Origin of the sequence: Stenotrophomonas sp. MMGLT7 (assembly GCF_021168555.1) — a bacterium.
GTDB lineage: Bacteria > Pseudomonadota > Gammaproteobacteria > Xanthomonadales > Xanthomonadaceae > MMGLT7.
In genome coordinates, this window is sequence record NZ_JAJOZS010000016.1 from 1 (window position 1) to 51723 (window position 51723).

General features: G+C 70.6%; 37 protein-coding genes. 17 read left to right on the top strand and 20 right to left on the bottom strand.

The window, feature by feature from the left end; genetic code table 11:
* Window positions 1–76: 76 nt before the first annotated feature.
* Window positions 77–1441, bottom strand: coding sequence for a glutamate--cysteine ligase (locus LRX76_RS16150; protein ID WP_231806656.1), 1365 nt, complete (start codon window positions 1439–1441; stop codon window positions 77–79).
* Window positions 1442–1680: 239 nt separating this feature from the next.
* On the opposite strand from LRX76_RS16150, the gene LRX76_RS16155 reads away from it, so the two are divergent.
* From LRX76_RS16155 to LRX76_RS16165, 3 genes are all read left to right on the top strand, one after another.
* The gene (locus LRX76_RS16155) at window positions 1681–2379 is read left to right on the top strand and encodes a VIT family protein (protein WP_231806657.1); all 699 of its coding nucleotides are present in this window, start codon (window positions 1681–1683) and stop codon (window positions 2377–2379) included.
* 156 nt (window positions 2380–2535) lie between these two features.
* Window positions 2536–3369 (top strand): helix-turn-helix transcriptional regulator, encoded by an 834-nt coding sequence (locus tag LRX76_RS16160; protein ID WP_231806658.1) that lies wholly within the window; start codon window positions 2536–2538, stop codon window positions 3367–3369.
* Window positions 3370–3527: 158 nt separating this feature from the next.
* Window positions 3528–4511: an MBL fold metallo-hydrolase gene (locus tag LRX76_RS16165; protein ID WP_231806659.1), complete on the top strand. Its 984-nt coding sequence runs from the start codon at window positions 3528–3530 to the stop codon at window positions 4509–4511.
* A gap of 196 nt (window positions 4512–4707) precedes the next feature.
* On the opposite strand, the gene yihA is transcribed toward LRX76_RS16165, so the two are convergent.
* Window positions 4708–5340, bottom strand: a complete 633-nt coding sequence (gene yihA, locus LRX76_RS16170) for a ribosome biogenesis GTP-binding protein YihA/YsxC (protein WP_231806660.1) — start codon at window positions 5338–5340, stop codon at window positions 4708–4710.
* 203 nt (window positions 5341–5543) lie between these two features.
* Between yihA and LRX76_RS16175 the strand changes: the two genes are divergently transcribed.
* From LRX76_RS16175 to LRX76_RS16190, 4 genes are all read left to right on the top strand, one after another.
* Window positions 5544–6332, top strand: coding sequence for a c-type cytochrome (locus LRX76_RS16175; RefSeq protein ID WP_231806661.1), 789 nt, complete (start codon window positions 5544–5546; stop codon window positions 6330–6332).
* Between the two features lie 292 nt (window positions 6333–6624).
* Window positions 6625–7275 (top strand): thiol:disulfide interchange protein DsbA/DsbL, encoded by a 651-nt coding sequence (locus tag LRX76_RS16180; RefSeq protein WP_231806662.1) that lies wholly within the window; start codon window positions 6625–6627, stop codon window positions 7273–7275.
* Between the two features lie 290 nt (window positions 7276–7565).
* On the top strand, window positions 7566–8387 hold the full coding sequence (locus LRX76_RS16185) for a thiol:disulfide interchange protein DsbA/DsbL (protein WP_231806663.1): 822 nt from the start codon (window positions 7566–7568) through the stop codon (window positions 8385–8387).
* 16 nt (window positions 8388–8403) lie between these two features.
* Window positions 8404–9177: an endonuclease/exonuclease/phosphatase family protein gene (locus LRX76_RS16190; RefSeq protein WP_231806664.1), complete on the top strand. Its 774-nt coding sequence runs from the start codon at window positions 8404–8406 to the stop codon at window positions 9175–9177.
* A 1093-nt stretch (window positions 9178–10270) separates the two neighbouring features.
* Here LRX76_RS16190 and LRX76_RS16195 read toward each other — a convergent pair.
* Window positions 10271–13153 (bottom strand): TonB-dependent receptor, encoded by a 2883-nt coding sequence (locus LRX76_RS16195; RefSeq protein ID WP_231806665.1) that lies wholly within the window; start codon window positions 13151–13153, stop codon window positions 10271–10273.
* A 197-nt stretch (window positions 13154–13350) separates the two neighbouring features.
* Between LRX76_RS16195 and LRX76_RS16200 the strand changes: the two genes are divergently transcribed.
* From LRX76_RS16200 to LRX76_RS16210, 3 genes are read left to right on the top strand one after another with little or no spacing between them, the layout of a single operon-like run.
* Window positions 13351–15345, top strand: coding sequence for a transglycosylase SLT domain-containing protein (locus LRX76_RS16200; protein WP_231806666.1), 1995 nt, complete (start codon window positions 13351–13353; stop codon window positions 15343–15345).
* 28 nt (window positions 15346–15373) lie between these two features.
* On the top strand, window positions 15374–15613 hold the full coding sequence (locus tag LRX76_RS16205; RefSeq protein WP_231806667.1) for a hypothetical protein: 240 nt from the start codon (window positions 15374–15376) through the stop codon (window positions 15611–15613).
* Window positions 15614–15646: 33 nt separating this feature from the next.
* The gene (locus LRX76_RS16210) at window positions 15647–16903 is read left to right on the top strand and encodes a multifunctional CCA addition/repair protein (protein ID WP_231806668.1); all 1257 of its coding nucleotides are present in this window, start codon (window positions 15647–15649) and stop codon (window positions 16901–16903) included.
* A 42-nt stretch (window positions 16904–16945) separates the two neighbouring features.
* On the opposite strand, the gene LRX76_RS18850 is transcribed toward LRX76_RS16210, so the two are convergent.
* The 9 genes from LRX76_RS18850 to LRX76_RS16255 all read right to left on the bottom strand — a co-directional run bounded on the left by LRX76_RS18850 (window position 16946) and on the right by LRX76_RS16255 (window position 31087).
* Complete coding sequence (locus LRX76_RS18850) at window positions 16946–18376, bottom strand: S41 family peptidase (protein ID WP_231806669.1); 1431 nt, start codon at window positions 18374–18376, stop codon at window positions 16946–16948.
* A 494-nt stretch (window positions 18377–18870) separates the two neighbouring features.
* On the bottom strand, window positions 18871–20034 hold the full coding sequence (gene nagA, locus LRX76_RS16220) for an N-acetylglucosamine-6-phosphate deacetylase (RefSeq protein WP_231806670.1): 1164 nt from the start codon (window positions 20032–20034) through the stop codon (window positions 18871–18873).
* A gap of 11 nt (window positions 20035–20045) precedes the next feature.
* Window positions 20046–21092, bottom strand: coding sequence for an SIS domain-containing protein (locus LRX76_RS16225; protein ID WP_231806671.1), 1047 nt, complete (start codon window positions 21090–21092; stop codon window positions 20046–20048).
* 8 nt (window positions 21093–21100) lie between these two features.
* Entirely contained in the window at window positions 21101–22168 is a 1068-nt protein-coding gene (locus tag LRX76_RS16230; RefSeq protein WP_231806672.1) for a LacI family DNA-binding transcriptional regulator, read from the bottom strand.
* A gap of 42 nt (window positions 22169–22210) precedes the next feature.
* Complete coding sequence (locus LRX76_RS16235) at window positions 22211–23485, bottom strand: sugar MFS transporter (RefSeq protein WP_231806673.1); 1275 nt, start codon at window positions 23483–23485, stop codon at window positions 22211–22213.
* Between the two features lie 37 nt (window positions 23486–23522).
* Window positions 23523–24245: a GntR family transcriptional regulator gene (locus LRX76_RS16240; RefSeq protein WP_231806727.1), complete on the bottom strand. Its 723-nt coding sequence runs from the start codon at window positions 24243–24245 to the stop codon at window positions 23523–23525.
* A 104-nt stretch (window positions 24246–24349) separates the two neighbouring features.
* Entirely contained in the window at window positions 24350–25474 is a 1125-nt protein-coding gene (locus LRX76_RS16245; protein WP_231806674.1) for a heparan-alpha-glucosaminide N-acetyltransferase domain-containing protein, read from the bottom strand.
* 201 nt (window positions 25475–25675) lie between these two features.
* Window positions 25676–27967: an alpha-N-acetylglucosaminidase gene (locus LRX76_RS16250; protein WP_231806675.1), complete on the bottom strand. Its 2292-nt coding sequence runs from the start codon at window positions 27965–27967 to the stop codon at window positions 25676–25678.
* 429 nt (window positions 27968–28396) lie between these two features.
* Window positions 28397–31087: a TonB-dependent receptor gene (locus LRX76_RS16255; RefSeq protein ID WP_231806676.1), complete on the bottom strand. Its 2691-nt coding sequence runs from the start codon at window positions 31085–31087 to the stop codon at window positions 28397–28399.
* 731 nt (window positions 31088–31818) lie between these two features.
* On the opposite strand from LRX76_RS16255, the gene LRX76_RS16260 reads away from it, so the two are divergent.
* From LRX76_RS16260 to LRX76_RS16270, 3 genes are all read left to right on the top strand, one after another.
* A complete protein-coding gene (locus LRX76_RS16260; protein WP_231806677.1) occupies window positions 31819–32817 on the top strand; it encodes a glucokinase family protein in 999 nt (332 codons plus the stop codon).
* 89 nt (window positions 32818–32906) lie between these two features.
* Window positions 32907–35558 (top strand): TonB-dependent receptor, encoded by a 2652-nt coding sequence (locus tag LRX76_RS16265; protein WP_231806678.1) that lies wholly within the window; start codon window positions 32907–32909, stop codon window positions 35556–35558.
* 121 nt (window positions 35559–35679) lie between these two features.
* A complete protein-coding gene (locus LRX76_RS16270; RefSeq protein ID WP_231806679.1) occupies window positions 35680–37971 on the top strand; it encodes a family 20 glycosylhydrolase in 2292 nt (763 codons plus the stop codon).
* A gap of 164 nt (window positions 37972–38135) precedes the next feature.
* On the opposite strand, the gene LRX76_RS16275 is transcribed toward LRX76_RS16270, so the two are convergent.
* Entirely contained in the window at window positions 38136–39398 is a 1263-nt protein-coding gene (locus LRX76_RS16275) for a DUF1343 domain-containing protein (RefSeq protein WP_231806680.1), read from the bottom strand.
* Between the two features lie 172 nt (window positions 39399–39570).
* Here LRX76_RS16275 and LRX76_RS16280 point away from each other — a divergent pair, with 172 nt between their 5' ends.
* Together LRX76_RS16280 and pbp4b are read left to right on the top strand one after the other, a co-directional pair.
* A complete protein-coding gene (locus LRX76_RS16280; RefSeq protein ID WP_231806681.1) occupies window positions 39571–41631 on the top strand; it encodes a hypothetical protein in 2061 nt (686 codons plus the stop codon).
* 110 nt (window positions 41632–41741) lie between these two features.
* Window positions 41742–43118: a penicillin binding protein PBP4B gene (pbp4b, locus tag LRX76_RS16285; RefSeq protein ID WP_231806682.1), complete on the top strand. Its 1377-nt coding sequence runs from the start codon at window positions 41742–41744 to the stop codon at window positions 43116–43118.
* A 16-nt stretch (window positions 43119–43134) separates the two neighbouring features.
* Here the strand turns inward: pbp4b and LRX76_RS16290 are convergent, their stop codons facing one another.
* Both LRX76_RS16290 and LRX76_RS16295 read right to left on the bottom strand, forming a co-directional pair.
* Window positions 43135–43557 carry a VanZ family protein gene (locus tag LRX76_RS16290; RefSeq protein WP_231806728.1) on the bottom strand — a complete coding sequence of 141 codons (423 nt, stop codon included), beginning with the start codon at window positions 43555–43557 and terminating at the stop codon, window positions 43135–43137.
* The gene (locus LRX76_RS16295) at window positions 43545–44729 is read right to left on the bottom strand and encodes an SAM-dependent methyltransferase (protein WP_231806683.1); all 1185 of its coding nucleotides are present in this window, start codon (window positions 44727–44729) and stop codon (window positions 43545–43547) included. Before LRX76_RS16295 ends, LRX76_RS16290 begins: the two co-directional genes overlap by 13 nt.
* 166 nt (window positions 44730–44895) lie before the next feature.
* On the opposite strand from LRX76_RS16295, the gene LRX76_RS16300 reads away from it, so the two are divergent.
* Complete coding sequence (locus LRX76_RS16300; protein WP_231806684.1) at window positions 44896–45633, top strand: pteridine reductase; 738 nt, start codon at window positions 44896–44898, stop codon at window positions 45631–45633.
* Window positions 45634–45691: 58 nt separating this feature from the next.
* Here the strand turns inward: LRX76_RS16300 and folK are convergent, their stop codons facing one another.
* Window positions 45692–46177 carry a 2-amino-4-hydroxy-6-hydroxymethyldihydropteridine diphosphokinase gene (gene folK / locus LRX76_RS16305; protein WP_231806685.1) on the bottom strand — a complete coding sequence of 162 codons (486 nt, stop codon included), beginning with the start codon at window positions 46175–46177 and terminating at the stop codon, window positions 45692–45694.
* 244 nt (window positions 46178–46421) lie between these two features.
* On the opposite strand from folK, the gene LRX76_RS16310 reads away from it, so the two are divergent.
* The gene (locus LRX76_RS16310; protein WP_231806686.1) at window positions 46422–47246 is read left to right on the top strand and encodes a 20S proteasome subunit A/B; all 825 of its coding nucleotides are present in this window, start codon (window positions 46422–46424) and stop codon (window positions 47244–47246) included.
* A 70-nt stretch (window positions 47247–47316) separates the two neighbouring features.
* On the opposite strand, the gene LRX76_RS16315 is transcribed toward LRX76_RS16310, so the two are convergent.
* The 4 genes from LRX76_RS16315 to LRX76_RS16330 all read right to left on the bottom strand — a co-directional run bounded on the left by LRX76_RS16315 (window position 47317) and on the right by LRX76_RS16330 (window position 51594).
* On the bottom strand, window positions 47317–48840 hold the full coding sequence (locus LRX76_RS16315; RefSeq protein ID WP_231806687.1) for a hybrid sensor histidine kinase/response regulator: 1524 nt from the start codon (window positions 48838–48840) through the stop codon (window positions 47317–47319).
* Window positions 48841–48846: 6 nt separating this feature from the next.
* The gene (locus LRX76_RS16320) at window positions 48847–49287 is read right to left on the bottom strand and encodes a response regulator (RefSeq protein WP_231806688.1); all 441 of its coding nucleotides are present in this window, start codon (window positions 49285–49287) and stop codon (window positions 48847–48849) included.
* Window positions 49284–51098: an ATP-binding protein gene (locus LRX76_RS16325; RefSeq protein WP_231806689.1), complete on the bottom strand. Its 1815-nt coding sequence runs from the start codon at window positions 51096–51098 to the stop codon at window positions 49284–49286. Before LRX76_RS16325 ends, LRX76_RS16320 begins: the two co-directional genes overlap by 4 nt.
* A 169-nt stretch (window positions 51099–51267) precedes the next feature.
* Window positions 51268–51594: a hypothetical protein gene (locus tag LRX76_RS16330; RefSeq protein ID WP_231806690.1), complete on the bottom strand. Its 327-nt coding sequence runs from the start codon at window positions 51592–51594 to the stop codon at window positions 51268–51270.
* Window positions 51595–51723 lie beyond the last annotated feature (129 nt).

The window sequence follows — 51723 nt, forward strand, 5'->3', positions numbered from 1 at the left end:
TGGGGCTCTACCGGTAGAGCCCCATCGCGACTGAAGTCGCTCCTACAGTCGCTCCTGCACGAGGGCCCGCCCGCGGTCAGTAGGCGAACGCCTCGAACAGCGGGTCCACGCTGCCCTGCCACGCACCGTGGAACAGCTCCAGCTTGCGGTCGGCCGCGGTGAGCCCGGAGCCGGCGATCTGCAGCAGCGGATCGAGGTACTGCGACTCGTCGCTGCCGCTGCCATCGATGCGGGCGCGGCGGCGCAGGCCTTCGACGGCGATGTCCAGCGCGCGCGCGGCCAGCTCGCGCACGGTCTCGTTGCGGAACGGCAGGCGCAGGCCGTGCCTGGGCACGCCGTCGCGCAGGGCATGGCGCTCGGCCAGGGTGAAGTCCTTGACCAGGTCCCAGGCCGCGTCCAGCGCGGTGGCGTCGTACAGCAGGCCCACCCAGAACGCCGGCAGCGCCAGCAACCGGTCTTCGGTGCCGGCATCGGCGCCGCGCATCTCCAGGTACTTCTTCAGCCGCACCTCGGGGAAGGCGGTGGTCATGTGATCGGACCAGTCGCGCAGCGTCGGCAGCACGCCGGGCAGCGCCGGCAGCCGCCCGGCCAAGAAGTCGCGGAAGCTCTGCCCGGCGGCATCGACGTAGGTGCCGTCGCGATAGCTGAAGTACATCGGCACGTCGAGCAGGTAGTCGACGTAGCGCTCGTAGCCGAAGCCGTCCTCGAACACGAAGTCGAGCATGCCGGTGCGGCCGGCGTCGGTGTCGGTCCAGATGTGCGAGCGCCAGCTCTGGTAGCCGTTGGGCCGGCCTTCGGTGAACGGCGAATCGGCGAACAGCGCGGTGGCGATCGGCTGCAGCGCCAGCGACACGCGGAACTTCTTCGCCATGTCCGCCTCGTCGGCGTAGTCGAGGTTGACCTGCACCGTGCAGGTGCGGGTCATCATGTCCAGCCCGAGCTTGCCGACCCGCGGCATGTAGTCGCGCATGATCCGGTAGCGGCCCTTGGGCATCCACGGCATTTCCTCGCGCCGCCATTTCGGCTGGAAGCCCATGCCGAAGAAGCCCAGGCCCAGCTCGCCGGCCACTTCGCCGACCTCGCGCAGATGCAGGCCCAGCTCGTCGCGGGTCTGGTGGACCGTCTGCAGCGCGGCGCCGGACAGTTCCAGCTGCCCGGCCGGCTCCAGCGTCACCGAGGCGCCGTCGCGCAGCAGCGCGATGGTGTGGCCATTCTCCTGGTCCGCTGTCCAGCCGAAGCGGGTCAGCCCCCGCAGCAGCGCCTCGATGCCGCGCTCGCCGTCGAACGCCGGCGGGCGCAGGTCGTCGCGGCGAAACCCGAACTTCTCGTGCTCGGTGCCGATGCGCCACTGCGCGGCCGGCTTCTCGCCGGAAGCCAGCGTGGCGACCAGCTGGGCGCGGTCGGTGATCGGCGTATCGGCAACGTGGCTGGGACTCGACAAGGGCAGGCTCGCATGACGGGGGGAACGGGGCCAGGACAGCGGCCCGGTCTCGCAAGGGCGGGACTATAGCGTGCCGGCCGTCACCGCCGTATCGCCACCGACGGGGTTGCTGTTTTCCATTCGCCGCCGGCCATGGCCGGCGCGCGGCAGCCGTGCGCGACCGCAAACCGATAATCAATCCGGCGTGGCGGCGGCCGCGTTCGCTAAGCTGCGCACCCGATCCCCACCCCCGATACCGCATGACGCGACACCACCCCGAAGTGCATCGCGCCGGACGCGTCGGCTGGCTGCGTGCGGCCGTGCTCGGCGCCAACGACGGCATCGTCTCCATCGCCGGCCTGGTGGTGGGCGTGGCCGCCAGCCAGGCCTCGGCCGCCACCATCCTGGCCACCGGCGTCGCCGGCACCGTGGCCGCGGCGATGTCGATGGCCGCCGGCGAGTACGTCTCGGTGCAGACCCAGGCCGATACCGAACAGGCCGACCTGGCCATCGAGCGGCGCGAACTGCACCAGAGCCCGCAGGCCGAACTGGAGGAACTGGCCGCGATCTACCGCCAGCGCGGCCTGTCCGCCGCGCTGGCGCTGCAGGTCGCGCAGGAGCTGAGCGCCCACGACGCGCTGGCCGCGCATGCACGCGACGAACTGGGCATCACCCACGCGCTGCGGCCGCGGCCGGTACAGGCCGCACTGGCCTCGGCCGCGGCCTTCTGCGCCGGAGCGATCCTGCCGATCGGCGCGGCGCTGCTGGCGCCGGTGCAACACGTCGCTGCGGTGACCACCGCGGTCACGCTGGTGGGCCTTTCGATCACCGGTGTCCTCGCCGCCCGCGCCGGTGGCGCCTCGCCGTGGCGCGGCGCGCTGCGGGTGGTTTTCTGGGGTGCGCTGGCGATGGCCGCCGCGGCGCTGATCGGCCAGTTCTTCGATATCTCCGCCCTCTGAGGCGCGTCGTGATCGCAGTCGCGTAGCCGCGGCAGGCGAATCGCACCCGGGACGAAGACCATGGCTCGTCCGCATCCCGGGTCCGCGTCGCCCGCCGCGGCAGCGGATCGCGCTCGGCCGACCCGCACCGGCCCGTCCATGTAGCATCGCCCGGCCATGAACACTGCCACGCCCTTCCCCCATGCCCTGCTCGCGCAGATGGCGACACTCGTCGACTGCGGCCGCGCCGAGGGTTTCGTCTGCCTCAGCGCGCGCCGCGAGCACGGCGCCCGCTCGGTGGACATCCCGCGCCCGCAACTGACGATCCTGCTGCAGGGACGCAAGCAGGTGCGCACCGCGACGCGGTCGCTGCAGTTCGTGCCGGGCGACCTGCTGCTGGTCGCCCAGCCGTGCCGCATCGACATGGTCAATGTCCCCGATCCCGCCAGCGGTACCTACCTGAGCGCGGTGATCCCGTTGTGCGAGGAGGTGCTGGTCGCCGCGCGCGCGCTGTGGAACGAGCCGCTGCCGGCCGACACCGGCGATATCGCGCAGCTGCCCGCGGCCGAGTTCGAGCAGCCCCTGCTGCAGTGGCGCGCGTCCCTCGAGCAGGGCCGCTACATCGAGGCCCGCCTCGCCCTGGCGGCGCTGGTGGTGGCGCTGTGCCGGCGCGGCCACAGCGCGCTGTTGTTGCCGCCGCCGCCCAGCCTTGCCGCGCGCGTCCGCGCGCTGGTCGCCGCGCAACCGCAGCGCGACTGGCGCTCGCGCGACATCGAGGACCTGCTCGGGCTCAGCGGCGCCACCCTGCGCCGGCACTTGGCGGCCGAGCACACCTCGCTGCGCCGGCTGGTCGCCGACGCCCGCCTCGCGCATGCGATGGAACTGCTCTACACCACCCGCTGGCCGCTGAAGACCGTGGCCGCCAAGGTCGGCTACCGCTCCGCCAGCAGCTTCAGCCGCCGCTTCCAGCAACGCTACGGCCTGGACCCGGCGGACATCGGCAACGCCTGAGCCGGCCGGCGCATCCTCCCGCCATCGGCGGAAGGGCCGGGCACGCGGCCCGCCCACGCACGCCGAGCGCCCGGCGCAGGCGAATGAGCGATTCGCGCAGGCGTTCGCGGCCAGCATGGACCCACCGCGGCGACCGCCGCCCAGTCCCTGGAGGTCCCATGCCGTCTTCCCTGTCCCGCCGCCTGCTGGCCGCGCTTGCCCTGGCTGGCTGCATCCCGGCCGCGCAGGCGGTCGTCCCGGCCGGCCCGCCCGCTGTCCAGGTCCCCGGCGTCTACCGCCAGGTGATCGGCTCGCTGCACGTCACCGCCCTGTTCGACGGCACCGTCGCACTGTCGCGGCGGCAACTGCTCGGACTCGATGCAGCACAGGCGACGCGCCTGCTCGACCACCGCTACGTCCCCGAGGATGCCTCGGGCCTGCAGACCGCCGTCAACGCCTACCTGATCCAGCAGGGGCCGCACCTGCTGCTGGTCGACACCGGCACCGCCGGCTGCTTCGGTCCGGGCCTGGGCCAGGTGCTGGCCAACCTGCGCGCGGCCGGCTACGACCCGGCGCAGGTCGATGCCGTGCTGCTGACCCATGCCCACCCCGACCACCTGTGCGGCGCGCTCGATGAGCAGGGCCGCGAGGCCTATCCCAACGCCACGCTGTGGCTGTCCGAGGCCGACGCGGCCTACTGGCTGGACCCGGCCTCGGAAGCGGGCGCGCCGGAGGTCATCAGGCCGGCCTTCGCGCTGGCACGCAACGCCGTCGCCCCGTACCGGGCCGATGGCCGCCTGCGGCTGTTCAAGCCGGGCCAGGCGCTGCCCGGCAACGCCACCGCGCTGGACTCGCACGGGCATACGCCGGGACACGTGTCCTACCTGTTCGACGGCGGCCAGGGCGAGCGGCTGCTGGTGTGGGGCGACATCGTGCACTACCACGCCGTGCAGTTCGCCCGTCCGGACGCCTCGTTCGAGGCGGACAGCGACCGCGACGCGGCGATCGCCTCGCGCAGGACGCTGCTGGCGCAGGCGGCCGACCGCGGCTGGTGGGTGGCCGGGGCGCACATGCCGTTCCCCGGGCTGGGCCATGTGCGTCGCCAGGACCAGGCCTACGCCTGGGTGCCGGGCGAGTTCTCGCCGCTGCCCGAGGCGCCGTAGGCAGGCACTCTCCTTGAGCTGGTGAGCAAGGCAAGCCCCCTTCTCCCGCTTGCGGGGCTGGGCACCCTCGGGGTGGAAGGTGCCCGAAGGGCGGATGGGGGCTGCCGGGAGCACGGGAAAGCCACCGCAAAAGCCCCCCCATCCGGCGCTGCGCGCCACCTTCCCCCGCAAGCGGGAGAAGGAAAAGCCGCCTGGATCAGCCTGCCGGCGTCTCGTCCGCCACAGCCGGATTCAGCCCCAGCCAGCCGCCGACCACCTCGCGCGCCTCGTCCACGCCCTGCCTGGACTCGCCCGAGTACGCCTGCACCGTCACCGAGTCGGCAAAGCGCGAGGCCAGTTCCTTGCGCACCTTCTGCAGCGTCTGCGCCTGCTGGCCGCGGCCGAGCTTGTCGGCCTTGGTCAGCAGCGCGTGCGCCGGCAGCCCGCGATTGACCGCGTAGCCGAGCATCTGCAGGTCGTAGTCCTTGAGCGGATGGCGGATGTCCATCACCACCACCAGCCCCTTGAGCGCCTCGCGGGTGCGGAAATAGCGGTCGATGAAGGCCTGCCAGTGCGCCTGCAGCTCCTGCGGCACCTTGGCGTAGCCGTAGCCGGGCAGGTCCACCAGGTAGCGCTGCGGCTGCACCTCGAAGAACACCAGCTGCTGCGTGCGGCCCGGTGTCTTGGAGACCCGCGCCAGCGCGTTCTGGCGGGTCAGCGCGTTGAGCGCGCTGGACTTGCCGGCGTTGGAGCGGCCGGCGAAGGCGACCTCCCAGCCGCCGTCCTCGGGCAATTGCCCGGCGTTGTGGGCCGAAAGCAGGTAGCGGGCACGTTCTAGCAGTTGCGACATGGCAGCGGTCGTCGAAGCGGAAGGAGGGCGACGGCAGCGCGGAGCGGGTCGCAGGGCCGCCAGTGTATGCGGATCGGCCGGCAGCCGCTGGCGCCGCGATGCTGCGGTGTTCGTTGACCCTGCCGACCGCGGCGGGGAATAATCCGGCGGCCTGCCTTCCAGCCCTCGCCGCCATGCGGGCCAGGCCATACGGAGCTTCAGCTATGCGCCACGCTCGCGTTCTCGTCCCCGCCGCATTGGCCGCCTGCATCCTCGCCGCCGTCGCCCTGGCGCAAAGCACGGTGACCCCGGTCCCGGACAACGAGCCGGTGCGCACGCTGCCGCTGGAAATCGACCTGGCCAAGACCGACTGGGGCGATCCGGCGGCCGGGCAGGCCAAGGCCGCGGTCTGCGCCGCCTGCCACGGCGTGGACGGCAACTCGCCGATCGAGATGTACCCGCGCATCGCCGGCCAGAGCGAGCGCTACATCGCCCACCAGCTGGCGCTGATGGCCAACGGCCAGCGCAGCGACGGCATGGTGGCGGTGATGCTGCCGTTCGTGCAGGACCTCACCGCGCAGGACATGCGCGACCTCGGCGCCTGGTTCGCCACCCAGCGCGCCGGCAGCGGCCTGGCCGACGACGCCGAGGTCGACGAAGGCCCGTACGCGGGCATGAAGTTCTACGAGATCGGGCAGAAGCTCTACCGCGGCGGCGACCCCGCGCGCGGCGTCCCCGCCTGCATGGCCTGCCACGGCCCCACCGGCGCCGGCAACCCGGGCCCGGCCTACCCGCACCTGGGCGGGCAGTACGCCGCCTACACGGCGCGCAGGCTGCAGGAGTACCAGGCCGGCGCCATGGGAGCCGACCAGCCGCTGGCCGCGATCATGGCGCAGGTGGCCAAGCCGCTCACCGAGCAGGAGATCCAGGGACTGGCCAGCTACCTGCAGGGCCTGCACGACCGCGCCGACGACGAGGCCGCCGCCGCGCAGGAACGGGCGCAGGCCCCCTGACGCCCCGGCCCGGGCAGCCCGGGCAAGGCCGAAGGCCGCACCCGGGTCGCCACGGCGAGGGGGATGGCCATGCCCCCGGCGCGCTGCGCTCGCCTTGGCCATGCGCAGGCTGACGTGCGGCGAGCCTCCTCCGGCCACGCCTGCGCGACGACCGATTCCACCGCGGCTTGATCCAACCCCCTTCCCCGCGGCGGCGAATCGGCGAGAATCGGCCATCGTCCAGCCGCCCGCGCCGCCACGATCTCCCTTGCCCGCCGGCATGAGCGCCGGCCTACCTTGTACCGGAGCCATGATGAAATCCCTCTCCCGCCTGTTGCTGCCCTGCCTGATGCTGGCGTTCCTCGTCCCGCTGGCCGCCAGCGCCGCCCCCGCCGCGCTGGTGCCCGGCGTGGACTACGACGTGATCCCCGAGCCGAAGCCCTACGCGCCGCTGCAGGGCAAGATCGAGGTGGCCGAGGTATTCGGCTACGTCTGCGTGCACTGCGCCCACTTCGAGCCGATGTTCGAGGCCTGGGCCGCCAAGCAGCCGCAGGACGTGCGGGTGACGCCGGTGCCGGCCGCGTTCGGCGGCCCGTGGAACGCCTTCGCCCGCGCCTACTTCGCCGCCTCTGACCTGGGCGTGGCCAAGCGCAGCCACCGTGCCATGTACGAGGCGCTGCACGACAAGCGCAGCATGCCGATGCAGAACGTCTCGCCGGAGGAGCTGGCCGGCTTCTACGCGGCCTACGGCGTGCAGCCGGCACGCTTCGTCGAGGTGCTGCGCAGCCCCGAGGTGGACCGGCAGATGCAGGTCGCGCGCGACTTCGCCAGCAACAGCGGCCTGGCCGGCACGCCGACGATCATCGTCAACGGCAAGTACCTGGTGAAGGGCAAGAGCTTCGAGGACATCCTGCGCATCACCGATGCGCTGGTGGCCCAGGAGCGCGCCGCCGGGGAGCGCTGAGGGGCCGGGATTCGGGATTGGGGGATTCGGGATTGGCGAAGCCCTGTTCCCGATTTGCCGGAATCCCCAATCCCCAATCCCCAATCCCCAATCCCGGCCGCTCCGCTGAATCGTCCGTGCACCGGGCGCGGGGCGGCGCTTGACGGACCGGTCCGCCGGCGCCATCTGCACGATGTCACCATCGCGGCGGGGTGCATCATCCCGTTCCCGGATGACCGCATGTCATCATGTCGGCTTCGGCCGGCACCGATGCCGGCCACGTTCCCGCTCCCGGTTGGAGACCCACGCACATGAAGATCCGTTACGCCCTGGTACTCACTGCCCTCCTCCCGATCCTGGTGGCCTGCAAGGCCCAGGACGGCAGCGCCGACACCGCGGCGGCCGACAATGCCCCGGCGGCGACCGCGCCGGCCGAGGCCACGCCCGCCCCCACCGACGCAGCCCCCGCCGCCGGCACCGGCAGCGAGGCCCCGGCCGATGCCGACACCGCCGCAGCGCCGGCACCTGCCGCCGCCGCGGCCACGCCTCCCAGCGGTCCTGCCCCGGTGGCCGGTACCGACTACCTGGAGATCGACGGCGGCCAGCCGTTCCAGCCGGTGGCCGGCAAGATCGAGGTGGCCGAGGTGTTCGGCTACGTCTGCCCGGCCTGCGCGCGCTTCCAGCCGCTGGTCGATCCGTGGAAGGCCGGCCTGCCGGCCGACGTGAACTTCGTCTACGTGCCGGCGCTGTTCGGCGGCACCTGGGACGACTACGCCCGCGCCTTCTACGCCGCGCAGTCGCTGGGCGTGGAGGAGAAGACCCACGACGCGCTGTACAAGGCGATCCACGTCGACCAGACCCTGAAGGGCGAGCGCGGCCGCGACTCTGTGCAGGACATCGCCAACTTCTACGGCAAGTACGGCGTCGATCCCAAGCAGTTCGCCGACACCATGGCCAGCTTCGGCGTCAACGCGCGCATCAACCGCGCCAAGCAGTTCGCCGCCCGCAGCAAGATCACCGGCACCCCGTCGCTGATCGTGGACGGCAAGTACCTGGTCAAGGGCAAGAGCTACGAGGACATGCTGCGCATCGCCGACCACCTGATCGCCCGCGAGCGCGCCGCCGGCCAGTAAGCAGCAAGAAACCGCCGTGACCCCCACCCCCACCCGAACGTTGCGGCTGCTGACGGCCAACATCCAGGCCGGATCCACCACCCGCCGCTACAGCGACTACGTGACCCGCAGCTGGTCGCACGCGCTGCCGGCGGGACAGAAGCGCGTCAGCCTGGACGCCATCGCCAGGCTGGCGCGCGACCGCGACATCGTCGGGCTGCAGGAGGCCGACCCCGGCAGCCTGCGCTCGGGGTTCACCAACCAGACCCACTACCTGGCCGAGCAGGCCGGGTTCGGCTACTGGAGCCACCAGCCCAACCGCCGCATGGGCGGGGTGGCCTCCAGCGCCAACGGCCTGCTCAGCCGGCTGGAGCCGGTGGAAGTGCGCGACTACGCCCTGCCCGGCCGCATCGGCGGGCGCGGCGTGCTGCTGGCGCGCTTCGGCGACGGCGACGACGGCCTGGTGGTGGCGGTGGCGCACCTTTCGCTGGGCGCCAACTCGCGCATCGCGCAGCTGTCCTTCATCGCCGAACTGCTGTCGCAGTACCCCAACGCGGTGCTGATGGGCGACTTCAACTGCGTGGCCGACCGCCCGGAGATGCAGGCGCTGTACCGCCACACCCGGCTGCAGCCGCCCGGCTGCATCGTGCCCAGCTTCCCCAGCTGGCGCCCGGAGAAGGCGATCGACCACATCCTGGTCAGCGACGGCTTGCGCACGCTGGACACCGAGGCGCTGCCGGCCGCGCATTCGGACCACCTGGCGGTGGCGATGAACATCCAGGTGCCGGCGCATACGCTTCGTTCGCTGTAGACGCCGGACACACGGCCGGCCTGCGGATCCCCGGCAGGTCGAGCGCCGGCCACGGCAGGCGGATGCCTGTTCTCAGGCCATCGGGCAAGGATCGACACGTTGAGTCCGTGGACGCGCCGGAACGAGCTGTCGCCCGTCAACGGCAGATGATCCGGCCCCAGTTGCAGGCGACTCGCGGCCTGCAGGGCATCGGCAGTACGCAACCCATGCCGCACGCGGATGGCGATGGCCAGTTCCACTATGTCGCGGTCCAGCTCCACCCAGACCAGATCGGGCCTGGCGAAGAACGCGTCGAACAGGCCGAGCGTGACGGCGTCGTTGTGCCTGAGTGGCCGCACCCGGCATTCCAGCCAGGACGGGCGACTGGCCGCCGTTCCCATATCGGGGTGCGCCTGCGACGCGACAGCCAGCTGGCGGCGCATGCTCGACGCGAAAGGCTCTGCCCTCGATCAGGTAGATCAGGGCCCTGGCATCGAAAAATGCGATCACCAACCGCACTCTTCGGCCAGCATGGCGTCGATGTCCGCCTTCGGTGGCAGGCTGCGACAACAGCCATTGCAGTGCCGTGGTGCCCGGACGAACCCGCGACCGGCCCTCGGTGAGACGCAGATACTCCTCCCCGGACAGCACGACCGCCGCCGGCTTGTTGCGCTTGATGATCCACACCGGACCGTGGCGAAGACCTTCCTCGATCGCCGCCATTCCCCGCCGCTCGATCTCCGCGACCGCGATGGTGTTTTGCATGCCGACCTGAGTTCAGTACTCCGATGAACATGAAAAGCACTGCTTTCAGTATCAAACGACAATTGAACCGAGGAGCGCATGCGAGCGAACTGCGCGCTGCGGTTCGCCTTTGTTCGAATCAGACCGGCCATTCCGGCGCCCACGCTCCCGGGCCGCATGAGCGCGACGCACCCGGGGCACGCGCCCGGCGCGCGACCGCACTCGCGGATGCGGCCTCCGGCCTTGCCCGGGCCGCGGCGGGCGCGAATCCAGCGCCTCGCGTCCGGATCGCGGCAGGCTCAACGGGCTCGCGCCTGCGCGGGAGCGACGACGCCTGCGGCGTCCTGCAGGTACTCGACCGGGGAATGCACTAGAACTTCAGGTCCGCCCGCACGTAGCCGTAGCGCCCGCCGGGAATGTCGTAGGTCGAGGCGTCGTAGCCGTTGAGCGAGCACGACAGGCACGCCGGCGGATCCTTGTCGAAGACGTTGTTGAGCCCGGCGCTGAGCTGCAGGCCGCCGAGCCAGGCGAAGCGGTAGCCCAGCTGCAGGTCGTGGTAGGTCACCGCGTCGAGCCGGTTGATGCCGGCCTCCGGGTCGCTGCAGGCGGCGAACGCCACCGCATCGCCGCAGGCCTCGCGCAGCGCGGAGATGTGGCGTGCCGTCCACGACGCGTTCCAGCGCCCGCGCGACCAGGCCAGGGTGGCGCTGCTGGTCCATTCGGGGATGGCGCTGTCCACCACCTCCCAGCCCGGGCGCTGCGGCTGGCGCTGGCCGCCCGCGCCGGTGGCCTCGTAGCGGCCGACGAAGGTGTTCTGCCAGTCCAGCCGGAACTGGCCGGCACCGGTCTCCGGCAGGATCCAGCCCAGCTCCACGTCCCAGCCGTCGGTCCTGATCGAGCCGAGGTTGGTCAGGCGGTTGTCGAAGCCGTTGATGCCGCCGCTGGCGGCGCGGCCGATGCCGTCGCAGTACAGCGCGTCGAGCGTGGCCACGCACAGGTCGAGCTGGGTCTGCGCATCGATCGCCTGGATCGCGCCATCGACATGGTGGCGGTAGAAGGTCACGCCCAGGTCGAAGCGCTGCGACCACGGCGTGTTGCTGCCGAACCACGGGCTCCACACGAAGCCGGCACTGAAGCTGCGCGAGCGTTCGGCCTCGAGGCCGCGGTTGCCGCCGGTGGTCACCGAGATCTGCGAATTGGCCTGCTGGTAGCCGGCCGGCACGCCCAGCGCGGCGCAGTGGGCGGCATCGCCGCGCGGCGCGGTGCCGCCCAGGCCGATCGAGCACGGGTCGGACAGCTGCAGGTCGGCGCGCGCGGCCGATCCGTACAGCTCGCCGATGGTCGGCGCGCGGAAGCCCTCGGCCCAGGTGGTGCGCAGCACCAGGTCGCGGCCGACCTGCCAGCGCAGGCCGTACTTGGGCGTGAACTCGCTGCCGAAGGTGGAATAGCGCGAGTAGCGGCCGGCCACGCTGAGGTCCAGCGCCTGGCCCCGCGCCGGATCGGCCAGCAGCGGCACGCTCAACTCCAGGTAGGCCTCCTTGACGTTGTAGGCACCGGAGGTCGGCAACGACGGCACGCCGTTGTAGTGGCCGGCCACGGTCAGCGCATCCGGCCGGTACCAGCCCTCGTAGCGGCGGTACTCCACGCCGGTGGCGAAGGACACCGGCCCGGCCGGCAGCCGCCACAGGTCGCTGGTCAGGTTGGCGGTGAACAGGCCCAGCTCGTTGCGGCTGCGGTCGCGCAGCACCGGCTGGATCCAGCGCAGCATCCCGGGGGTGATGCTGCCGGCGCCGCCGAAGATGTCCAGCGGCACGCAGCCGGCCACCGCCGCGCACGCGGCCGGGTCGCCGAGCGCCAGGTTGATGTTGTACAGGTCGTAGCTGCCGGTGTTGACCTGCTCGGCGTCGTTGCGGCCGTACATCGCGTTGACGTCCCAGAACCAGGTGCGCCCGGGACTCTCGAAGGTGCCGACGAAGCCGCTGGCGAGGTATTGCGTGTCCACCGTCTGCCGGTAAAGGCGCGGGCCGCCCTCCGCCGGGCGGCGGCCGATCAGCGCCAAGTTGCCGGCCGAGTCCAGGTCGAAGCCGAACGGGTTGTACGGGTTCAGCGCGGACACGACGATGGCGTCGGCCAGCGGATTGCCGGTGCCGGCCTCGGCGCCGAGGAGGATCGGCTCGGGCGCGGCGCGGTTGCTCGACTCGCGGCGGTTGCCCAGCGCCTTGAGGTACCACTGCACGTCGTCGTTGAAGAAGTAGCGGAACTGGCCGAACACGCCCTTGCGCTCGGACGGGGTGAGCAGCAGGTTGGATTCGGCATAGTTGTAGCGATCGCCGGTGCCGAAGCAGTGGTAGCCGTCGCTGCGCTGGCAGCCGGCGCTGCCGTCGTAGGCCGGCGTACCGGCGCCTGCGTTCGGGACCAGGTCCTGGCTGGCGCCGGTGTCCGGATCGACGAACACGAAGCGCCCGTCCGGGGTGGCCGAACTGCCGAAGGCCAGCCCGGTGCCCGGCACCGGCCAGCGCGACTGCGCACGGTCGCGCGCGTCGACGCCGTCCTGCTTCACGTAGCTGGCGCCCAGGAACAGGCTGGTGCGCGCGTCGCTGCGGCCCCAGGCCAGGTCGAAGCCGCGGCTGGTGCCGTCGCCGCGGCCGTACTGGCCGTAGTTCATCGTCACCTGGGTGCCGTCGTACTCGCGCCGGGTGATGATGTTGACCACGCCGGCGATGGCATCGGAGCCGTACAGCGACGAGGCGCCGTCCTTGAGCACCTCGATGCGCTCCACCAGCGCCAGCGGGATGGTGTTCAGGTCGGTGGCCGAGCCCACGCCCGAGGCGGAGGACTCGTTGACCCAGCGGATGCCGTCCACCAGCACCAGCACGCGCTTGGCGCCGAGGTGGCGCAGGTCCACCTGCGCCGAGCCGGCACCGACGCTGCTGCCATCGGGCGGGAAGCCGAAGTTGCCGGAGGAATTGAACTTGGCGTTGAGCGCCGAGCCCGACGCGGTCAGCTGCTGCAGCACCTCGCCGATCGAGCCCAGGCCGCTGCGCTCGATCTCGGCGCGGCCGACCACCTGCACCGGCACCTGGCCTTCCAGCTCGGCGGTGCGGATGCGGGTGCCGGTGACCTGCAGCCGTTCCAGCGTAGCGAGGGACGACTGCGCATCGGCCGCCTCCTGCGCGCAAGCGCCGCCGGCGGCCAGCAGCGACAGCGACAGTGGGACAGCCGATGCCGGCCAGCGGCGATGCGGACGCTTCATGCAGCGTGGCTCCGATGAGGATGGATGGCCGCGTCGTCCCCGATCCGAAACGGCTGCGACGTTGTAAACAAATCGTGAATCGCAGGCAAGGACATCTTTGTCATCGCCGCGAAACGAACCATCCCGGCAAATCCTGCCAATCCGCCTGCGGGACAATGAAAACAGCCCATTCATCCAGCCCGAGATATGTTCCGGCCATGATCTACCGCGCCTTTCCCCTGCTGCTCCTCGCCCTGGCCGCCTGTGCCAGCGCCCCCGCCCCGGCCCAGGATCTGTCGGCCCAGCGCAGCGCGCTGCGCGACGCCTTCGCCGCCGCCGAGCAGGGAACCCTCGGCGATGCACAGGCGTCGGCGTTCCAGCGCCACCCGCTGTACGGATGGCTGCAGTACGCGCGCCTTCGCCGCGACATCGACAGCGTCGGCAACGCCCAGGCGCAGGAATTCCTGGCGCGCTACGCCGGCCAGCCGGTGGCCGAGGCCTTCCGCGGCGTGTGGTTGCCGGCCCTGGCCCGGCGCCAGGACTGGCCGGCGCTGCTGGCCAACTGGAAACCCACCAGCAACCTCGGCCTGCGCTGCGCCCAGCTCAACGCCCGCCAGGCCACCGGCAAGGCCGATGCGCAATGGACCGCCGAGGCGCAGGAACTGTGGCGCAGCAACGGCAAGTCGTTGCCCGACGCCTGCGACCCGGTGTTCGCCGTGCTCGTCGCACGCGGCGGCATGACCGATGCGCTGCGCTGGCAGCGCCTGGAAGCCGCCGCCGAGGCGCAGCAACCGGCGGTGATGCGCGCCGCCGCGCGCGGCCTGCCCACCGCCGAGCTGGCGCAGGCCAACGACTACGCCGCCTACCTGGACAAGCCCGACGCCCGGGCGGCGTCCTGGCCGAAGACCGAGCGCAGCCGCCGCATCGCCGCCGCCGGCCTGCAGAAGCTGGCGCGCAACGATCCCGACGCCGCCGAGGCGCTGCTGCCGCAGATCGCCAACGCACTGCAGTTCGGTGCCGAGCAGCGCAACCCGGTGCTGTACCAGATCGCGCTGTGGACCGTGGCCTCCTACCTGCCCGATTCCGCGCGCCGGCTCAACGCCGTGCCCGATGCCGCCTTTGATGAGCGCCTGCACGAATGGCGCGTGCGCGAGGCGATGGCGCGCGGCGACTGGAAGGCGGCGCTGGCGGCGATCGCCAGGATGCCGGCCAGCCAGCGCCAGGATTCGCGCTGGACCTACTTCCAGGCGCGGCTGGCCGAGAAGACCGGCGACAACGCCACCGCACAGCGCGCCTACCGCGATGCCGCGACCTCGCCGACCTTCCACGGCTTCCTCGCCGCCGACAAGCTCGGCCAGCCCTACGCACTGTGCCCGTGGACGCCGGACGACAGCGCCCAGGCGCGCGCCGCGGTGGCGCGCGACCCGGCGCTGGTGCGCGCGCTGGAGCTGTTCCAGCTCGACCGCGCCGGCTGGGCGACGGCGGAATGGAACGATGCGCTGACCCGCCTGGACGACACCCAGCGACGGCTGGCGGTGGAAGCCGCGCAGGACGTGGGCTGGTTCGACCGCGCGGTGTTCTCGCTGGGCCGCAGCCGTTCCGGCGAAAGCCTGCCCGACGAGCTGCGCCTGTACGAGCTGCGCTTCCCACTGCACCACGGCGACAGCATCCGCCGCGAATCGGCGAAGAACGGCATCGATCCGGCCTGGGTCGCCGCCGAGATCCGCGCCGAGAGCGTGTTCAATACCCGCGCGCGCTCGCCGGCCAATGCGATGGGGCTGATGCAGGTGGTGCCGGCCACCGGCGCCCAGGTCGCGCGCAGCATCGGCCTGTCCGGCTACGGCGGCGCCGCCAGCCTGTACGACCCGGACACCAACATCGCCATCGGCACCGCCTACCTGCGCCAGTTGCTGGACAAGTACGGCCTGCCCTACGTCACCATGGCCGCCTACAACGCCGGCCCCACCCCCGCCGCGCGCTGGCAGGGGCAGCGCCCCAGCCACGACCCGGACTTCTGGATCGAGACCATCAGCTACAAGGAGACGCGCGACTACGTGGCGCGCATCCTCGCCTTCAGCGTGATCTACGACTGGCGCCTCACCGGCGACGCCCTGCCGGTGAGCGACCGCATGCTCGGCCGCCTGGTCGATACGCGCAAGACGTTCGTGTGCCCGACCGCCTCCGCGGCGGCGGCGGACACCGGTTCGCGCTGATGCCGGCGACCTGCGGGCGCACGCGCGCATGAGCCTGCTGGCCCGGTGCTGCCTGTTCGCCGCCTCCACCCTGTTCGTGCTGCGGGTGCTGCGCTGGGGCGGTGCCGACCGGCTGGAGGGCTGGAAGTCGCACCTGTTCCTCGACAACGGCTTCGGCAGCAGCTGCAGCGCCGAACAGATCCGCCTGTACTTCCCGTTGCCGTGGCTGGTGGGCGCGGCGTGGTTCGTGATCGGCCCGTTCGTACCTGGCGCGCGCGGCCATGGCTGAGCCGCGCGGCCGCACTCGGGCATCATGACTGCCATGAAGACCTATCTCGTCGGCGGCGCCGTCCGCGATGCCCTGCTCGGCCTGCCGCCCGGCGACCGCGACTGGGTGGTGGTAGGCGCCACGCCGCAGCAGATGCTCGATGCCGGCTACCGGCCGGTGGGCCGCGACTTCCCGGTGTTCCTGCACCCGCGCACGCAGGAGGAACACGCGCTGGCGCGCACCGAGCGCAAGTCCGGGCGCGGCTACCGCGGCTTCGTGGTCGATGCCGATCCGTCGGTGACGCTGGAGCAGGATTTGCAGCGGCGCGACTTCACCCTCAACGCGATCGCCCGCGACGAGGCCAGCGGCGAGCTGGTCGATCCCTACGGCGGCGTGCGCGACATCGAGGACCGCGTGCTGCGCCATGTCGGTCCGGCCTTCGTCGAGGACCCGCTGCGGGTGCTGCGCGCGGCCCGCTTCATGGCCCGCTTCGCCCCGCTGGGCTTCACCGTCGCGCCGGAAACGCTGGAGCTGATGCGCCGGATCGCCGCCAGCGGCGAACTCGACGCGCTGGTGCCCGAGCGGGTATGGCAGGAGCTGCGCAAGGCGCTGGCCGCGGCGCAGCCGTCGGCCTTCGCGCGCACGCTGCACGAGGCCGGCGCGCTCGGCGCGGTGCTGCCCGAACTGGAGGCGCTGTACGGCGTGCCGCAACGCGCCGAGTTCCATCCCGAGATCGACACTGGCCGCCACCAGGAACTGGTCAGCGACATGGCCGCGCGACTGGCGCCGGGCGACGACATGGTCGGCTTCGCCGCCCTGACCCACGACCTGGGCAAGGCGCTGACCCCGCGCGAGCAGTGGCCGCGCCACGTGATGCACGAGCAGCGCGGGCTGAAGCCGCTGGCGGCGCTGTGCGGACGCCTGAGAGTACCCAACGAGCATCGCCAGCTGGCCGCCATCGCCTGCCACGAACACCTCAACGTGCACCGCCTGCCCGAGCTGCGCGACAAGACCGTGCTGGAGCTGCTCGAACGCTGCGACGGCTTCCGCCGGCCCGAGCGCATCGCCCGGCTGGCGCTGGTGTGCGAGGCCGACGCGCGCGGCCGCCTGGGCAGCGAGGACAAGCCGCACCCGCAGGGCGCGGAACTGCGGCGGTTGCACGCGGCCGCACTCGCGGTCAACGCGCGCGACCTCGCCGCGCAGGGACTGAAAGGCCCGCAGATCGGCGAGGCCCTGGCGAAGGCGCGGGTAGCGGCGATCGCGGCCGCGCGGCGCTCACCTATCGCCGACGCCGATCGAAACGACGGCTGAGACCGACCAGCGAAACCGCATCGCTCGGCATCAACGATCGGATCAGTTCCCCGAATCGGCAGCGCAGCCCAGCCCTACCAGCCAGTCCATCGCCACACGTTCGGCCTGCGCCGCGTCGTCGATGACGACATCGGGCTGCAGCCGGCCATCGTGGACGCGCCCGCCGCGATCCAGGTCGTGCGTAGCGGCCACCGCCAGCAGGCCACCGCCAGGCAGTTCGAAGGAGCGATTGCCGGTGGTCTGGCCCGAGGTCGGCTGACCGAACGAACGGGTACGCTCGCGCCCGCGGAACGCGATGGCGACGATCTCGCCCGAACTGGAGGTATGCGGCCCATACAGCACCGCCACCGGCGCGCGGGTGAGATCGGGGGACGTCGAGGTGGCCATGGCGACGTTCGCCCCCGCCCGCCACGGCGGCGAGCGCCCCGTCCTGCCCTCGAAGAAACCGAGATCGGCATCGCCCAGCAGTGGCCGCAACCCGGCCAGCATCGGCCACATGTCGCCGCCACGGTTGCCGCGCAGGTCCAGCACCCAGCCGCACTGCGCCAGTGGCGCGACCTTGCCGATGCCTTCGTGCAGGGCGCGCACGAACGCCTGTTCGACAGCGTCGTCCGGGCTGCCGAAACCCGGCACGACGATCCGGCCGATGCCGTCGCCATCGGCCTTCACCTGCGGCAACGGTGCCGAACGCGCCCGCTCCCGTCGTTGCCGCGACTGCCAGGGATCGAGCACGAAGCTGTGGCCATCGCCGAGCTGCCGCAGCAGCGTACGCAACTCGGCATAGGCCTGGAGCGGCGCCATCGTGGCAATGCGTGGGCGCAATTCGCGTTCGGTACGTTCCCAGTCGATGCGTGAGGCATGCAGGGCATGGTCGCGGATGGCGGGAAGGGCGACGTCGAGGATGGCCTGGGCCGATTCGCCGGGCGGCCGCTGCACCGGCCGCAACCGCAGCGACGTCGCCTGCACTTCGCCTTGCCCTTCCAGCAGAGTGCCGAGCAGGATCGTGCGTGCCCCCTCGACGACATCGAGCGTGAGTTCGCGCTCGGCCGCCTGCCCCGTTGGCAGCGGCTGTTCCAGCGAATTGGCGAATCCCAGCCGTTTGCCGCCATCGCCATCCACGCGCAGCCACACCCCGGCCCGGCCTTGTGCCTGGGTAGTCAGCAGATCGGCGGAAAGACGCACGCGCCTGCCGACGAAGGCATCGGCCGGCAGACGGAAACCACTGCTGCCAAAACGCGCGGCCGGCACTCCGGCGGCGCGCAGCGTCAGCGCCGCGCCGTCCGCGTCGCGTGGATCGCCGCGTGCCTGCTCGACGGCATAATCCGCGCCCCCGGCGGCCAGCCACCAAGTGGCGGCATCCCCGGCCACTGCCCATGCGGCCCACATCCAGGCCACGATCCCCACCCCGGCCGCAATACGTCTTGCGCCCCCCATGTACGCCTCCTGCGAATGACAGGTGCCGATGATAGCCACGACGATGCCAGTGCGTGGAGCGTATCGGATCCGGACATTTCAGAAGAACGCTGGACCAAGCAACTGTCAGCCGGAGCGGTGCGACTCATGCTCGGAATAGTGAATTCATCTTCCCCACGCAGGCGGAGATCCCGCGACTTTCGCGGTGCAATCAGCCAGCCACGGAATCTCCGGGCAACCATCTTTCAAGGCACAGGCACCAAGGTCCCCGCCTGCACAAACTGCTATCCGGAAAAACTCCGATCATCGCTCCCGCGCAAGCGGGAGCCCATGGGCATTGCCTCGATCTGCACGGAAGTCCCTGGATCCCAGCCTGCGCGAGGGTGACGATAACCAAGGTTGGCCGCATAAGCCTCGATCCGAGTCCCGAAGCTGCCCAGGTACACGGAGAGCCTTGCATTCCGGACATTCGGTATCCCGGCGACGAAACGTGCCCGGACAGCGGTGCGCCTGCGGATGCGGCCGAAGGCGTTGTAGAGCTTCTGCAGTGTGCCTCAGGCCTGCTCGCCCTCGCCAGCGATCCAGGTGTGACGCACCCTCAGCGCGTCGTCCAGCAGCACCAGGTCGGCCTGCAGGCCCGGCGCGATGCGGCCCAGGCGGTCGTCCAGCCCCAGGCATTGCGCCGGGTACAGCGAGGCCATGCGCGAGGCCTCGGCCAGGTCCACGCCCAGCCACGCCACCGCGTTGCGCACCGCGGTGGCCATGTCCAGCGCCGAGCCGGCCAGCGCGCCGGCGCTGTTGCGGATCACCCCGTCCACATCGGTGACGATCTCGCCGTTGAGCAGGTAGCTCTTCTCGTCCGAGCCCACCGGCGGCATCGCGTCGGTGACCAGCATCACCTTGCCGCGCGCCTTGGCCGCCAGCGCCACGCGCAGGCTGGCCGGGTGCACGTGCACGCCGTCGGCGATGATGCCCAGCCAGGTGTCCTGATCCTCCAGCGCAGCACCGACCACGCCGGGCTCGCGCCCGACCAGTTGCGACATCGCGTTGAACAGGTGGGTGAAGCCGCGGATACCGGCGGCGATGCCGGCGCGCGCGTCGGCGTAGCTGCCGGCGCTGTGGCCGGCAAAGACGATGGCACCGCCCGCGACCAGCGCGCGGATGTCGGCGTGCGGCACCAGTTCCGGCGCCAGCGTCACCAGGGTGACGCCGTTGCCCAGCGAGGTGTCCACCTTGATCTCGTGCGCATCGGGCAGGCGCAGCTTGCTGGCATCGTGCGTGCCCTTGCGCACCGGGTTGATGTACGGCCCTTCCAGGTGGATGCCGAGGATGCCCGGCACGCCATCGGCGATTGCCCGGCGGGTGGCGGCGATGGCGGCGGCCATCACCTCGGCGGTGTCGCTGATCAGCGTCGGCAGCAGGGCGGTGGTGCCGAAGCGTCGATGCGCGCGGGCGATCGTGGCCAGCGCCTCGGGCGAGGTGTCGTTGTTGAACAGCACACCGCCGCCGCCGTTGACCTGGATGTCGATGAAGCCCGGCAGCAGGGTGCCACCGTCCAGGTCGAAGCGCGCCTCGGCGGCGGCCACGCGCGGATCGCCGGCGGCGACGACGGCCTGGATGCGGCCGTCGTGCAACAGCACCGCCGCGTCGTCGCGGAAGCCGTCGCCGGCGAGGATGCGGCCGTTGTGCAGGGCCAGGGTAGGATGAGCGGAGGTCATGTGTACATCGGTCATACGGTTTCGGTGACCTTGTTCAGGTGCGGCGGCAGGTCCGGATTGAAACCGCGCCGCAGCGCCAGCGCGTTGATGGCGCGGTAGAAGCTCTGGATGACGAGCAGCGGCGCGCAGGCCGGGTGCGGCACCTCGGCCAGCGCCAGCGCCTGCCCCGGGCCGGACTGGCCGTCGGCGGCGGCCAGCCACACCCGCGCGCCGCGCCTGCCGAACTCCTCGGCGGCGGCGCGGGTGCCGGCACCGGTCTCGTCGGGCTGGGCGAAGGCCAGCACCGGGAAGCCGGCGCCGACCAGCGCCATCGGCCCGTGCTTCACTTCCGCCGAGCTGTAGGCCTCGGCATGCAGGCCGCAGGTTTCCTTGAACTTGAGCGCGGCTTCCTGCGCCGCCGCCAGGCCCAGGCCGCGGCCGAGCACGAACAGGTTGGTGGCATCGACCAGGCCGTCGGCCAGCGACGACCAGTCGGCTTGCCAGGCCTGGCGCAGCGCGCCGGGCAGCGCGTCCAGCGCGGCCAACAACCCGGCATCCCCGCTCCAGTGCGCGCCCAGCTGCAGGATCGCCGCCAGCGAGGCGAGGTAGCTCTTGGTCGCCGCCACGCTCTTCTCCGGGCCGGCAGCCAGCGGCAGCACGGTATCGGCCAGCGCCGCCAGCGGCGAGTCCTCCACGTTCACCAGCGCCACCACGCGCGCGCCGGCGGCCTTTGCGGCCTCGGCGTTGCGCAGCAGGTCCGGGCTCTTGCCCGACTGCGAGATCACCAGGTACAGCGCCCCGGCGAGCCTGAGCGGTGCCTCGTACACCGAGCCCACCGACGGCGACGCCGAGGCGGTGACGATGCCCAGCCGGGTCTCGAACAGGTATTTGGCATAGGTGGCGGCGTGGTCGGAGCTGCCGCGCGCGCAGGTGACCACGAACGGCGGCGGCGCGGCGCGCAGCGACGCCGCCAGCGCCTCGACCACCGGCCGGTTGCGGGCGAACTGCGCGGCGACCACGTCGGCGGACTGCGCCGCCTCGCGGTACATCAGGGTCTGGTCTTCGGCGGGCAATGCCATGGGCAGGTTCATTCGGTCTCGGTGGCGATGGGGCGTGAGTTGCGCGGCGGCACCGGCGCGGTCGAGCCGCGCACCACCAGCTGCGGCACGAAGCCCTGGTTGTGCAGCGACTCGGCATCGTCGTCGTAGGCGTCGCTGCGCAGCTGCGCGATCAGCAGCCGCGCGGCATGGCGGGCGATGTCCTCGGTAGCCTGCTTGGCGGTGGTCAGCGCCGGCCACGACTGGCGCGAGAACGGGCTGTCCTCGAAGCCGGCGATGGACAGGTCGTAGGGCACGTTCATGCCCACCGAGCGCGCCGCCGCCAGCACGCCGGCGGCGATCTCGTCGTTGCAGCCGAAGATCGCGGTCGGCGGCGCGCGCAGCGCCAGCAGCCGGCGCGCGCCGCGGAAGCCGTCGTCGAAGGTGTAGTCGCCCGGCACCACCAGGTGCTTGTCCAGCTCGATGCCGTAGTCGTGCAGCGCCGCCTCGTAGCCGGCGTGGCGCTCGCCGCTGGAGCGGTGCTGCGGCCCGCCCCAGAGGAAGCCGATGCGCTGGTGGCCGAGCTGGACCAGGTGCTCGGTGATCTCGTAGGCGGCGGCGCGGTCGTCGACGAACACGCACGGGCCGTCGCCCGGGTCCTCGGTGGCGGCGATGATGCGCACGGTCTTGATGCCGCGCGCGGCGAGCCTGGCCACCAGTTCCCTGCGCTCGGACATCGGCGCGGTCAGCACCAGCCCGGCCAGGCGCGAGCGCTGCACCCACTCGGCCAGTTCGTCGGCCAGCAGCGGCGAGGTGGAATCGCACGGATGGATCTGCAGGCCGAAGCCGGTCTCGCGGCAGGCGGCCAGCACGCCGTTCTGCACGCCGATGATGTGGTACGGGTTGGGGTTGTCGTAGACCAGCCCGATCACGAACGGGGTGCCGCTGCGCAGGTTGCGCGCGGACGGATCGGGCTCGTAGTCCAGCTCGGCGATGGCGCGCAGCACGCGCGAGCGCGTGGCCTGCATCACCGACGGCTCGTTGTTGATCACGCGCGAGACGGTCTTCAGCGAGACCTTCGCGCGCTCGGCCACGTCCTTGATCGTGGGTCTGCGCATGCCCTGCCCGTTGCTGGTGTGTGTTCCGGCCATGATGCCCTGTCAGCCCTGCGCCGGCATGCCGACGCGGTGCCCGCGCAGCGCGTAGTACAGGATGTACAGATAACAAGGCACCATCAGTGCGGCGAACACCGCCTGGAAGTCGTGGTGCTGCTTGAGCACGGCGAACAGCTGCGGAATGATCGCGCCGCCGGCGATGCCCATCACCAGCAGCGCCGAGCCGATCTCGGTGAAGCGCCCCAGGCCCTTGATCGCCAGCGGGAAGATCGCCGGCCACATCATCGCGTTGGCGAAGCCCAGCGCGGCGACGAAGCCGACCGAGACGTAGCCGTGGCTCAGCAGCGCGCCGATCGAGAACAGCACGCCCATCACCGCCGACACGCTCAGGTAGCCCTGCTGCGAGATCCAGCGCGGGATCAGCGCCAGGCCCACCAGGTAGCCGGCCAGCATCGCCGCCAGGGTGAACGAGGTGAACAGCTTGGTCTGGTCCAGCGGCAGGTCGAAGCCGTGGCCGTAGGTGCCGATGGCGTCGCCGGCCATCACCTCCACGCCGACGTAGACGAACAGGCACAGCACGCCCAGCCACAGGTGCGGGAAGTGGAAGATGCTCGAACGCGCGGGCGCGGCGGCGCCGACCGGGGTGGCGTTGACCTCGGCGGCCCTGAGCTCGGGCAGCGGCGAGAACAGCACGCCGATGGCCAGCAGCACCAGCACCGCGGCCATCAGCAGGTACGGCGCATGGATCTTGGCGGCGAACTGGTCCAGCAGCGCCGCCTTGGTCGCCGCGTCGGCCGCCGCGACCTCGCTGGCGAGGTCGCCGATGCCGTGCAGCACCACGGTGCCGATCAGGATCGGCGCGAGGATGCCGGCGGTCTTGTTGCAGATGCCCATCAGCGCGATGCGCCGCGCCGCGCTCGCATGCGGGCCGAGGATGGAGATGTAGGGATTGACCGCGGTCTGCAGCAGCGCCAGGCCGCCGCCGATCACGAACAGCCCGCCCAGCGCGCCGGGGTACCAGCGCTGCGTGGAGAACTGGCCGAACGCCGCCGCCCCGCACGCCATCACCAGCAGGCTCAGCGCCAGCCCCTTCTTCATGCCGGTGCGCTTGAGGATCCACGACGACGGCAGCGCCAGGAAGAAGTACGACAGGTAGAACACCATCAGCACCAGGAACGCGTTGACCTCGTCCAGGTCGAACGCCAGCCGCACGAAGGTGATCAGCGGGCCGTTGATCCAGGTGAAGAAACCCATGACGAAGAACAGCACGCCGACGATGGCGATGGAAGCGACGGGACTGGCTGGCCTGGCGGTGGACATGGGGCGGCGGCTCCGGGGTGGATACGGCGGGCGGGGGTCAGCGTCGCAGTTCGGCGACGAAGTCGTAGTAGTCGTTGTGGCAGTAGGTGTCGGTCAGCTCGATCGCACTGCCGTCGCGGGTGTAGCCCACGCGCACCACGTGCAGGATCGCCTCGCCGGTCTTCATGCCCAGGTGGCCGGCCAGCCGTGCCGGCAGGTTGATCGCGCGGAAGTACTGCAGCGCGCGCACCACCGCGTGGCCGCGGGCGTCGAGATAGGCGTAGAGCGAATCGCCCACCGCGGCCGGGTCGGGCACGATGTGCTGCGGCAGCACCGCCTGCTCGTAGGCCATGACCCGGCCGTCGGCGCTGCGCAGGCGGGTGAGCGCGGCCACCACCGTGTCCGGCGACAGCCCCAGGCGCAGGATCTCCTCGCCGTGGGCCGGGCGCAGGCGCTGCTCCAGCCAGCGCGTACCGGGCTCGAAGCCCTTCAGCCGCAGCGTCTCGCTGAAGCTGGTCAGGCCGCTGAGCTGGTGCTGGATCTGCGAGGAGACGAAGGTGCCGGCGCCCTGGCGGCGAGTGACCAGCCCCTGCTCGACCAGCGCGTCCACCGCCTGGCGCAGGGTCACCCGCGAGATGCCCAGCTTCTCGCACAGGTGGCGCTCGGCCGGCAGTGCCTCGCCGCCGCGCCATTTCCCACCGCGGATCTCGTCGCCGAGCTTGGCCGCCAGTTGCAGGTACAAGGGCGTGGGGGCCGCCGGATCGAGGCTCAGCTCGTCCAGCCGCGGGTCAGCTTCCTGCTTGGGTTTGGCCATGGCTCCCCCTGGTCCGTTCGGATTCGTTATATCCAATATAGTACCAATTTGGCGGGTGCGCACCCCTGCGCTCACAGCCGCAGGTACAGCCGCCGGCGGTCCATCCACCAGCCCACCGCCCAGCACGCCATGGTGTAGGCCAGCGCGCACAGCAGCGATCCGGCCGCGCCCGGCGCGATCGCCTGGAACACGCGCACGCCGATCCAGTCGTACACGCCCATGCCGGCGCCGGCGGGGATCATCTGCAGGGTGACCACGAACAGTTCCGAGAACAGGTAGATCGCCAGCGGGTTTCGTCCCAGCACGGTGAAGAAGCCGCTGCCGCGCACCTGCCCGCGCAGTTCCACCCACCACACCAGCAACGCCATCGCCAGCAGGTCCAGCCCCACCGTGCACAGCACGAACGGCGCGGTCCACAGCTTCTTGGACAGCGGCAGCCACGGGTTCCACGCCAGCGCCAGTGCGACCAGCACCGCACCGGCCAGCAGCAGCGTGCGCACCGATGCGGCATTCTTGCCGCTGCGCTGCAGCCAGCGCCCTGCCAGGTAGCCCGCCAGCACGTTGGCGGTGGCCGGCAGGGTGCCGAGCACGCCTTCCGGATCGAAGCCGCCGTCCTTGCGGTACAGGTGTTCGCGGCCGAGCAGCCACAGGTCCAGGCGGGTGCCGGCGTTGCCGAGCTTGTCCAGCTCCAGGCCCGGCTGGCCGAATGCGTACAGGATCGCCCAGTGCCCCAGCAGCAGCGCCGCGCCGGCCCACGGCAGCGCCTTGAACGGCAGCCAGCGCACCAGCAGCGCCGCCAGCAGGTAGCACAGCGCGATGCGCTGCAGCACCCCCATCACCCGGGTATCGCCCAGCGCGTTGAACGCCCAGCTGCCGTCGGCCTGGACGTGGAAGAACGGGTACCAGTACATCGCGAACCCGCACAGGAAGATCAGCACCGCGCGGCGGCCGGCCTTGCGCACGAACGCGGCGGACGGCATGCCGGTATCCAGCGCGAAGCTCATCGCGCTGCCCACCGCGAACAGGAACGAGGGGAACACCAGGTCGGCCAGGGTGAAGCCGAACCAGGCGGCATGCCTGAGCTGCGCGTAGGGTTCGGCACCGGGGCCGGCGGTGTTGACCAGGATCATCAGGAAGATGGTCAGGCCGCGGAACACGTCCAGCGAGAGGAAGCGCTCTTTCTTCGGGGCGGTCATTGCAGGGTCTCGATACGTGAAATTCCCGTGGGAGCGGCCGTGGGAGCGACTTGTAGGAGGGACTTGTAGGAGCGACTTCAGTCGCGATGGGGCTCTACCGGTAGAGCCCCATCGCGACTGAAGTCGCTCCTACAGGTCGCTCCTACCAAAACAGCCAGACAAGAGCAGCCAGAGAATCCGGAAGAGCGGGAAAGCACCGCCTCACTCGCGGTCCAGCCGCTCCAGCAAGCGCCGGATCGAAGCCACCGCGTCGGCTGGAGGCTGCCGCTGCGGGATCTCCTCGCGCTCGGCCCAGGCGCGCTCCCAGCGCACGCTGCCGGCATCGAACGCGGCCTGGTCGAACGCCTGCCCTGACGCCTGCGCCTGCCGCAGTGCGGCGAAGAAGCGCTGCCAGCGCGGCAGGTAGAACCCGGCATACATGCCCTGCCAGGCCTTGGAGGCGTAGTCGGCCAGGTTGCCGTCGCCGCCCCATACGCTGACCTGGGCGCGGGCATCGGCGAGGTAGTAGCGGCGCAGCGCCGGATCGTCCGAATACCCGGCCGCCGCGCCGGTCCAGTCGGCCAGCGTCTCCTGCTGGCCGCCGAGCAGCGCATCCAGGCCGGTGGCCAGGTCGGCGAGCTTGCCGGCCAGGCGGTCGCCGGCCGCAAGGTCGCCGCCCTGGTAGGCGCGCACCGCCTGCTGCAGCAGCTCGTCGGCCTGCAGGGTCAGGTAGTGCCGCGCGTACTCGACCAGGTCGTGGCGATACAGCGGCGCGTCGCGGTACTGGCCGGCCTGCGCCAGCAGCGCGTCGATGGCGCGGCGCAGGCGCGGCGGATCGCCGGGCTTGTCGTCGAAGGCGACGACGGCCGTGGTCGGGCGCTTGAACAGCAGGTAGGCGCCGGCCTTGCGGTCCCACCAGCGCGGCGACCAGTAGCGGGTGCCGTAGATCGACGCCTCCAGGTCCTTCCACGCCGCCAGCAGCGCCGGCGAGGCATGGCCGTAGCGCGCGCGGGTGTACTGCGCGATCCACTGTTCCCACGGCTGCGCGGTGCCGCCCCAGGCCAGGCCGTAGAGATACTCGTAGACCACCGAGTTGTTGTGCAGCCCTTCCGGGAATACGCCGAAGCCGGCCAGGTTGCCGTGCTGCGGATCGGCCAGCAGCGCCTGCAGGTCCTGCCGGTAGAACGCGAAATCGCCGTACAGCGGATTGCTGCCGCCATAGTTGTGCACGTAGCCGTAGATCCACTGCTTGCCGTCGAACGCCTGCGAGGCCTTCCAGGTGCCCGGGTAGCGGTCGTTGCCGATGTCCAGCACCATCAGCCGCTCATCCGGCACCCGGCTCAGGAACGCGGCGATCGCTTCGGGCTGCCAGAACTCGCGGTCGGCACCGAACAGCCAGCCCTGCATCACCCAGGTCGCCTTCGGGCTGGCCTGGGCGATGGAGCGGTAGATCGCCTCGCCGTACTGCGCCAGCCGCGCATCGCGCTGCGCCGCGGGCACCGCCTTCGCCTTGGCCGCGTCGGTATTGGCGGTGCTGTCGCCGTACTTGGCCGCGGCCACGTCGCTGCCGTCGTCGGCCACCGGCGGCAGCATCTCGTTGAAGGCGTCGGCCAGGTAGAACTCGCCTTCGCCGTAGGCCTGGGTGTACAGCTCGATGAAGCGGCCGGCGATGCGCGCGAACAGCGGATCGGCCGGGTCCATCCAGTAGGTCTCGTGGAAGCCCTCCCAGGCGCGCATGCGATAGATCCGCGCCTGCGGGTGCGCCTGCGCGAAGGCCTTGGGCACGTAGCCGGCGAAGGCCGGCAGTACCGGCTTCATGTCCAGTTCGCGCATGCGCGCCAGGATCTTCTGCTGCAGCTGCCGCTTGCTGTCGATCCACTGCTGCGGCAGCGGCGCGCGATAGCCCTCGATGTTGCCCATGCGCTGCCACGGGGTGAACGCCGGGCCGGAGAAGTAGTCGCCCAGGTCCGCATCGGCCACGCCGAACTCGCGCCACAGCTGCTGCCAGATCGCCTCCTGGCCCTCCATCGCCAGCGGCATGTCGATGCCGTGCAGCGCCATCCAGTCGATCTCGCGTTCCCAGCGCGGCCAGTCCCAGAACGGGGTGGTGTAGCCGTAGGTGCAGGTGTTGAGATAGACACGGTGGGCGAACGGGGTGGCGACCTTCCCGCCGGCGAAGGCCTCGAAGCGGGCCGGCAGCGCAACCCGGTCGCCCTCCCAGCTGATCGAGGCCGCGCCGATCGAATTCAGGTAGGCGTAGGCGCCATGCACCATCGCCACCGGGTCCGAGCCCTGCACCTCCAGCCGCTTCCCCTGCGCCTCGATGCGATACCACGGCGTCCCGTCCTGCGGTTTCCGGGTGAGGGTGATGCGCGCAGCGGCCTCCGCGCCGAGGCTGCGTTCGAGCACCGTGTGGGCGGGATCGCCGGCGTTCGCGGCCGCGGCCACGCCAAGGCCGGCAAGCAGCGTTAGTACGACGAATGCGGGACGCCGCATGAAACCCCGTGCGCTCAACTCATGTACTCCTGGAATATGTCGCCCTTGACCGGACGTCCTTGGCTGCTGCTGGTGATCTTGCCGGTGCTCTTGCTTTTCCGGGTACCCGTCCGCAGCAGTGGAGGCGGCGAGAAAGACCCGAAGTGCGGCGCGCATGGATGCGCGGCGTTCGCGGCTGGAGTGGACGAACCGGAAAAGGCGACACATTGCTTCGCCCCGGCGAGCGGGCCGGCGCCGCGAGGCGACCGCCCCGGACGTGGCCGCGCGGCGGACAGGCCCCGGCCGCCAATCCCCGCCGCCTCCACGGACCCGCGGCGCCGAGCGAGGAGGCGCAAGCCGGGGCCTGCTTCCCTGGTTACCTTTGTTTGCACGAGCAGGGAAAGGCAACCCGCCCCGCAGGAGCGGAAACCTTGGCTGTTGCCGTTGCTTCCAACAGCACCGGCGCCATCAGAGGATCTCCCACTTCGCCGTCAGGTAGTAGCTGCGCCCGGTCACGCCGGTCATCTGCCACACGTCGCTGGCCTGGTAGTAGGCCTTCTCCTTCTGGTCGGTGATGTTGACCACGCCCAGCGAGAAGCTCAGCCGGTCGCTGGCCTTGTAGCCCAGCAGCGCGTCGAGCTGGGTGCGCGCCTTCATCATGTGCCCGGCATAGGCGAAGAAGCTGTCCGCGCTGGTCTGGTAGTACTCGCTGCGATGGGTCGCCGACAGCCGTGCGCTGAACAGCCGGTTCTCCCAGAAGCCGGTCACGTTCCAGGTCTTCTCGGAAAGGTTGCTGATGACGAAGTCGTCGTTGTAGTCGGGAATGACGCGGGTGAAGTTGGCGGTGAGGCCGAAGCCGTCGACCGGCAGCCACGCGTCCAGCGTCTGCGTCCAGGACAGCTCGTAGCCCTTGAGGTAGTTGGTCTGGTCGCTGTTGAAGGTCTTGGTGATCTCGTAGACATCGCCGTCGGCGCCCACGCACTCGTTGGCCGCGTTGATGCCCAGCGACACGCCGCCGTAGCTGCCGGGGCAGATGTTCTGGTTGTAGGTGCCGTTCTTGATCGCCTTCCAGAATCCGGACAGCGACAGGCCACCGCCGTCGTAGTACCACTCCACGCCCAGGTCGGCCTGGTCGGCGGTCATCGCCTTGAGGTCGACCGAGCCCACGCTCACCGAATTCAGCGTGCGGCCGTCGGTCAGCAGGCCGCTTTGCTCGGTGGTGGCGATGGCGGTGCTGCTGGTCAGGATCGGGCGCACCAGCACCTTGGCCGCCGACAGCCGCAGCAGCAGGTCCGGACGCATCTCCAGCACGAAGTTGGCGCTGGGCAGCCAGTTGTTGTAGCGGTAGACGGAGGTGGCGGTGCCGACGATGTTGTTGGCCTCCTCGTTCACCTCGTCGGGCGTGGTCAGCCAGGTGTCGGTGGTGCGCTTGGTGTTCTCGTAGCGCATGCCGATGTTGCCGCGCAGCGGCATCGAGCCGATCTCGGTGTCGATCTTGGCCAGCGCGTAGGCCGAGTAGATGTCGTTGTCGATCGAGTAGCTGCTCTGCGGCGCGAACACCACCGGGATGCCCGTGCCCTCGGCTTCCAGCGCGGCCTGGTAGGCGGCGAGGTTGGGGATGATGAAGGAATGCTGGATCGAGTACAGGCCGCCGAGGAAGTTGTTCTCCACCGTGCCGTACTCGGACATCAGCGGCAGGTCGGCCGGATCGGCGTCGCCGATGACGTAGCGGTCGCGGCGCCAGATCTTGCGGTCCAGGGTCTCGCGGCGGTACTTGCCGCCGAACTTGACCGAACTCAGCCAGCCCCAGCCCAGCCAGCGCTCGGCGTCGAGCTGGACCGAATCCTCCTGGTTGCGCAGGTGCTTGATCGCGCCGTTGGGGTACTCGTTGCGCGTCATCGTGTACGGGTCGTACCAGCCGGCATCGGTCAGGTCGTTGGAGACGCTGAAGGCGGGACTGGACGGGTTGGAGATGTCGAGCACGCTCGAATCCACGGTCACTCCCAGGATCGCCGCGGTCTCGTCCTCGCGGGTCTTGCCCAGGGCGTGGTTGAGCGCGCCGGTCACGGTCCAGTCGCCCGGCGTCCACTTGAAGTCGTAGCTCACCATCTCCGAGACCCAGTCGTGGTTCTCCAGCTGGCGATTGCTCTCCATCGTGTAGTCCTCGGCCAGCACGCGGGTGGCATAGCCGTTGTCGGCCGCCTGCACGGTCTGCGTGCCCGAGCTGAGCAGGAACACCTGCTGCTTGATGTCGTTCCTGGTCTCGTCCTTGGAGTAGATCCAGGTCAGGCCCATCTCCAGCTCGTCGCTGGGCTGCCACTGCAGCGCGCCATTGAGCATCCTGCGCTCGGTCTCGCGGTCGATGCGGCGGTAGCGGGTGCGGGTGGGCATCACCACCGATTCGCCGTCGTAGCTGCCGGTGCCCCAGCGGTCGATCCAGAAGTAGTCGGCGCGATCCTCCAGCTTCTGCCAGCCGGCATTGAGGAACACCCCCACCCGTCCGTCGCCGAAGTCGAACTGGTCGATGTAGCTGGCCACCGCCTTGCCGGTCGGATTGCCGCCGTCGACCGAGTCGGAGTACTGCCCGGTGGCGGACACGATCAGCTTGCGCTGCTTGTAGTCCAGCGGCTTGACCGTGTCGATGTTGACCGTGCCCGACAGGCCGCCGGCGTCCATGTCGGCGGTCGGAGACTTGATCACCTGGATGCCGGCGGCGAGCTCGGGCTGGATGATGTCGTAGCGGAAGCCGTCGGTGAAGTCGGCGCTCTTGAAGGTCTGGCCGTTGATGGTGGTCATGGCGTACTGCGGCCCGAGCCCGCGCACGCTGATGGTCGAGCCGCGGCCGTTGATGCTGGAGATCTGCACGCCGGGAATGCGCTGGATCGCCTCGGCGATGTTCTCGGCCGGGAACTTGCCGATGTCCTCGGAGGAGACGCCGTCGGAAACGCGGATGTCGTCGCGCTTCTTGTCCAGCGCCGTGATCAGGCTCTGCTGGTAGGTACTGGTGACGGTGACCGCGTCGAGCTGGGAGATCTTCTCGTCGGTGGACGCGGCGGCGGCCTGCTGGGCCAGCGCCGGACGCGGCGCCGAGACGGCGACGACCGCCGCGATCGAGGCGGCCAGCAGGGTGCGGGAACTGCGACAAGGGGAGGCGTTCATGTGGCTATCCTGGAGTGATGGCTGGAGGACCCGGGCACGCACAAACGGCCGATCGGACGCAGGCCGGCACCGATCCCGCTCCGCGCCCGGCCGTAGCCGTGCGTCGCCTGGATCTGCCGGCGTGTCCGCGCCGGCCTGCCGCTCCCTTCGCAAGTACCCGCCCGCCAGGTCATGGCAGCCGGGATATCGCCGATCGAACCGCGCAATTGGATACATACCAATCGCACGGCTCGATTCTTATGGTCTTAGAAAGATCCTGTCAACGGCTTATGAAGATTTGGCCGATGGACATCGCCGCGGCGGCGGTGTCGCGTGTCGCACGCGCCGAATAATTCATTGAAAATCAATTGCTTGACATGACAAATCAATGCCGACACGTCGCGTGCTGCAGCGCATCGCGAACATCGTTGTCATCGTATCAATGAGATACCAATCTCCGCGTCCAACCAATTCCGTTTCGGCCCGGCGGACGCCCCGCTCCGCCGCCGGCCCGAGGGTGCGCCAATGCACTCGACGGGCCCGTGCTTTACCTACCTCCGCCACCGTTCGCGGGCGTCTCTGGCAATGGCAAGGGCCTACACCGCGGGTAATACAACTTCATGACATATCTGTTGACATCGTTGTCAGCTCATGTTCAAACTCGCCCCACGTGACCGGCAACGTGCGCCGGGACCGCACTGAATGAGGGCAGGCATGTGGCAGCAACCGTCCCCGATATCCAGCAGTCGGCCATGAGGGCACCGGCACCGTTCCTGGCCGCCGACGTCGGCGGGACCCACGTGCGCGTCGGCCGCGTCCAGGCCAGCGGCGACCGCGCCCGTCCGGTTTCGGTGCTGGACTACCGCAAGTACCGCTGTGCGGATTTCCCCTCTCTTTCGAGCATTCTCGAGGACTTCCGCAGCAGCGGGCCGGCGGTGCGCGACTGCGTGATCGCCAGCGCCGGCTTCCCGCTGGCCGACGGCAGCGTGATCACCACCAACCTGCCCTGGCCGCTGTCGCTGCCCCGCATCCGCCAGGACCTGGAACTGGCGTCGGTGCACCTGGTCAACGACTTCGAGGCCGTCGCCCATGCCACCGCCTACGTGGACGCCAGCGAGATGCTGCAGCTCGCCGGCCCCGCGCACCGTCCGCCGGGCCCGATGCTGGTGCTCGGCCCGGGCACCGGCCTGGGCGCGGCGGTGTGGATACCCACCGAGCACGGCCCGGTGGTGCTGCCCACCGAAGCCGGCCAGGCGGCGCTGGCCAGCAATACCGAACTGGAAATGGCGCTGGTGCGGCACATGCTGCGCGAACGCAGCCACGTCAGCGTCGAGCACGCGCTCTCCGGCCCGGGCCTGATGAACCTGTACCGGGCGCTGTGCGCGATCCGCGGCACCGTGCCGCTGCACGCGGCGCCCGGCGACATCACCGCCGCCGCGCTGGCCGGCAGCGACCCGCTCGCCGTCGAGAGCCTGGAGGTGTTCTGCGGCCTGCTGGGCAGCACCGTCGGCGACATGGCGCTGCTCTACGGCATCCAGGGCGGCATCCACCTGGCCGGCGGCATCCTGCCGCAGATCCGCGACTTCCTCATCGGCAGCCGCTTCGTGCCGCGCTTCCTCGACAAGGGGCCGATGCGCGAGGCGCTGGAACGCATCCCCGTGAAGCTGGTCGAGCACGGGCAACTGGGCGTGCTCGGCGCGGCCAGCTGGTTCATCGGCAGAACGCAAGCAGCAACGCCAGCGCAGCAATAGCCAGCATTCCCCGGGCGGCTCCGCCCTTCCCGGCACCACACACGACGGCGGCGATTCGCCGACACCCACAAGTGATGAGGAGAGACATCATGAACCACCGCAAGACCCTGCTATCCGCGGCGATCCTCACCTGCCTATCGTTCGGCGCACAGGCGCAGCAGGCCGCCGCCGGCAGCCCCGACCCGACCGAGCTGGACACGGTGCAGGTCACCGGCATCCGCGGCAGCGTGCAGAAATCGCTGGACAGCAAGCGCGAGGCCGCCGCGCACGTGGAGGTGGTCAGCGCCGAGGACATCGGCAAGCTGCCGGCCAAGAACGTCGCCGACACCCTGCAGCGGGTGGCCGGCGTCAACGTCAGCGCCTCCAGCGGCAGCGAGGGCGGCTTCGACGAGAGCGAGCGGGTGAGCCTGCGCGGCACCGGTGCCAGCCTCACCCAGACCCTGGTCAACGGCCACCTGGTCGGCACCGGCGACTGGCTGGTCTCCAACCAGAGCGGCAATGTCGGCCGCAGCGTCAGCTACGCGCTGTTCCCGGCCGAGATCGTCGACCAGGTGGTGGTCAACAAGGGCTCGCAGGCCAAGCTGGTGGAAGGCGGCGCCGCCGGCACCATCAACATCCTCACCCGCAAGCCGCTGGACTTCGCCAAGGATTTCACCGGCGAGGCCACGCTCGGCGGGGTGTACTCCGACCTGCCCGGCAAGACCGAACCACAGTTCAGCACGCTGCTGAACTGGAAGAACGCGAGCAACGACTTCGGCGTGCTGGTGCAGACCTTCGTAGAGAACCGCAGCCTGCGCCGCGACGGCCAGGAAGTGGTCGGCGGCTACAGCCAGATCGCGCCCACCTCCGCCGCCGCGACCGCCAACCCGGAACTGGCCGGACTCTACTATCCCAACCTGATCGGCTCGACCCTGTTCACGCAGAAACGCGAACGCAAGGGCGGTTCGTTCGACATCCAGTACAAGCCGACCGACAACCTGACCCTGGGCCTCAACGGCTTCTATTCCAAGCTCGAGGCGAACAACTACAACCGCAACTTCATGCTCTGGTCCGGCCAGTTCGTGCCGAACCGGCTGCCGCAGTCCTACACCACCGACAACGGCGTGATCACCGGCGCCAGCTACGCGGCCGACGCCGCGGCGACGCTGACCCCATACGCGGTCTACGACCAGATCGCGCGCATCTCCGAATCCGAGTCCAAGTACATCGCCCTGGACGCCGACTGGCAGGCAAGCGAGCGCCTGGGTGTCAAGTTCCAGGCCGGCACCACCCGCGGCAGCGGCAAGACCCCGCGCCAGGACACGCTGGAACTGGCGGTGGCGGGCAACGCCGGCGCGAGCTGGGCGCTGGGCGGCACCACCACCCCGATCGACTGGACCCTGGGCGATGCCGGTACGCTGGACAGCGCGCTGAACAGCTATGCATCGATATTCGGCATCCAGGGCTCGAACGCGCAGGACAAGGAGGACTGGTTCTCCAGCGATGCCGAGCTCTACTTCGACAGCGGCCTGCTGTCCACGCTGGACTTTGGCGTGCGCTACGCCGAACACGTGCGCGAGAACAGCGGCGGCATCAACCAGACGTTGCTGTCCGGGGCGCTGGCCGGCTATGCCTTCCCGGCCACCGGCCTGTCCTATCCGGGCGATTTCGCCGGCACCATCGGCGGCAGCTACCCGAGCGACATCTGGTACTACTCCGAGGCGCAGCTGGCGGCGATCAACGATGCCCTGGCCGACCGCGACCCGGCCACCCGCGGCTACTGGCAGGGCGCCTACCGGGTGAAGGAACGCAACAGCGCCGCCTACGTGCAGGCCAACTTCGCCGGCGAGCGCTGGAGCGGCAACCTCGGCGTGCGCTACGTGCATACCGCCGGCAGCAACCGCTACAACCAGTCCACGCCCGACGGCTATGTCCCGGTGACGGTGGACAACAACTACGGCCGCTTCCTGCCCAGCCTGAACTTCAAGTACGAACTCAGCGAGGGGCTGGTCGGGCGCTTCTCCGCCTCGCGCACCATGACCCGCCCGGACTACTCCGACCTGGCCGGCTACGTGTCGCTGACCGACCTCACCCATACCGGCAGCGGTGGCAACCCGAACCTCAAGCCGATCATCTCCAGCAATGCCGACCTGGCGCTGGAGTGGTACTTCATGCCGCGCGGCCTGCTCGCAGCCAGCGTCTACTACATGGACCTGAAGGACTTCATCGCCCCGCAGACGCGCTCGGTGGTCTACAAGGACCAGACCGCCAGCACCGCGGCCGGCAGCGACGTCTACGCCACCTACCTGATGTCCACACCGGACAACATCGACGCCAAGGTCAAGGGCCTGGAGCTGACCTACGAGCAGCCGCTGGGCGAGAGCTTCGGCGTCAGCGCCAACTACACCTACGCCGACGGCGAGACCGACGGCGGCGGCCCGGTGCTGGGCACCTCGAAGAGCACCTACAACCTGTCCGGCTACTTCGAGCGCGACAGGATCAGTGCCCGCGTCAGCTACACATGGCGCTCGTCGTTCTACTTCGGCCCGCGGCGCTCGTATCCGTTCTACCAAGACGACTTCGGCACCCTGTCGGCGACGGTCAACTACCGCTTCAACGACCGCTTCAGCCTGTCGCTGGACGGACTGAACCTCAACAACCCGGTCTACAAGTACTACACCAAGATGGACGGCAACTCGCTGCCCTACGCGTTCTACGAGAACGGCCGGCAGTACTACCTCAACCTGCACATCAGCTTCTGAGCCATGCACGGGTCCGCCGTTCCCCCCGCCGCAGGCGGGGACGGCGGTCCGGCGCGACCGCCGCGGCACGCCAGGGTGGCGGCAGCAACGTCGGCACCCACCCACTCCTCCCGAGGTAGCCATGTCCCGCCCCCTCCCGTACGCCTCCCGCCGCGCCATAGGTGCCCTGCTCGTTCTGGCCATCGGCCTGGCAGGACCGGCCATCGCCGCCGCCCCGCCGCCGCTGATCCCGGTGCCGGCATCGCTGCAGCCGGGCCAGGGCCAGTTCCAGCTGCGCGACGGCACCACGCTGCAGTCACGCGGCGAAGGCGCCGATGCGGCCGCGGACTATCTCGTGCGGATGCTGCAACGCACCGGTGGGCCGACGCTCGCGCGCGGTACCGTAGCGGGCGCGGACATCACGATCGAGGTCGATCCGCGCGGCTTCGCCGCCGATGCGTCGCAGGAGGCCTACCGGCTGGACGTGTCCGCACGCGGCATCCGCATCGGCGCACCGCACGCACGCGGGCTGTTCTACGGCGCAGTGACGCTGTGGCAGCTCGCCACCGCCGGCGAGGGCGAAGGCACGGTGCGGATCCCCGCGCTGCGCATCGACGATGCCCCGCGCTTCGCCTGGCGCGGCTACATGCTCGATTCCGCGCGCCATTTCGAGAGCGTCGAGCAGATCGAGCGCCTGCTCGATGCCATGGCCATCCACAAGCTCAACGTGTTCCACTGGCACCTGACCGACGACCAGGGCTGGCGCCTGGAGATCAAGGCTTATCCGAAGCTGGCGCAGGTCGGCGGCTGCCGCGCGCAGACCGACGGCGATGGCGTCCCCTACTGCGGCTTCTACAGCCAGGAGCAGGTACGCCACATCGTGCGCTACGCTGCCGAGCGCCAGATCACCGTGGTCCCGGAGATCGACGTGCCCGGCCATGCCACCGCGGCGATCGCCGCCTATCCGGAACTCGGCGTCACCGGCCGCGCCATGCCCGTCTCCAACGAGCGCGGCATCCACGCCAACCTGTTCAACGTGGAGGAATCCACCTTCCGTTTCCTGGACACGGTGCTGGGCGAGGTCGCCGACCTGTTCCCCGGCGCCTACGTGCACGTCGGCGGCGACGAAGCCATCAAGGAGCAGTGGAACGCATCGGCGCGGGTGCAGGCGCGCATGCGCGAACTCGGGCTGGGCGATGCCGACCAGCTGCAGAGCTACTTCATGGGACGCATGCAGGCCTCGCTCGACAGGCGCGGCAAGCGCCTGATCGGCTGGGACGAGATCCTCGACGGCGGCCTGCCGCCGCGCGCGGCGGTGATGTCCTGGCGCGGCGTGGAAGGCGGCGTCGAGGCCGCGCGCCTGGGCCACGACGTGGTGATGTCGCCCACCCGCAGCCTGTACCTGGACTACCTGCAGACGCGCTCGCCCAACGAACCGCACGGGCGCCTGGCATTGATCCCGCTGGACCGGTTCTACGCGTTCGAGCCGGTGCCCGAGCAGCTGCCGGCCGCGCAGCACCACCACATCCTCGGCCTGCAGGCCAACATGTGGACCGGCGACAGCGCCACCTTCGCCACCATCCAGCACAACACCTTCCCGCGCCTGGCGGCGATGGCCGAGACCGGCTGGAGCCCACGCGCGCGCAAGGACTACGCCGGCTTCCTGCAGCGCCTGCCGGCACAGCTGCAGCGCTACCGCCGGCTCGGCATCGCCTATGCGCAGACCCCGTTCGAGGTGCTGGCCGACGCAGAGCCGGGCGACGCCGCGGGCACCGCACGCGTGCGCCTGGATACGCCGCTGGACTACGAGATCCGCTACAGCCTCGACGGCGGCGCGCCATCCTCCGCTTCGCCCCGCTATACCGGCCCGCTGCAGCTGCGGTTGCCGGCGCAACTGCGTGCGGCCACGTTCCATGACGGCCGCGCGCTGGGCCCGGTGGCCGCGTTCGCGCTGGACCCGGCCAGCCTGCTGCGCCGCGAGGAGGCCGCGATGGACGAATGCCCGGCGGCCAACGGCCCGGCGCTGCGCCTGGCGGGCAGCGCCGGCACCGATGGCAGGCGCCCGCTGTTCAACGTGGACATCATGACGCCGTGCTGGCTGTGGAAGAACGCGCCGACCGCCGGCATCGGTGCGGTGCGCGTGCATGCCGCACGCCTGCCCTACACCTTCCGCCTGAGCCCGGAGGAAGAAAAGCGGCGGCGCTTCCTGCCCGCCGCCAGCGCCAACGGCGAACTGGACATCCGCGCCGGCGGCTGCGACGGCCCGGTGGTCGCCAGCGTACCGATGCCGGCGGCGACGCCGGCCGATGGCACGATCCAGGTACAGGCGCCGCTGGCCGCGACCGACGGCCGCCAGGATCTGTGCATCCGCTTCAGCGGCGACACCCGTCCGGCGATCTGGGCACTGGACCGGGTCGAGCTGCTGCCGCGCTGAGCGAGCTTGGCCAGGCCACGCGGATCGCCACTGCGGGGGGCCCTGTAGGAGCGACTTCAATCGCGATGAGGCTTCACCGGCAAGGCCCTTCGCGACTGAAGTCGCTCCTACGGGGGCGACACGCCAGGAGGAGGCACGCCAGGAGCCGGCACGCCGAACCGCCCTCAGTACAGCAGGTAGCGTCGCCGCAGTTCCTCGAAGCGCCCCAGGTCCGCCTGCCAGCGCGCCTCGATCGCCGCCAGCGGTTCGCCGCGCTCGATCGACTCGCGGATCCAGGCATTGCCGGCCAGCTTGTCGAAGAACGGCGGCTCGCCGGGCAGGAAGCGGAACTGCCCGGGATACAGGTCGTGCAGCGTCTTCAGCAGCGCCAGTCCGGTACGCACCGGCAGGAAGGCATTGCGGTCCACGACATGGATCTGCACCCCTCCGCAGGGCACGCCGGCATGCTTGGAGAAGGTCGGGGTGAAGGCGATGGGACGGAAGCGCACGCCCGGCAGCCCTAGTGCGTTCATGCGCGTCGCCAGCACCTGCGCATCGACGAACGGCGCGCCGACGATCTCGAACGGGCGGGTGGTGCCGCGCCCCTCGGACAGGTTGGTGCCTTCGAACAGGCCGGTCCCCGGATACACCAGCGCGGTGTCCGGCGTGGGCATGTTCGGCGACGGCGGAATCCACGGCAGGGTCGAGCGCAGCGGCTGCTCGCCGCGACGCCAGCCCTGCATCGGCACCACCTGCAGCTGCGCGCCGATGCCGAAGGCGTCGTTGAACAGCCGCGCCAGCTCGCCGATGGTCATGCCGTGGCGCAACGGGATCGGGAACATGCCGACGAACGAGGCGAACCCAGGCTCCAGCACAGGCCCTTCAACGCGCTCGCCGCCCAGCGGCTCGGGCCGGTCCAGCACCACGATCGGAATGCCGGCGCGCCTGGCCGCGCGCATCGCCCCGGCCAGGGTGTAGGGATAGGTGTAGAAACGCGCGCCCACATCCTGGATGTCGAACACCAGCACGTCCACGCCATCGAGCATCGCCGGCGTCGGCTCGCGGGTCTGTCCGTACAGGCTGTACACCGGCAACCCGGTGGCAGGATCGCGCGAGGAATCCACGTGCTCGCCGGCCTGCACGTCGCCGCGCACGCCGTGCTCGGGACCGAACAGTGCCACCAGTTCGAAGTCCGGCCGCCGTGCCAGCAGGTCGACGTCGCTGCGCAGCGCGGAGTCGGCGCCGGTCATGTTGGTGATCAGGCCCACGCGCTTGCCGCGCAGCAGTTCCGGCCGTTCGCGCAGCAGCACCTCGATGCCCAGCCGCGGCGCGACGGCGGCGCAGTCGCAGGGAACGGCTGCCGTGGCGACGGGAACGGACGCAGCGGCCAACGGCGACAGCGCGAGCAAGGCGAACAGCGGACGAAGTAGCGTTGGGCGGAGCGGCATGGCGGACCTCGAAGCGCGCTGCCGGCACGCGCCGGAACTGCGCAGGAGAAGGTTTGACATCGTTGTCTTCGCTCTATATACCACAGGGGCAGACACCGGCGCCGGGGGCCGCCGCTGCACCGCCCAGACACGCACCCGCCCGAGCCTTGTCCAAAGACGCGAACCCGAGCCCATGCCCTCCATGAAGTCCGCCGCGATGCTGCTCTGCCTCTGCCTGTCGTCCATCTCCCTGCCCGCCGCCGCCGATTCGCGGCTGGGCGTGCCTCCGTCCGCGCAATCGCAGGACTACCTGGCCAGCAAGGGCCAGTTCCAGCTGCACACGCTGCTGACCGAGCAGCGGCACCCGCGTACCTGGGACCTCAGCCGGGTCGCCGCCGGCGACACCACCGCCGCGCTGGCGCAGCTGCTGTCGGTGGACGAGGATGTGGCCCTGGCGCTGCGGCAGGTCGCCGACGATCCTGCACGCCTGGCCACGCTGGAGCGGGCCTCGGCGTCGGTGCAGGCCGCGCTGCGCGGCGGCCACCGCATCTACTTCTACGGCACCGGCTCCACCGGGCGCCTGGCCGAGACCCTGGAAAGCGGGCTGTGGCGGCCTTTCTGGCAGCGCGCGGCGGCCTCGCCGGCGTGGCCGCGCATCGCCGCCGCCCTGCCCGGTGCCGGCGAGCGCGTGCGTGGCGAGATCACCGGCGGCGACCGTGCCCTGATCAGCTCGCTGGAAGGCTTCGAGGACCTGCCGCTGATCGGCGAGCTGCAATTGCAGGACAACGCCATCGGCCCGCAGGACGTGGTGTTCGCGGTCACCGAAGGCGGCGAGACCTCCGCGGTGATCGGCACCGCCCTGGCCGCGGCGGCGCAGCCGGGCGCGCACGCGCAGCGCACATGGTTCGTCTACAACAATCCCGACGCGGTGCTGCGGCCGTTCGAGCGCAGCCGCCGCGTGCTCGACGACACCCGCATCGGCAAGATCGCGCTGCCGACCGGGCCGCAGGCGATCACCGGCTCCACCCGCATGCAGGCCACCACCACCAGCCTGTACGTGCTCGGCGTGGTGCTGGAGGACGCGGTGGCGCAGGTGCTCGGCACGACGCTGCCGACCGACGAGATGGCCGCGCTGGGCTTCGCCCCCGGCACCGGCATCGCCGAACGCCTGCGCGGCTTTGCCGACATCCAGCGCCGCGTGGCCGCCGCCGCGCCGCGGCTGGCCAGCTGGACCGACCTGGAGGCGCGCGCCTATGCCGGCGGCCACCACGCCACCTATCTGGCGCAGCGCGCGCTGATGCCGGTGTTCGTAGACGTCACCGAACGCGCGCCGACCTTCCGGCTGGCGCCGCTGGACCCGGTGGATGCGCCGCAGCGGCGCTCGTGGATCCAGGTGTGGGCACCGCTGGAGGATCCGCAGGCGGCCTGGCAGGCGCTGCTGCAGCGGCCGTTCCATGGCCTGGACCCGCAGCGCTACCGCGCTCCATTCGAGCAGCGCATCGACGATCCCTACCTGCGCCAGGCGGCGCTGCGCAGCCTGGCCTCGGCCGGCGCCGAGCAGCAGGCGCTGTACGACCTGGCCTACTCGACGCGCAACCGCGAGCGCAGCGGCCCGCAGCGCGGCGACCTCGGTACCCTGGTGTTGCTCGGCGAGCCCACCCTGACCCCGCTGCAGCAGCAGTGGCTGCACGACTTCGACGCCGCCGGGGCCGGGCTGGCGGTGGTCGCGGTCGGCAGCGGCCCGCTGTCGCCGGCGGTGCTGCAGGCGCTGTCCACGCTGTCGCGGCCGGTGCCGCTGATCGCCGTGCAGGTACCGCAGCGCGATGCCTTCGGCCTGGACCAGGCCATCGCCCTGAAGATGCTGCTCAACGCCCACTCCACCGCCGTCATGGCCAAGCTGGGGCGCGTGGTCGGCAACACCATGACCGCGGTGCAGCCGGGCAACCTCAAGCTGATCGGGCGTGCGACCTACCTGATCCAGTCGCACGTCAACGGCGTGCTCGGCACCGCCGCTTGGCAGGCCCGCCACGGTGCGACGCCGGCGCTGGACTACGCCGAGGCCAACGCGGTGCTGTTCGAGGCGATCGACCGCCGCGCCGCGATGGCGGAGGCCGAGCGCGTGCCCGAGGTCGAGCTGGCGGTGGTGGCGATCCTGGAGGGACTCGCCCACGGCACCGCGCTGGACTGGGACGGCGCGGCGCGCATCGTGCACCGCCAGGGCCTGAACGGCTACCTGGCCGGCTACGCCGACTGATGGCGCCTTCGCGCGCGCGTGCCGTAGAGCCGAGCTCGTGCTTGCATCCCCCTTCGGGGCTCGGCTGCACAGGCATCCGAAGCCGCAAGCCGCCGGGCAAGTCCGGCGCCATGCCACCGCCACGGGTTCGGCGGCGAGGCCCAGCTGCGCCTGCTGCCCGGCACCGCGTCGCGCTGCTGCTGGCACTGCTGGTCACGCTCCCGGCCACTGCCGCGCCGCTGCTGCCGCGCGCGGACAGCGTGCAGGCGGCGGGGTTTTCCGCCGCCGGCCTGGACGCGATCGATCGCTCGATCCAGGCGCAGGTCGACGCCGGCTTCCCCGGCGCGGTGCTGGCGATCGTGCGCGACGGGCGCCTGGTCAAGCTGCGCGCCTATGGCTACGCCCAGCGCTACGACGCCCATGGCGCCCTGGCCCGGCCACAGCCGATGCGCGCCGACACGATCTTCGACCTGGCCTCCAACACCAAGATGTACGCCACCGTCTTCGCGCTGCAGCGGCTGGCCTGGGAGGGACGCGTGGACGTCGATGCGCCGGTGGCGCGCTACCTGCCCGAGTTCGCCGACGCCGCCGATCCGCGCAGGGCGCGGATACGCGTGGCCGACCTGCTGCGGCACAGCGCCGGCTTCGCCGCCGACGTGCCGTTCCACGATCCGGCCACGGCCGGTCCCCGCTTCTCGCAGCAGCGCGCGCGCACCGAGGCGCTGCTGCCGAAGCTGCCGCTGGACTATCCCGCCGGCAGCCGCAACCTCTACAGCGACACCGACTTCATGCTCGCGGGGATGATCGTCGAGCGCATCACCGGCCAGCGCCTGGACCGCTACCTCGACGACACCTTCTACCGGCCGCTCGGGCTGCAGCGCACCGGCTTCGCGCCGCTGGCCGCCGGCAAGGGCCTGACCCGCGTGGACTTCGCCGCCACCGAGCCGCAGGGCAACAGCCGCGGCGGCAGCGTCGACTTCCCCGGCATCCGCCGCGATACGCTGCGCGGCCAGGTGCACGACGAGAAGGCCTACTACGCGATGGGGCAGGTCTCCGGGCATGCCGGGCTGTTCTCGGATGCCGAGGAACTGGCGGTGCTGGTGCAGTTGACGCTCGACGGCGGCGAACGTGGCGGACACCGCTACTTCGACGCGGCCACCCTGTCCCGCTTCACCGCGCCGGCCGGCCCCGACCCCAGCTACGGGCTGGGCTGGCGGCTCAACCGCGGCGACGGCCTGCGCTGGATGTTCGGCCGCTGCGCATCGGCCCGCGCCTACGGCCACACCGGCTGGACCGGAACCCTGACCCTGGCCGATCCCGCGCATCGCCTGGCCATCGTGCTGCTGACCAACAAGAAGAACACCCCGGTCGTCGATCCCGGCCGCGACCGCAACCGCTTCGCCGGCGACGGCTTCGCGATCGCGCGCTACGGCAGCGTGGTCGATGCGGTCTACGCCGCGATCGACGGCGGCAGCGGCGGCGTGCCGCATTGCACGCCCCAGCAGTAGGCCGCGGAGCGCGCGCTCAACGCCTGCCGGCGCCGCCGCCGAACAGCCGGCCGTCGACCCACTGCAGGCAGTTGCGCAGCGGCGTCGGCAGCAGCGCCAGTCCCGCCAGCACGCCCGCGGTATCGGCCAGGGCGTCGAGCACGTCGGCCGAACGGTTCGCCGTCAAGGTCCCCTGCGCGACCTCGATGGCCACGCCCAGCAGCACCAGTCCGAGCATGGCCCGCAGCAGCGCGCGGCGCCCGGCGAACAGTTGCACCGCCCCCCACGAGAGCAGGAAGTAGGCGAGGAAATGCTCGACCTTGTCGCTGCCCGACGGCAGCGACAGCGGCGCCGGCGGCGTCAGGCAGGCCACGATCACCGCGACGATCGCCGCGATCCACAGGCCCAGCCACAGCCCGGGCCGGCGCAGGGGGCGCAGCGCCGCCATCACAGCCGCCAGGTCAGGTCGCCGGCCAGGAACGCGCTGCCGAAATCCACCCCGCGCGAGAACCCCATCGCCTGGAAGCGCTCGCCCATCTCGCTCGGCAGCGTCAGCCGCTTGACCTGCTCGCGCAGGCGCATGCGCCCGACCTCGTCGCTGCGCTGCTCGGCCTCGGCCAGCAGCGCGTCCAGGCCGCAGCCGAGCAGGAAACTGGCCTGGGTGCAGTAGCCGGCCAGGTCGAAGCCGGCGCCGGTGCCGGCCTCGGCCAGCGCGGTGAAGTCGACCGAGGCGGTGATGTCCTGCAGCCCCGGCCAGCGATACAGGCCGTTGTGCACGCGATGGCGGTAGAACGCGCGTATCGTCCCCTCGCTGCGCTGCGGCAGGTAGTACTCGCGGCGCGGATAGCCGTAGTCCACGAACAGCATCGCGCCGTTGCGCAGCCCGCCGGCCACCGCCTGCACCCAGTACGGCAGTTGCGGCAGCAACTCGGAGCGGTAGCCGTCCTCGAAGGGCTGTTCCAGGTAGCGCTCGACGTGGCGGACCGCGGCGGCCAGCAGCGCATCGGCCGGCTGTTCGCCGCGGCGGAAACCGCCTTCGCCGTCCACCACCACGGTTTCCTCGAATACCTCGCCCTCGCGCAGGGCGAAGCGCGGCGTCGGCAGCGCATCGAGCACCTCGTTGGCGAACAGCAGCCCGTCCCACTCGTCCTGGAACGGCCGGTCCAGCCATTCCACCAGGTCGAACAGCGGCGGCACCAGCGCACGCCCCAACCGCTCGCGCTGGCGATCGCGCAGGTCGGCGCTGGGCTCGAGGATGGCGTAGCGCCCGGGCAGCGCATCCAGCTCCATCAGCCGCTTGAGCATGGTCTCGGCGAAGGCGCCGCTGCCGCCGCCGATCTCCAGCATCCGTGCCTGCGGCCCCAGCTGCTGCAGCACCGGCGCCACCGCGTTGGCCACGGTGGCGGCGAACAGCGGCCCGATCTCCGGGGCGGTGGTGAAATCGCCGGCATCGCCGAACTTGCTGGCGCCGGCGCTGTAGTAGCCAAGGCCCGGCGCATACAGCGCCAGCTCCATGAACCGCGAGAACGGGATCGCGCCCTGGCCGGCGGCGATCTCCGCTCGCAGGTGCGCGGCCAGGCGGTCGCTGTGGGCAAGGGCTTCGTGGTCGGGCGTGGGCAGATCGGCGGGCATGCGGACTGGATCGCTGGGAAGACGTACAGCATAGGCGCTGGGCCGGCCGCGCCGGTAGCTCGGGCGACACCCGCGTGCGCCCGGCCCTCGCCGACCTGTGCGATCGGCACTTCCCATGGACGCCGGCTGGCCGACAATGCATCCAGGCACATCGAGAAGACATCCCATGCCCGACAACGCTCCCGTGGTGCTGGTCACCGGCAGCGCGCGCCGCATCGGCGCAGCCATCTGCACCCACCTGCATGCGCACGGCTTCCGCGTGGCCATGCACGGCTTCAGTTCCGGCGACGCGCTGGCCGCGCTGGCCGCACAGGCCGACGCGCGGCGGCCGCACAGCGCGGCGGCGCTGCACGCCGACCTGCGCGAGGCCGACGCGCCGCAGCGCCTGGTCGATGAGGTCCTGCACCGGTTCGGCCGGCTCGACGCGCTGGTCAACAACGCCTCCAACTTCTTCCCCACGCCGGTCGGCGAGGCCACGCCGCAGCAATGGGACGCGTTGTTCGCGGTCAATGCCCGCGCGCCGTTCTTCCTGATGCAGGCCGCCGCACCGCACCTGCGCGAACGCAACGGCGCGGTGGTCAACCTGACCGACCTGCATGCCGGGCGGCCACGCCGCGACTATCCGATCTACAGCGCCGCCAAGGCCGCACTGGCCATGCTGACCCAGGCCATGGCGCTGGAACTGGCGCCCGAGGTGCGGGTGAACGCGATCGCCCCCGGCGCGATCCTGTGGCCGCAGCCGGAACCGCCCGAGGCGGCCTGCCAGGCGCTGCTGGCGCGCACCCCGCTGGCGCGCATCGGCACCGTCGAGGAAGTCGCCGAAGCCGTGCGCTGGCTGCTGCAGGACGCCGGCTACATCACCGGCCACACCCTCGCGCTGGACGGGGGGCGCCGGCTGACATGAGTGGCTTACGCGGCCGACGTGCGGCGTATCCGGGCTTGCTCCGGGGCGTTGCCTCGACCTACAGCGGCACCGCGTCGAAATGCAGCCCATGGTCCGGGTGCCCGCGCCACAGCTCGGCCAGCGTGCGGCCGCTGAGCGGATCGACGAAACCCGGCGCGATCTCCGCCAGCGGCCGCAGCACGAAGGCATGCCTGAGTTCCGGCCGCGGGATGCGCAGGTGGCCGGGGCCATCGGCGATGCGGTCGCCATAGAAGACGATGTCCAGGTCCAGCGTGCGGTCGGCGAAGCGCGGGCCGCTGCGGTCGCGGCCGTGCGCATCCTCGAGCGCATGCAGCCACGAATCGAGCGCGGTCAATCCCATGTCGGTGTGCAGCGACACTGCGTTGTTCAGGAAATCCGGGCCCTCGAACCCCACCGCCGGCGTGCGGTAGGCCTGCGATACCACGATGTCGTCGCCGAAGCGCTGCCGCAGCGCCGCCACGGCCTGCCGGAGGTGGTGCCGGGGCTGGAGGTTGCTGCCCAGGCTGAGAAGCACGTTGACCATGCGTTATTGCGACATGCGGCGCCGGCAACGTCAACCTTCACGGCGCACCGCAGCGCCCTTCCAAGGCGCAAATCCGGTCCAGCCACAAGGGAGCAACCCGTAGGAGCGACTTCAGTCGCGATCGGGCTCTACCGGTAGAGCCCATCGCGACTGAAGTCGCTCCTACGGCGGGCTCTGCCGCCCACGCCTAGCCAAGCCACGGTCGCGGCGCATAGAATCGGGGCGCATTCCAGACGGCAGCCTCATGACTTATTGCGTCGGCATCGAAGTGGACGAAGGCCTGGTCTTCGCCGCAGACACCCGCACCAACGCCTCGCTGGACGATGTCCGCGTGCACGGCAAGCTGCATACCTTCGAGTATCCCGGCCAGGCGGTGTTCGCCATCATGTCCGCCGGCAACCTGGGAACCACGCAGCTGGCGATCTCGCGGCTGCGCCGCGACGCCGAACAGCAGGCGCCGCGCAGCCTGCGTTCGTTCCGCCACCTGTTCGAGGTGGCCGAGTACGTCGGCGAGGTGCTGGTGGCCAGCCAGACCCGGTTCAACGACGATTCGCACCACCAGGGCGTCAACACCCAGGCCACGCTGATCCTGGGCGGGCAGATCGCCGGCGAGCGTCCGGGCCTGTACATGGTCTATTCGCTCGGCAACGCGATCTCCGCATCGGCGGAGACGCCCTATCTGCAGATCGGCGAATCCAAGTACGGCAAGCCGATCCTGGACCGCATCGTGCGCCCGGAGATGAAGCTCGAGGACGCCGCCCGCACCGCGCTGGTGTCGCTGGACTCGACCATCCGCTCCAATCTCTCGGTCGGCCTGCCGATCGACCTGGCGCTGATCCGCACCAACGACCTGCGCGTGACCGAGCGCATGCGCCTGGAAGCGGACACGCCGCTGTACGCCGAGATCCACGACACCTGGTCGCGCAAGCTGGAGAACGCGGTGCGCACCCTGCCCCGCTTTCCCTGGGAGCCGGCCCTGCCCGAGAGCGACAGCGAAGCGCGGCTGCCGCCGCTGCCGCCGCGGGTGGTGCGCCGCGACCCGGGCGACCAGAGCTCGCAGCAGCAATAGGCCGGGGTAACGCCCCCGACGCCCGCAAGCCCTGATAACCCCACCCCGCGCGTCGCACGCGCGGGGCCGACTACGGTACGACCTCCAGCGCATGCGCCACCGCGCGGAACACGCGGTGCATCTCCAGCGGCTTGCTCAGGATGTGGACCGCGATCTCGTCGGGGAAGTGTTCGCGCTCCAGCGGCGCGGCCGGATCCTCCATCACGATCGCCGGACCGCGATAGCCCTGCTCGCACAGGCTGAACAGCAGGCTCACCGCCGACAGCAGGATGATGTCGCTGTCCACGATCACCAGGTCCGGCAGCGCGTCCTTGCGCACGTGGCGCAGCGCGGCGGCGCCATCGGCAGCCAGCGTCGGCTGGTAGCCCTGGCTGGACAGCGCATTGCCCAGCAGCGACAGCTGGGTGGCCTCCCCGTCGATCACCAGCAGGCGCTGGCCGCTGCCGGACGGCGAGGCGACGCTCTCCTCGACCACCACCGGCGCCGCGCCCTTCATCGGCAGCACCAGGTCGAAGCGGGTGCCGTGCCCGGGATGGCTCTCCACGAGCATCTTGCCGCCGTAGTTCTCGACGATGCGCTTGCACGAGCTCAGGCCGAGCCCGGTGCCGTCGGCCTTGGTGGTGAAGAACGGCGTGAACAGGCGCGCCAGGGTCTTCTCGTCCATGCCGATGCCGGTGTCGCTCACGCTGAGCTGCAGGCGCGCGCCATTGACCTCGTCGGCGGCAAGCTCGCGGGCGCCGAACACCAGTTCGCCGCCGCGCGGCATCGCCTGGATGGCGTTGAGCCCGAGGTTGAGCAGGCACTGCTGCAGCTCGGTGAAGTTGGCCTCGATCGCCAGCCCCGGGGCCACCGGCTCCAGCTTCAGCGTGACCCCGCGCGGCAGGCTGCTGGTCAACAGCATCTGCACCGCCTGGAACAGGTGCTCGATGGAGATGCGTTCGCTGCTCTTGCGCGAGCCGCGCACGAACGACAGCATCGACTCGGCCATCTCGTGGCCGCGGCGGCCGCACTCGGAGATCACGTTGGCGAGCTGGCGCAGCTGCGGATCGTCGGTGCGGCCGTTGAGCAGGTCCGGCACGATCAGCAGCGGCTGCAGGATGTTGCGCAGATCGTGGCTCAGGCCGGCGGCCAGCAGCGCCATGCTCTCCAGCCGCTGCGCCCGCATCAGCTCGCCTTCCACGCGCTGGCGCTCGGCTTCGTTGCGGGACTCGCGGATGGCGCGGGCCACCGCCGAGGGCAGGCGCCGGGGGTTGTGCTTGATGATGTAGTCGTTGGCGCCCTCGCGCAGCGCCGCCACCGCGGTCTCCTCGCCCATCGTGCCGGACACGAAGATGAACGGCGTGGCCGTGCTGCCGGCACGCACGATCGCCAGCGCGTCGTGGCCGGAGAAGCCGGGCATGCTCAGGTCGGACAGGACGATGTCCGGGGTGTAGCGCTCCAGCGCGTCGCGCAGGCCCTGCTCGTTCTCCACCCGCTCGAAGCTGGCGTTCAGGCCGGACTCGAGCAACTGGTCGCACAGCAGCTCCGCGTCCTCCGGCGAATCCTCCACCAGCAGCACGCGGATCGGGCCTAGGTCGGGACCGTTCTTGGGCATCGCGCCTTACTCTTCCTCTGGCGATTCGTTGATCACGGCCCAGAACGTACCAAGCGTCTTGACCGCATTGAAGAACTGGTCGATGTCCACCGGCTTGACCACGTAGGCGTTCACGCCCAGGTCCCAGCTGCGCGCCAGGTCGCTTTCCTCGCGCGAGGAGGACAGGATCACGATCGGCATGCGCTTGAAGGTCTCGTCCTTGCGGATCTCGGTGAGCACTTCCAGGCCGTCCATGCGCGGCATCTTGATGTCCAGCAGCAGCACCGCCGGCAGGCCCTCGGGACGATCGGCATGGGCGCCGCGGCGCAGCAGGTAGTCCATCGCCTCCACGCCGTCCTCGACGTGGACGATGGGATTGGCGAGGCGGGCCTCGCGCAGGGCGTCGACGGCCATCTCGGCATCGGCCGGGCTGTCTTCGGCAAGCAGGATGGTGCGGATCGCGGTCATACAGTCGGCTCGTTTGAGGGCGCATCGAGCGCCGAGGGAAGAATGAAGTGGAAGCACGCGCCCTTGTCGGGCTCGGCCTCGGCCCAGATGCGGCCGCCGTGCCGGGTCAGCACGCGGCGCACGCTGGCCAGGCCGATGCCGGTGCCGACGTACTCGCTGGCCTTGTGCAGGCGCTGGAACACGCCGAACAGCTTGCCGGCATAGGTCATGTCGAAACCGGCGCCATTGTCGCGCACGCTGAACATGTGGCTGCCGTCGGGCTGCTGCTGGTAGTCGACCTCGATCACGGCCACGTCGCGCTTGGCGCTGTACTTGACCGCGTTGCCCAGCAGGTTGAGCCAGACCTGCCGCATCATGTTCTCGTCGGCGACGATGATCGGCAGCGGCGCGATGCGCCATTCCACGCGGTGCCCGCCCTGCTCCGCGTCCTCGTGCAGGTTGGAGTCGAGCACCGCGCGCGTCTCGGACACCACCGACTGCATGTCCACCGCCTGCATGCGCAGCGCACTGCGGCCCAGGCGTGAATACACCAGCAGGTCGTCGATCAGCGTGGCCATGCGCTGGGCGGAACTGCCGATCACCTGCAGGTAGTGCGTGGCCTTCTCGTCGGCGCTGTCGGCCAGGTGACGCGCCAGCTTGTCGGCGAAACCGGCCACGTGGCGCAGCGGCGCGCGCAGGTCGTGCGAGACCGAGTAGCTGAACGCCTCCAGTTCGCGGTTGACCTCCGATATCTGGTCGATCTTGCCCTCGAGCTGCCGGTTGAGCTGCTCGATCTGCTGCTTCGCGGCCTTCTGCAGGGTGACGTCGCTGACCGTCATCAGCACCACCTGGTCCTCGCTGTCGGGCAGGGGCATGCGCCGGGCATTGATCAGCATGGTGCGCGGCACGCCGTCCACGCCGACCTGCTCGTGCTCGAAGTCCCACAGTTCGCGGCCGCGCAGCAGCACGTCCGCCAGCCGCTGGTGGATCGTCGGATCGCTCCAGGCTCCGTTGCCGACCTGCTCCAGATCGATCTCGCCGGCGTCCTCCTTCATTCCGTACAGTTCGGCGAAGGCGTTGTTGTACAGCACCACGTTCTGCTGGCCGTCGAGCAGCACGATGGGCTCGCGCACCGTCTGCAGCACCGCCGTGGCGCGGGCACTGGCGCGCAGCGACTGTCGCTCGGCATCCAGGCGCTGGCCCATCTGGCGTTGCAGCAGCCAGGTCACCCAGCCCAGCAGCAGCAGCTGCACGAACATCGCCAGCCAGCCCAGGACAGCGGCCCAGCCGCGAAGTTCCTCGGCACGTTTGGTGCGCTCGGTCAGCAGTTGCTGCTCGTGGGCCAGGATCTCCTCGGTGAGGTCGCGGATCGGGTAGCGCGTGGTCATCTCCACGGTCAACGCCCGGGCCCGGGCGGAATCGGAAGTGGCGGAGAGTTCGCGCGCCAGGTCCAGGCGCCGGGTCACGGTGGCCTGCAGGCGGCCGATCCTGATCTGCTGCCCGGGGTTGTCGCGGGTCAGCCAGGCGATGTGCTCCAGCCCCGGGCCCAGCGACTTCTCGGCCTGCTCCATTCTCTGGGTCAGGATGGGGAGTCGTTCACCCTGTGCCAGCGCCAGGGCAGCGGCTTCGATATCGCGGATGTCGGCGGCCATGCGCTGCACGGCGGCCTTCACTTCCTGGGTGTGGGCCACCCAGTCCGAGGCATTCAGGCTTTCCCGCGTCATCTGCCGCAGCAGCAGGAACGGCACGACGACGATCAGGAAGACCGCCAGCGCCAACACGGGCAGGCGCAACCGGCTCCACAGGCCATCGGTGGCTGGCTTCGAATCCAAGGGTCCCCTCATCTGCGTTGACGTGGCCTATTCTCACCCAAATGCTGAATGCTACAGATGAAGCATTCAGCTCATCGCCACGGGCGAGCAACGCTCGATGCCGTCCGATGAATAGGGACGGCACATCTTAAGGGTAATGCGTCGAATGTGGGATAAGCCGCAGCGGGGATCAGCGGCCCATCCGCTGCTGCGCCACCGCCCATGCGGGCAGGCCGGCGCGGGCCAGCAGGAAATCTGCATGCCGGTAGACGCGCTCGGCGCCCTCGGCCGGCAACGTGACCACGCATGCATCGAGCATGCGCGAGAAGCGGCGCCAGAAAGTCGCCTCGTCCAGGCTTTCGGCGAGCAGCAGCCACAGCGCCGTTTCCAACTGCGTCATCGCCGCCTCCACCTCGTCGTTCGTGGCGGGCGCAGGACCGTCGGATCCATCGTTGAACCGAAGCTTGCGCACGGCGACGGGCAGGACACGCACGGCTGATTCCGCGTACAGCTTCATGGGCACTTCTTCTTCCCTTGGCATGGTCAGGCAAGGCAGTCGTTGCCGGGCCGTTCGATCAGCGTACGTCGGTCGGGGGCGGGGGGGCCCCGGGGGGGCGGGCGCCCCCCCCCGCGAGAGGGAGGGGGG

What these genes read in the sequence shown, in the direction of transcription:
- LRX76_RS16260 (WP_231806677.1), top strand. Translation starts at nt 31,819, where the DNA reads ATGAGGGCACCGGCACCGTTCCTGGCCGCCGACGTCGGCGGGACCCAC.
- LRX76_RS16245 (WP_231806674.1), bottom strand. Translation starts at nt 25,474, where the DNA reads ATGACCGCCCCGAAGAAAGAGCGCTTCCTCTCGCTGGACGTGTTCCGC.
- pbp4b (WP_231806682.1), top strand. Translation starts at nt 41,742, where the DNA reads ATGCCACCGCCACGGGTTCGGCGGCGAGGCCCAGCTGCGCCTGCTGCC.
- LRX76_RS16205 (WP_231806667.1), top strand. Translation starts at nt 15,374, where the DNA reads ATGAGCCTGCTGGCCCGGTGCTGCCTGTTCGCCGCCTCCACCCTGTTC.
- LRX76_RS16265 (WP_231806678.1), top strand. Translation starts at nt 32,907, where the DNA reads ATGAACCACCGCAAGACCCTGCTATCCGCGGCGATCCTCACCTGCCTA.
- LRX76_RS16230 (WP_231806672.1), bottom strand. Translation starts at nt 22,168, where the DNA reads ATGCGCAGACCCACGATCAAGGACGTGGCCGAGCGCGCGAAGGTCTCG.
- LRX76_RS16195 (WP_231806665.1), bottom strand. Translation starts at nt 13,153, where the DNA reads ATGAAGCGTCCGCATCGCCGCTGGCCGGCATCGGCTGTCCCACTGTCG.
- LRX76_RS16165 (WP_231806659.1), top strand. Translation starts at nt 3,528, where the DNA reads ATGCCGTCTTCCCTGTCCCGCCGCCTGCTGGCCGCGCTTGCCCTGGCT.
- LRX76_RS16295 (WP_231806683.1), bottom strand. Translation starts at nt 44,729, where the DNA reads ATGCCCGCCGATCTGCCCACGCCCGACCACGAAGCCCTTGCCCACAGC.
- LRX76_RS16310 (WP_231806686.1), top strand. Translation starts at nt 46,422, where the DNA reads ATGACTTATTGCGTCGGCATCGAAGTGGACGAAGGCCTGGTCTTCGCC.
- LRX76_RS16180 (WP_231806662.1), top strand. Translation starts at nt 6,625, where the DNA reads ATGAAATCCCTCTCCCGCCTGTTGCTGCCCTGCCTGATGCTGGCGTTC.
- LRX76_RS16210 (WP_231806668.1), top strand. Translation starts at nt 15,647, where the DNA reads ATGAAGACCTATCTCGTCGGCGGCGCCGTCCGCGATGCCCTGCTCGGC.
- LRX76_RS16300 (WP_231806684.1), top strand. Translation starts at nt 44,896, where the DNA reads ATGCCCGACAACGCTCCCGTGGTGCTGGTCACCGGCAGCGCGCGCCGC.
- LRX76_RS16270 (WP_231806679.1), top strand. Translation starts at nt 35,680, where the DNA reads ATGTCCCGCCCCCTCCCGTACGCCTCCCGCCGCGCCATAGGTGCCCTG.
- LRX76_RS16255 (WP_231806676.1), bottom strand. Translation starts at nt 31,087, where the DNA reads ATGAACGCCTCCCCTTGTCGCAGTTCCCGCACCCTGCTGGCCGCCTCG.
- LRX76_RS16155 (WP_231806657.1), top strand. Translation starts at nt 1,681, where the DNA reads ATGACGCGACACCACCCCGAAGTGCATCGCGCCGGACGCGTCGGCTGG.
- LRX76_RS16330 (WP_231806690.1), bottom strand. Translation starts at nt 51,594, where the DNA reads ATGAAGCTGTACGCGGAATCAGCCGTGCGTGTCCTGCCCGTCGCCGTG.
- LRX76_RS16280 (WP_231806681.1), top strand. Translation starts at nt 39,571, where the DNA reads ATGCCCTCCATGAAGTCCGCCGCGATGCTGCTCTGCCTCTGCCTGTCG.
- yihA (WP_231806660.1), bottom strand. Translation starts at nt 5,340, where the DNA reads ATGTCGCAACTGCTAGAACGTGCCCGCTACCTGCTTTCGGCCCACAAC.
- LRX76_RS16225 (WP_231806671.1), bottom strand. Translation starts at nt 21,092, where the DNA reads ATGGCATTGCCCGCCGAAGACCAGACCCTGATGTACCGCGAGGCGGCG.
- LRX76_RS16315 (WP_231806687.1), bottom strand. Translation starts at nt 48,840, where the DNA reads ATGCCCAAGAACGGTCCCGACCTAGGCCCGATCCGCGTGCTGCTGGTG.
- LRX76_RS16320 (WP_231806688.1), bottom strand. Translation starts at nt 49,287, where the DNA reads ATGACCGCGATCCGCACCATCCTGCTTGCCGAAGACAGCCCGGCCGAT.
- LRX76_RS16200 (WP_231806666.1), top strand. Translation starts at nt 13,351, where the DNA reads ATGATCTACCGCGCCTTTCCCCTGCTGCTCCTCGCCCTGGCCGCCTGT.
- LRX76_RS16185 (WP_231806663.1), top strand. Translation starts at nt 7,566, where the DNA reads ATGAAGATCCGTTACGCCCTGGTACTCACTGCCCTCCTCCCGATCCTG.
- LRX76_RS16160 (WP_231806658.1), top strand. Translation starts at nt 2,536, where the DNA reads ATGAACACTGCCACGCCCTTCCCCCATGCCCTGCTCGCGCAGATGGCG.
- LRX76_RS16275 (WP_231806680.1), bottom strand. Translation starts at nt 39,398, where the DNA reads ATGCCGCTCCGCCCAACGCTACTTCGTCCGCTGTTCGCCTTGCTCGCG.
- nagA (WP_231806670.1), bottom strand. Translation starts at nt 20,034, where the DNA reads ATGACCTCCGCTCATCCTACCCTGGCCCTGCACAACGGCCGCATCCTC.
- LRX76_RS16175 (WP_231806661.1), top strand. Translation starts at nt 5,544, where the DNA reads ATGCGCCACGCTCGCGTTCTCGTCCCCGCCGCATTGGCCGCCTGCATC.
- folK (WP_231806685.1), bottom strand. Translation starts at nt 46,177, where the DNA reads ATGGTCAACGTGCTTCTCAGCCTGGGCAGCAACCTCCAGCCCCGGCAC.
- LRX76_RS16235 (WP_231806673.1), bottom strand. Translation starts at nt 23,485, where the DNA reads ATGTCCACCGCCAGGCCAGCCAGTCCCGTCGCTTCCATCGCCATCGTC.